We start from the raw sequence: 57671 nt of genomic DNA, 5'->3' as shown, positions 1-57671 counted from the left end.
TAGATCGTTAAAATCACAATGTACGATATCGCCAGGTTTTGGACCAAAACCATCAGAGTAAGCAGCTTGACCGCCCACGGTTACAGTAAAGAATGTGCGGCCATGGAAACCTTTATTAAAAGCGATGATTTGCGATTTTTGCTCACCAAAATTTTCCAGCGCAACACGACGCGCTAATTTTAGTGCGCCTTCATTTGCTTCTGCGCCTGAGTTAGCGAAATAGACTTTTTCAGCAAATGTCGCATCTACCAATTTTTTAGCTAAACGTAGTGCTGGCTCATTAGTCATGACATTTGATAAGTGCCAGATTTTTTCGCCTTGCTCTTTTAATGCTTTAACCAATGCTGGATGACAATGACCTAGACAGTTAACAGCGATACCACCGGCAAAATCGATATATTCACGACCTTGCTGATCCCATACACGTGAGCCTTCGCCACGAACAGGAATAACGCTTGAAGGTGCGTAGTTAGGAACCATTACTTGATCAAATAATTCGCGATTGACTGTCATTTTATATCCTCTTAATTGTGATCCTACAGAAAGTTTAAAAAATAGGCTTGATGATGGACTGTTGCACCATCTCCTTTGGCGTAAATCAGCATAGCTCACATCGCCAAAAAATACTCTCTGGTTCAATTTTCAGATAATCATTATTTCAGAGTTTTTCGTTATTGTCTCTTATAAAACTTTCATGTAGCCCTTGTTATTAAAGGCTTTGAGATATAATTTCAGAGATAGTGAATAACTATCTGAATAACGAATTATGGGGTTGTTTATTCGATATCGCTGCCCCACCACCCACCAAGCAGCGCTTTGCAAGATAAAATATGGGTGAGAGTAGATATTAATGATGAATGAATAGTCGTAAAAAAATTAACAAAAAATTTATGAAACTAGTCAATTTTAATATGAAAGTGCTGCAAATTGGTTTTTTCAAGCTGTTCTAGTTCCTTTTTTGCTAACCCAACGTAATCAAACCAGAGTGATTTTTCATCACTTTCTAGCAACTGATGGGCATTCAAACTAACTGCTTGGCTATAACAGCGTGCTTTGCGTATTAACATTGTTAGCGGCAATGCTGAGTCACCTTTGGCCACACCATTAACCAATTGCGATAGCACGGCATTAAATGGCAAATACCGAAACGCCATTTTCTCAATCACCGTTGCAGTCACTTTAAGCGCATGCTGATTCAGTAAAGTACTTAAAAATAGCGGATCAGGTTTTAACTCTAATAATGCAGTGTGTAAATCTTTGTGTTGTTCTTCTCGGGCAAGGGTTACTTTGCGCTGCCAAACTCGTTCGAATGTACGTAGATACAGCCTGATCAAAGCAATCTTACCCACATCGAGTAGCATACCTAAGGTAAATGCGTGAACTTCATTAATGCCATTGAGCTTTGCCAACTCTTGCGCAGCAATCGCACAGGCCATCGAGTTATCGCGTAGGCGACGTTTTAATAATGGAAATGGTTCGGTGCTGTGCGGCATCCAATGACGCACCGCAAAGGTAGGCACAACAAACTGCAAGTTATCTAAACCAATATAGCGCAGCGCTAAAGCTGGGTTATCAACTTTGACCGAAGTATGTTTATTGCGCTGCGCGCGATAATAAGGCAAGTTCACAAAAGTGACTAACTCACGTCCTAACCAAGTTAAATCTTTAACTAATGGCTCAAGGCGGCCTACCGATGCTGACTTTACAGCAAGGATGTCTAAAATTGCGGGGACATTATCTTCAATGCCTATCGTTTCATGCAGTACCGTGTCTATATCGGCTAACTGCTTGTTCATCGCGGTATCAATAACTTGATGTAACTGCTGGCTGGCCTGAGCGCGGTACTTATGGTGCGAAGTACTGGAGAGTTTACGTATTTTTTGCGCCGCAACTTCAACCTCAAGTAAGGTGCGCTGCTTTATCGCTTCTCCATAATTTATATCTAGAGTATGAATATAGCCAATTTGACGTTGCGCAAAGCTATGTCCAAGCAACAAATCATGGGCTCGTTGCTCTAATGCCTTGGCTGTCCTTTGTTGGCGTATTTCATCTGTCATTCATTATTATCTTTATATAAAAATTAAAGGAGTAATTACGCTTATTAGCATAAGCCTAGAACCGAGTTAAAAAGTTAGCAAGTAATTCGAGCCCTCGCTCGGTTAAAATAGCTTCGGGATGAAATTGTACCCCTTCTAACGCTAAGCTGTTATGAACTAAGCCCATTATTTCATCTAACTGGCCATTTTCTGTTTCCGTCCAAGCGGTGATCTGCAGCTCATCAGGAATGCTATCTTGTTCAACAACCAACGAATGATAACGGCACACTGTTAATGGATTTGGCAAGCCGGCAAATACACCTTGGTTGGCATGATAAATTGGCGAGGTTTTACCATGCATCACTTGCTTTGCCCTAACAATGTTCGCACCAAGTGCTTGTGCTATGGTTTGATGACCTAAGCAAATACCTAAAATTGGCAACTGACCTTTTAATTGCGCAACCAGCTCTAAAGATATACCCGCTTCATTCGGCGTACATGGGCCGGGAGATATCACGATATGCTGAGGGTTTAACTGAGCTATTTGACTAACCGAGATCTCATCATTGCGCTTTACTAGCACCTCTTGATCTAAACGTTGAAAATACTGTACCAAGTTGTAGGTAAACGAGTCGTAGTTATCGATCATTAAAAGCATGTAATAAAGCACTCAAAATAGTAATTGTTTGTAGGCAACTGCCTGCGCCCACATTCTAACTTAAGCCTGCACGAGTGTCAGTGTTTTGTATTCGGGCAAAGATAAATTACTTTAATAGCGATAATGCTGCGCTTGATGTTGATTTATTTTAAATCAGCCCAAGCTCTATTGTATTGGCATAACGCCTCATAGCATTAAATTTAACTTAAACCCATGCGTGTTTATCTATCGAGATTAATATGTAACACGCTTTAATAAGGAGCGACCAATGTTAGGCGAAGATCATTCATTGACTAAAGATTTTCCTGAATACCAAAGCACTATCACTCAGCTCAACACTGATAATGCAGAGTTCGCGGCAAGGGCAAAGCAATACAATGCGATTGATAAAGAAATCCGTGTGTTGGAGTTACAAGGTGCCCCTATTGATGATGAAGCAATGCATCAATTAAAACACGATAGAATGGCGTTAAAAGATTGGCTGCATCAGCAATTAACCGATGCTGCCAAATAATTATAGCTGGCGCTTATTTAACACTAAGCGCCAGCACTGAATCATAATTCCTTTTCACTCATCCCTGTTGCTTATAATTTCATCCATTATGGTGCAAAAGCGTTGCTATTCGTTTAGCTTAGAGCCAAGCTATCTTTATCTAAGTTAAATAACATTATATTTTATGTGCAAATACATACTCTCGATTGATCAAGGAACGACGAGCTCTCGTGCCATCTTATACAGCAAAGATGCCGAGGTTTTTGGCACCGCGCAACAAACCTTCCCGCAACATTTTGTGCAAAATGGCTGGGTTGAACACGACCCTGAAGATATTTGGCAAACCGTACTCAGTAGTTGTAAAACAGTATTAGCCGAGCAACATGTCAGCGCCAAAGACATTATTGCCATCGGCATTGCGAATCAACGAGAAACCACCTTAGTGTGGAATAAAAAAACCGGTCAAGCTATTTATAACGCCATTGTGTGGCAAGACCGACGCAGCAGTGAGTACTGTGATAGTTTGCGCGATGCTGGGCACAGTAAAACCGTCAATGATAAAACCGGTTTATTACTCGATCCGTACTTTTCTGCCACCAAAATTCGTTGGATCTTAGATAACGTCACTGGCGCTAAAGAGCAAGCACAAGCAGGTGAGCTGGCGTTTGGTACGGTAGACAGCTACTTACTATGGCAATTAACCGATGGTAAAGTACATCGAACCGATGCAACCAATGCCTCTCGCACCTTACTGTTTAACATTCACCAGCAATGCTGGGATGAAGACTTACTCGCTTTATTTGATATTCCAGCCTCGATGCTGCCTGAAGTGATGGACTCAGCGGCTGACTTTGGTGTTACTAGTAGCGAGTTATTCGGTGGTGAAATTCCAATTAGCGGCATAGCAGGCGATCAGCAAGCCGCTTTAATTGGCCAAGCGTGTTTTGAAGAAGGTATGGCAAAAAGCACCTACGGAACAGGCTGTTTTTTAATGCTGAATACCGGTGATAAAGCACTAAAGTCAAACAATCGCCTATTAACCACCATCGCATATAGGCTCAACGGCAAACCTACCTATGCCATTGAAGGCAGTATTTTTATGGCAGGTGCCACCATGCAGTGGATTGTAGAGGGCTTAAAATTATTAGAAAACGCGGGAGAAAGTGAAGCCCTCGTCAAAGGGGTGCCCTTAGATCATGGGGTATTTTTAGTGCCCTCATTTACCGGCTTAGGCGCCCCCTATTGGGATGCCAATGCCCGAGGCGCTATTTTAGGGCTTACTCGAGATTCAGGTATTAGTACGATTGTGGCTGCAGCTTTGCAATCAGTGGGTTATCAAACTAAAGATTTACAAAAAGCGATGGAAGGGGATGGCTTGCGCCCCAGTATCTTGCGCGTTGACGGCGGCATGGCTAATAATAATTGGGCTATGGCGTTTTTAGCTAATATTTTAGGTGCGAGTGTTGAGCGCCCTACCTTAACTGAAACTACTTCATTGGGGGTTGCTTACTTAGCAGGGCTACAAACTGGCGTGTATGAATCAACGGCACAGCTTGCCACTATGTGGAAAAGCGATCGTCGTTTTGAACCGACCATGAGTAGCGACGAGCGCAACGATTTATATACAAAGTGGCTACATTGCATTGCACAGGTTAGACTTTCTAATAGCACTGACGACGAGAGTGAGTAAACACTGAGGGATCTATGAGCGCACACGACAACGAATATGATTTACTCATCATTGGCGGCGGTATTAATGGCGCCGGAATAGCAGCCGATGCCAGTGGTCGCGGCTTGAAAGTATTATTATGTGAGCAAGACGATTTAGCTTCAGCGACCTCCTCTAATAGCAGCAAACTTATCCATGGCGGGTTGCGTTATTTAGAGAATTATCAGTTTAGGCTAGTAAGAGAAGCATTACGTGAGCGTGAAATACTGTTAAAAAAAGCGCCGCATATTATGTGGCCACTCTCTTTTAGACTACCTCATCAAGCACATTTACGATCGCCATGGATGATTCGAGTGGGATTATTTATTTACGATCACCTAGCCAAACGTAATACTTTACCTGCTTCAAAAACAATTGAATTTAACAGCGACAGTGTACTCAACAGCAGTATTACCCAAGGCTTTGAATATGCTGATGGCTGGGTAGATGACGCGCGTTTAGTGATCTTAAACGCACAGGCAGCACATAATTTGGGAGCCACCATTGCAACACGTACACGCTGCATTAAAGCAACGCGTAATGCAAATAACTGGGATGTGATTTTAGAGCAACAAGCGAGCAAACAGCAACTACATATTAAGGCCAAAAGTGTTGTAAATGCCGCAGGCCCTTGGGTCGCGTCATTATTTGCAGATGTATTTACCCAGCCCACACCACACACCATTCGCCTTGTGAAAGGCAGTCACATTGTGGTGCCTCGAATCCATAGCCAGCCAGTTGCCTATATTTTACAAAACGAGGATAACCGTATTGTCTTTGTCATTCCTTATGAACAGGATTACTCTCTGATTGGCACCACCGATGAAGAGTACACAGGCGATATTGCTGATGTAAAAATTAGTGAGCAAGAAATACAATACCTGATCAGTATCACTAATCATTACTTTAAAAACTCAATAAGCGCGGCCGATATTGTGCACACGTTTAGTGGTGTGCGCCCGCTATTAGATGACAAATCAACAGATGCTCAAGCAGTCACCCGCGATTACAAGTTGATATTAAACAACGACACTGATCACGCTGCTTTATTAAGTGTATTTGGTGGTAAAATTACCACCTATCGAAAGCTTGCAGAAAACGCCGTTAATAAGTTAGCCTCTTTTTACCCACAAATGAGTCGCTCATGGACGAAAGATGCCCCTTTACCCGGCGGTGACTTTAGTAACCAAGCATACCTTATCGCACAGCTAGAAAGCAGCTATCCTTGGCTGCCAATCGACACCTTAAAGCGTATGGCTCGCAGTTATGGCACGCTTAGTTATCAATTACTGGGTAACAGCCAAGCTCTGGGCGATTTAGGCTATCACTTTGGTCATGGCCTGTATACGCAAGAAGTTGATTACTTAGTCAATCATGAATGGGCAAGAACCAGCGCAGATATATTGTGGCGCAGAACAAAACTTGGACTGCGCTTTAATCAAAAACAAGTGGTTGCACTGGGGCAATATTTAACTAAACACCCAGCTTGTCAAAGCTAAGCTGCTATTAACTAGTTGCAATAAGATGATCGCTCAATGCGGCCTTTTCATCAGCCGAAAGTGTTTGCTTTGTTTTGCTGGCAAAGTCATAACGTACCAGCACCGTTTTACCAATGGCGCAGCATTTATCTTGCTGCCACGCCTCTTGGCGAAGCACAAATGAACTATTACCAATCTGCTCTATGCTGGTGTTAATCGTCACTTCATGCGAGTAAAACAACTCTCCTACAAACGACACCTCAATCTTAGCAATAATAAGCTTCCAGTCGTGCGGGTTTAAATCGGGGGTAAAAAATTTAAAAATAGGCGCACGTGCGGCTTCAAACCAAACAGGGAGTACGGTATTGTTGATGTGTCCGAGTGCATCCGTTTCGCTAAAGCGCGGCATCACTTTTTCAGTAAACATAATAATCCAATAATAATTAAACAGGTAACTCATGACGGACTTTATCCGCGTGTATAACAACGCGCTCAGTAATGACTTTTGCGATAACTTTATCACCACCTTTTCGCAAAGCCCGCATATAAAACAAGGGATGACATCGGGCGGCATAGATCTTAATAAAAAAGATAGCCACGACTTACACTTAAACAATCACCCTGAATACGCTGAGCAATTAAAACATATTCAACAAACCACTGCACAATATGTTTTTAACTACATTGAAGAACATATTTTTATAATGATTGGGGCGTTTGGTTTAAAAGTGTATCACCCAAAAACAGGGCAACCGGTTGATTTAACCCAAGCTAATTTTGACGAGGTAGGTAAACCGCAGTTACCTTTATTGGTACAGCAAATTTTTCGACTCGGTAATATCCAAGCGCAAAAATATGAGGTAAATAAAGGCGGCTACCCATATTGGCACAGTGAAGTGTACCCACAGTTACAGCATAACGAAGCGCTGCATCGAGTATTGTTATTTATGTTTTATTTAAACGATGTTGAAGAAGGCGGTGAAACCGAGTTTTATTATCAAAATCGTAAGATAGCCCCGAAAAAAGGCACTATGGTAATTGCCCCAGGCTACTTCACTCATACTCATCGCGGTAATAAGCCAGTGTCGAATGATAAATATATTTTAACCTCATGGGTGCTGTTTAACCGCGCAGAGCAAATATACGGGCAGCCACAGGCCTAAAAGCGGTCAGCGGTCAGCGGTCAGCGGTCAGCGGTCAGCGGTCAGCGGTCAGCGGTCAGCGGTCAGCGGTCAGCGGTCAGCGGTCAGCGGTCAGCGGTCAGCGGTCAAAAATTAACTAACTGCTGACTACTGTCAAGTATTTGCACTTTAATAAACAATAATTAAAGTGCAGATTTGCATTAAACTGAAAGCTGACGGCTTATAGCTGACAGCTTCAAATCAGCTCATCAAACAAGTTAAACAAAGTGTCCATCTCTGCGATGGTGTTGTAGTGCATGCAACCAATGCGTACCACGCCGCCAGTATCCAATACACCTAATTGCTTGCATAAGCCTTGCGCGTAGAAGTTACCATCCCACACACATACATGTTGCTTACCTAAAAACTCAGACACCTGACGTGGCTCAAGCCCTGCAAAGGTTAACGCAAAAGTGGGAGTACGTTCAGCTAAACGATCTAAATCATCAATACCAAATAGTTTGATCTTAGGATAGTTAACTAATCGAGTAAGGAAGTACTCACTTAACGCCATTTCATGTTGTTTAGTTTTAGTAAAAGCAACAGCGAGTTTTTCACGGCGTGTGTGGCCATCATCAAGCTCGCTGATCGCAGCAATATAATCTACAGCTGCAATTAAACCTGCGAGTGCTTCAAAGCTTTGCGTGCCGGTTTCCCAGCGCCCAGGAATAACATCTTTGGCAGGCTCGACTTTGTATGGTCTAAATCCTTCAAGGTGCTCACGCTTACCGTACACCACCCCTAAATGTGGGCCGAAAAACTTATACGCAGAGCAGGCCAAAAAATCACAATCAAGTGCTTGCACATCAATCAGCTCATGTGGCGCATAATGCACAGCATCCACATACACCAAAGCACCTACGCTATGAGCCATTTCAACAATACGTTTAATGTCGTTTATAGAGCCGGTAGTGTTTGATGCATAAGTAACTGCTACTAATTTGGTTTTAGTACTCAGTAAGCTGGAAAAATGCGCTAAATCTAAGCTGCAATCAGCTTCGTTAATCAATACAGTATTAACCTTCGCGCCTTTATCTTCTGCAGCTTGTTGCCAAGAGGATACATTTGAGAAGTGATCTGCATTGGTCACGATAATCTCATCACCCGCTTGCCAATCACGAGAAATCGCACGGCTAAAGCTAAAAGTAAGGCTAGTCATATTCGCACCGAATACAATTTGATCGCGCGATGGGGAATTAAGTAAATCAGCAGCCGCTTGGCGCGCATCAGCCATTAACTCAACGGTTTTTTCACTCGAAAAAAATGCCCCGCCTAAATTCGAGTTGTAATAACCTAAATAAGCCGACATTGCACTCAAAACAGGCTGTGGTACTTGTGAGCCACCCGGGCCATCTAAAAATATTGGTGACTTACCAGCTACTTGCTGCATTAGGGCCGGAAATTGGCGGCGTAATTGTGTTAAGTTCATTGCTATTCCTTTAAGCTGTCAGTACGAAGCAGTCAAGATAACCCGCTTTTGTGTCATCAATTTTATTCATTGGTGTTGCGTTATGCCAAACTTCACGGTCATTGATTAATGCAAACATACCGTCTTTAATTTCCATTTTAAAACAAGGCTCAGCTTGCTTGTTTTCGTACACCAACAACTCACCACCTTCTAAGTTTTCGTGAGATACACCACAAATACAAACGTGATCAAAGCCATCTTGGTGAATACCTTCTGGTGCAGGTGGCGTATCACTTTCAATAGCAAGCATACGAAATTGATGAATTTCAATATCACGCTCTTCGTCTATCCCGGTAATGGCACGAAACTCATTGACGATACTTTTCATCCCTTCGCTTGCCAATAAACTCGGCTCTAAATTTTCGTAAGTGCGCTCAACATTACCTTGGAAAGTATTGATTGAATCATCTTGTACAAAGGCTTTCGTGGCTTGTAAAACAAGTTCATCATTTTGCACTTTAATTACTGAATAGCGGCGTTTACGAAACGCACCGTCGGCATACGGGTTAGCCGGAAGATTAGCAAACGATGGCTTAACAGCCTCAATATGAGCTTGGTTTACAAAGCGAAGTTGTAATAGGTTCTGGTTGTTTAATGCTGTCATAAAAATCTCGCCTAAAAATAAGAGGATTAACTCATAAATAATGAAGGGATTTTAATGCAAATAGAGAGGATTTTTTGCGTCTTTACTTGATTAAAGCGAGGTTAAAGTAGAATTTTAAGATCTAAAATATCATCATAATGAAATTTTAATCTAACAACAAAATAACCGATTGAATTTCTATTTATAAACATCAATAACAAAAACACTTAAAGCGTCCAATCAACCTCATATTGATTTTGCAACCTTCGAGTATAAGTTCAACTTAGTACTAGGCTGGTAAGGTGGGTTATAGCCCACCCTTCTTAATGTTCACTACATACAGATAATATTTAATAAAAAAGCCTGCAAAACAGGCTTTTTATGTACAAACTAGTTAAAATTAAACTGCTTGTTGGATTATCACGTTGTCTGCTTTTTTAGTGTAAGCAGGCATGCGATGGAAGTTCAAATAACGATAAGTATCAGCTGCTGTTGCATTGATTTTCGCTGCATACTGTTGGTATTCAGCTGGTGTTGGTAACTTACCTAAAATCGCAGCTACGGCTGCAAGTTCTGCTGACGCTAAGAATACATTTGCACCATTACCTAAGCGGTTCGGGAAGTTACGCGTAGAAGTAGAAACCACAGTTGCTTTATCTGCAACACGGGCTTGGTTACCCATACACAGTGAACACCCTGGAGTTTCAATACGAGCACCTACACGACCAAAGATACCGTAATAACCTTCGTCGGTAAGTTGATCTTTATCCATCTTAGTCGGTGGTGCAACCCAAAGTTGCGTTGGAATACGCCCTGAGAAACCATCAAGTAGTTTACCCGCAGCACGGAAGTGACCAATATTCGTCATACAAGAACCGATAAATACCTCATCGATTTTCTCGCCCGTCACATCAGATAATAAACGTGCATCATCAGGATCATTTGGCGCACATAGAATTGGCTCTTTGATATCGGCTAAGTCAATCTCTAGTACGTGCTTATACTCAGCATCTGCATCAGCTTCCATTAGTTCTGGGTTTGCTAACCAGTCTTGCATTGCATTAATACGACGTTCAATAGTGCGTACATCGCCGTAGCCTTCAGAGATCATCCACTTAAGCATTACAATGTTTGATTCTAAGTATTCAGCAATCGACTCTTTTGAAAGCTTAACAGTACAACCTGCCGCTGAACGCTCTGCTGATGCATCAGAAAGCTCAAATGCTTGCTCAACCGTTAAGTGCTCAACACCTTCGATTTCTAGTACACGACCAGAGAATTCGTTGATTTTACCTTTCTTCTCAACAGTCAGTAGACCTTCTTTGATAGCGAAGTAAGGGATTGCATGCACAAGGTCACGTAGCGTGATACCAGCTTGCATTTCACCTTTAAAACGTACCAAGATTGACTCCGGCATATCAAGTGGCATTACACCTGTTGCGGCTGCAAATGCCACTGCACCTGAACCTGCAGGGAATGAAATACCTAATGGAAAGCGTGTATGCGAATCACCACCCGTACCTACAGTATCTGGTAATAACATCCGGTTTAACCATGAATGAATAACACCATCACCAGGGCGAAGTGATACACCGCCACGGTTCATGATGAAATCAGGAAGGGTATGATGGGTGTTTACATCAATAGGCTTAGGGTAAGCTGATGTATGACAGAAAGACTGCATTGTTAAATCAGCAGAGAAACCTAAACAGGCTAAATCCTTAAGCTCATCGCGAGTCATAGGACCAGTTGTATCTTGCGAGCCAACAGTCGTCATTTTAGGCTCACAGTATTGGCCTGGGCGAATGCCTGCAACGTTACATGCTTTACCAACCATTTTTTGTGCAAGCGTGAAGCCTTTATCAGACAGCTCCATTACTGCTGGCACTTTAAATACATCAATTGCACCTAAGCCAAGTGATGTGCGTGCTTTATCTGTTAAACCACGACCAATGATCAGTGGAATACGACCACCAGCGCGAACTTCATCAAGAATTACTTCTGATTTAAGTTCGAATGTAGAGATAACGTCATCAGTACCATGGCGCTTCACAACACCTTCATACGGATAGATATCGATTTGCTCACCCATGTTAAGTTCATCAACATTTAGTTCGATTGGTAATGCACCTGAATCTTCCATAGTGTTAAAGAAGATTGGCGCAATTTTATTACCTAAACATACACCACCAACGCGCTTGTTCGGTACGAACGGAATATCATCGCCCATAAACCAAAGCACCGAGTTAGTAGCAGACTTACGAGAAGATCCAGTACCAACAACATCACCAACGTAGGCAAGTGGCAGTCCTTGCGTTTTTAATTCTTCCAGTTGTGTAATTGGGCCAATTTCACCGCCTTTATCTGGCGTGATACCGTCACGTTCAATTTTTAGCATTGCTAAGGCATGCAGAGGGATATCAGGACGAGACCATGCATCTGGTGCTGGTGATAAATCATCCGTATTTGTCTCACCCGTTACTTTAAATACCGTAACAGAGATTTTTTCAGCAACCGCTGGCTTATTCGTAAACCATTCTGCAGCCGCCCAAGATTCAATAACTTGCTTAGCAAAGCGATTACCTGCTTTGGCTTTTTCTTCAACATCGTAAAATGCGTCAAACATTAGCAATGTATTAGCAAGACCTTTAACAACAATTGGCGCAAGCGCATCGTCATCAAGTAAATCAATCATAGGTGCGATATTGTAACCGCCAAGCATAGTACCTAGTAACTCTGCTGCTTTTTCTTTTGAGATTAGTGGTGACGAGGCATCACCTTTAGCCACTGCTGCTAAAAAGCCTGCTTTGATGTAAGCCGCATCATCCACACCGGGTGGTACGCGGTTTACTAATAAATCTAGAATAAACTCTTCTTCACCAGCCGGTGGAGTTTTTACTAGCTCGATAAGATCAGCCGTTTGCTGAGCATCTAATGGCGCTGGTACGATACCTAATTCGGCACGTTCTTCTACGTGTTTACGATAATCTTGTAGCACAGTATTGCCCTCTTGGTGACGTGAAAGTATTCGGTAGTGCGAGTGCTCGCGAAAAATTACCAAACCCTTATAGTATTCTGACGGTTCATAATAAAGCTTTTAAGTATAGATTAAAATCCATCCAGTAAAGCAAAAAATTATACTCACTATAAATACGATGAATATAACTTAAAGAAAACACCATTCACATGAATATCTATTGCGAATCATTATTATCAGACATAAAAAAACCCAGCATATAGCTGGGTTTTTGATAAATCAAATGCTATTAACGCTTAACTTTCACGCGCTCAATTGACTTAAGGTGTGCTTCTACACGACGGTTTTCCGCGTGTGCAGCAGGTGTGTTATCTGTATTTTTAAGACGCTCTTCGCCTAGACCAACAGTAGTAATACGATCTTCAGCAATGCCATCAGCAATTAGCTTAGCAGCAACTGCATCAGCACGCTTTTTCGATAACCACTTGTTGTACTCAGCTTTACCAACAGCTGAAGAATGACCTTCAAGTAATACTGTTGTATCTGTGTGCTCTTTTAAGAAGCTAGCAACTTGGTCAATACCGTTGTCATATTTGCCAGCAACTTTTGAAGCATTGTTAGGGAATGTTACTAACAAACTCTTAGTTACTTCACGGTCTTCATATAAAGTACAACCGGTTCCATCAACAGCATCTGTCATTGGTGTGTTTGGACATTGGTCATCTGCATCAGGGATGTTATCACCATCGCTATCTACAGGGGCAACTGCAACAGGAACAACTGCCGCTGTAGGAGCTGGCTCAACTGGCTCAGCAGCTGAACTTTGCTTACCAAATAAATAGCTAAGACCAAGTTTAGCGCCTACATCTGTGTAACCACGATCAAGACCTTGGTATATCGATGTTTCAGCATTAAATGCAAAATTATCAGTGAAGTAATGTTGGTAACCAGCACCCACATTAGCAAATGTTAGGTTTTCTGTAATATCGATTTGTTTAAGACCGAAAATACCATAGAAAGGGCCACCGTTAATGTGGTAAAGACCATCAATACCGAGACGATCGCCGTCCATGCTTGTAGCTGTCATGGCTGGGTTTGAGCTTGAGATATCAAAATCCATGTCAGCGTATTCTAAACGCGCGCTCCAGTAATCATTAAAACGATAACCTATTTCAGCACCCCAACCAGTTGAATCATCAACGTTAGTACCTGCGCTACCACGGACATTTTCCCATGAAGCATCGTAATAATCGCCAAATGCACCAATAAAGAAACCTTCTTTTTCAGCAGCGAAGCTCGAAGCGCTAGTTGCAGCTAGTGCTAAAGCAATAGTAAGAGATTTAAGTTTCATGTTTCATTCCTTTCCATTAAAAATACCTAAAGGCCATTTTGGCCAAACTCACTCTAAGATAGATGATGACCAATTAATCCAAACTTAATAAGTTATAAAAATTGAAAATTTAAAGTGAAGCACAACAGGTTAGAGCAACACCAAATACGACAATACCTATATCAATTCTTAACTCGCTAGATACTTCGCGAGCAATCAAAATTATTTAACTCATTACAAACTTAGACAAATTAATTGATTAACAATAAGAATACTACAATTATTTACGGCTTTATTACTTTAAATCAAGTTTGAATTCACTTTAATTAAAAGCGAAAGATGATTAAGTAGTCAAGCATACAGTGTTAGCCTTTTTACTCAAAAAGTAAATATTGGCAGGTATTTTAAAAGTAAAAAAGCCGACTTAAGTTAATCGAGTCGACTTTCTAAACGCTAAAATTACTGAGTTAAAGTCACTTTAACTCAGCAAATTAAATTAATTGCGAAGAACTTTAACTCGTTCAACACTTTTAACCTGAGCTTCTACTCGGCGGTTTTGCGCGTGAGCTTCAAGTGTGTTTGCTGTGTTTAGCAAACGCTCTTCACCGTAACCAATAGTAGATACTCTGTCAGATGAAATACCATCTTTAATTAACGCACCTGCTACATCTTGTGCACGTTTCTTAGATAATTGCATATTGTAATCAGCATCACCAACAGCTGAAGCATGCCCTTCTAATAAAACTGATGTTCCGTCGTTTTCTTTCATAAACGCTGCTAAATCAGCAATGTCATCGAAATAACCATTTGGCACTTCAGCTACATCGTGTGGGAATGTAACTAGCAGTGTCATCATTGCTTCTTTATCTTCGTACCGTGTGCAACCTTTATCATCAACAGCATCTGTCATTGGTGTATTAGCACATTGGTCATCTGCATCTATAACGCCATCATTGTCACTATCCATAGGACCAGCCACTGTAGGCGCGGGCTCAATTGGTGCAGGTGCTGAACCTTGGTCACCAAAGATATAACTAAGACCTAATTTAGCACCAACATCTGTGTAGCCACGATCAAGACCTTGATATAAAGATGTTTCAGCATTAAAAGTAAAATTATCTGTAAAGTAATGTTGGTAACCGGCACCCACATTAGCAAACATTAAATCTTCATCTACAGCATCAAGGTTTTTCAAACCAAAAATACCATAGAAAGGGCCACCATTGATGTGGTATAGGCCATCAATACCGTAGCGTTTTCCGTCCTCAGAACCGTTTACAGAAGTACCGTCAGTTGCACGAGCAGTCCAATCGAAATCCATATCTGCGTATTCTAAGCGTGCGCTCCAGTAGTCATTGAAGCGGTAACCTAGCTCAAGACCCCAGCCTGTAGAATCATCTACATCTAGGCCGCCTGGCTGATAACCGCGAACATTTTCCCAAGAAGCATCATAATAGTCGCCAAATGCACCGATATAAAAACCTTCTTTATCGGCTGCGAAACTTGAAGCGCTAGTAGCAGCGAGTACTACAGCAATAGTAAGTGATTTTAATTTCATTGTTTCCTTCCCATTTTCGCAATTAAAATTGTAGCTAAGTGACCCTAGCTTTAACCTTTAACCAGAGTACAAAAGCATTTGCTAATCATTACCTAACGAAAACGCCTGCATTGTGTTTTTGTCAACTAAAGTGGTTTTTAATACAAACGGTAGTAAGTATAGACGAGATAAAAAACTTTACCTAACCTACAGCTCAATCGCCTGCCTATAATACTAAAAGCACCTTACAAAGTCAGTATTAACCGCAGTAAGTGAATTTTAATACGTGTTAAAGTTTTCAAGCTCTTAAGTGCATTATATTGGTTAATTTTAAATCAACAAGTGGTAAACGTCTTTATTTCGTATAAATATTAATGAATAACAGTTAATAATCAGTCTAAAGCAAAAAAATAAATATAGCCTCATCATAACGGCTTGTTTTTAGGAAAAAATCAATATAAACAAAAATATATTAGCCCATAGACACGCTTCATTAGGTGCCACAAAATGTTTGATAATTTTCATCATCTACAGATGCTAAAATCCATGACTCTTTTACTTGAGTTTGAAATGGCTGTTGCAATGCATGCAAATATTCGTTCAATGTGGGACTTTGATGCTGCTGCGTAAAATCTTGTAAGATACCTTCAATAATATGATTACGCGGGATCAGTTTTGGGTTCGCTTTACGCATTATCGAGTAACTGGCGTCGGATGTCCTCAGCAACCAATTCTGTGACCAAGCAGTTAACTCTGGGGGTATTTCACTATTGCCCTGTTGTGATTCGGTTAAAGCATCAAAGGTGTTGGTGTAATCAAGTTTATGCGTTTTCAGCAGCCCCAGTAGCTCTGATACTAACTCTTTATCACCTGCTTGATCGCCATCCAGCCCTAGCTTTTGCGCCCACATTTGGCTAAATGCGTGATTGAATTGTTCAGCAAAACCATTGATTAGCGGGCTCAATAGCGCAACGGCTTGTTCTTCATCATCGCTAATTAAGGGAATCAAACTTTCTGCTAAGCGGGCACAATTCCAGTTAGCAATATTTGGTTGATTACCAAAAGCATAACGCCCTTGGCGATCAATCGAGCTAAATACCGTGTCAAAATCAAACTGATTCATCATCGCACATGGGCCGTAGTCTATGGTTTCACCACTGATCAAAGTATTGTCTGTATTCATTACACCGTGTATAAAGCCAACCCGCATCCAGCTCACCACAAGGGCTATTTGTTTTTCAACAACCTTAGCTACAAACGCTAAATAGCGTTCAGGACCCGTTGTATTGATTTCAGGGTAATGGCGTGCAATGGCTAAATCAGCCAATGCCTGCAAACCAGCAACATCACCTTGGCTTGCTAAATACTGAAACGAGCCAACGCGGATATGGCTACTTGCAACGCGGGTAACAATGGCGCCTGGCTGCGGGGGTTGTCGGTAAACAGTCTCACCACTGGCAACAACAGCTAAGCATCGGGTAGTTGGCACTCCTAATGCGTGCATCGCCTCACTCATTATGTATTCACGTACCGCAGGGCCAATGGCACAGCGACCATCGCCACCACGTGAAAATGGCGTAGCACCTGCACCTTTAAGCTGAATGTCCCACAGCTGTTGCTGCTGATCGGCAACTGCCCCAAGTAAGTGAGCACGACCATCACCTAAGCGCGGTGAAAAATGACCAAACTGATGCCCTGAATAACCCAGCGCTACAGGCTTTACGTCACTGTTATTGAGGTTGCCTGCAAAAACATCTGCACGTTCGGCGCTGGCAACGTCAATATTAAGCTGCTGAGCTAATACATCGTTCCACAATAATAAGGTAGGTGCTGCAACAGCACTGGGGGAATCCGGCACTGCAAAATCATCAGCAACCTGGGTATAGCGAGCAACTAGTTTCATGGTATTCCTTAAGCTTGAGTTGTTTGTATACCGACGCGGTTATCACCTACACTGTAAGCGAGGATTAAACTTAGCTCTTGTAAGCTTAAGCCGCTTTGCTGTTGTAACTCGTTAAAAAATGCTTGTGCCGCAGTCAATGACTTTTTCGTTTGTAAGCCACCATCAATTATTTTATGGGCACGCAAATAGCTTTCAACGTCGCGCGATAGTAAAAATGTGTCTTTACCGAGTGCGCGCAATGTATAAGGCCCTGTGTTACCACCTAAACGCGCACCGTGTTTTTTTAAATATGCCCACAAACCAATTATGTCGTCTGTTGGCCAATTGGCAATAAACTGACTAAAGCTACCATGTTCAGCGGCAACCTCGTGGATCATATAAGCGTTATGTGGAATGGTCTGTACTTTTTTAAAATTACGCACGATTCGCTCATCACTGGCTTTTTGCTCAAGCATATCTGGTGGCATCATGAGTAATTTATCAACGCTAAAGTCCCAAAATACCTCACGAAAACCAGTCCATTTATTGTTGATCACCGACCAATAAAAACCACTTTGAAAAATCTTCCGGGTAAACTCTTCAAGCCATGCATCATCAGATAAACGTTTAAGCTGTTCAGCCGTAAGAGGCGCTTGCAGCAATTGCTCAAGCATGGCGGCGCCACCTTTACGCTGCGCCGCACGTTGATAAATATCCTGAAATTTTTCCATTACTTAATACCCTTTTACCACTATGCGCACTAGTGTACGAAAAAAGCTATTAATACGTAACCTTTTGCCGACAAAGATCAACACAAACTCACATACTTAGTCTTGACACCTAGACGGCTAAAATGCTTTAATCACTGCTATTACCCCTATTTAAGGGTTAGTTTTACTTTTTTAAAACTAACCCTGTGGGCTAGAAGAGGTGCGTTATTCAGGTAACGTATGTGAGGAGCACAACACTCCAGTGAGCATACGTGAGGGGAATTAACGCCGAGAAGTAACACTTTTTGTGGAGGGTTATTTCGGGCGACTGGGTTGAATCCCAGCGACTGTCACCAATAACAGTTTGGCTGTTAAAATATTTGGTGGAGAGCTTCTGGTCTTAGCATAATAAGGCCATAGCGCCCTATTGTATTAAGCCCACTCGCTCTTCGAATTATATTAGTTCGAATGACGACGATGCGGCGCACTTCATGGTAGCCCTACATACTCATCGAACACCCTAATAAGTTCGTTGCAGATGAAAAACAATTTTGATTTAAACGACTACCCATTGTGGACTGCGCTTGTCACGCCTTTTACTGACGCTGGCGAAGTCGACTATGACGTGCTTGACCAATTAGTTGCGCAGCAACAAGCAGCCAACAATGGCATCTTACTACTTGGTAGCACCGGCGAAGGTCTAGCCCTGACATTAAAAGAGCAACAAGCAATTGTTGAACACGTGTGCCAATTAGCGCCAACCGTACCATTGCTGGTTGCAGTCGGTGGCATGAATCTAAAACAGCAAGTAGCTTGGGTTGAATACTGTAATCAATTACCTATTCATGGTTATTTACTCGGCTCACCTTTATACGCTAAACCTGGCGTAGTTGGCCAAACCCATTGGTTTGAAAACCTGCTCAATGCCAGTAAACATCCTTGTATGCTTTATAACGTACCAGGGCGCAGTGCCGTCGCGATCCCTCCTGCGGTCATTAGTAATTTAAAAGATCATAAAAACTTATGGGCTCTAAAAGAAGCCAGTGGCGATATCGCCAAGTTTGAAGGATTTAGAAATGCTGCACCTGAGCTTGCTATTTTTAGTGGCGATGACGCCCTAATGCCTTATTTTGCCCAAGCAGGTGCGAAAGGGTTAGTGTCTGTGGCTGCTAATGCATGGCCTGTGCAAACCCATGAATTTGTAAAACGCAGCCTCAGTGGCCAACACCCCAATTTATTTGCCGACTGGTCACAAGCGATTCAAAGCTTGTTTGCCGTGGCAAACCCTATCCCCGTCAAAGTATTGATGCATTTACAAGGGCGCATTAACACCCCGTACTTACGTCCACCTTTGACGCATCTTGAGTTAACGCAAACTGATTGCATTAACAACGCAAATAACACCATTTTATCTTGGCATTAAACACAGGTTTTTATAATGAGCTGGTTAGAACTATTAAATAATTTAGAATCGGGCGCAGTGCGCGCAGCAACACAAGACGAAAACGGCCAATGGCACGCTAACATTGCGGTAAAACAAGGTATTTTAGAAGCGTTTAAAAACGGCACAAATACTGAATTCCCTGGTGGCTTTGTTGATAAGCACAACTTAGCGCCACAAGGCTTTGCAGCCGATGCTGGCGTGCGCATGGTACCAGGTGGCTCAAGTGTGCGCCGTGGTGCACACGTTGCTAAAGGTACGATTATCATGCCACCAGCGTATGTAAACATTGGCGCATTCATTGACGAAGGCACTATGGTTGATAGCCATGCATTGGTTGGTTCATGTGCGCAAGTAGGTAAAAACGTGCATTTAAGTGCTGCGGTGCAACTAGGCGGTGTACTTGAACCAATTGGTGCAAGCCCTGTAGTAATAGAAGACGATGCATTCATCGGTGCAGGCTGTGTGATTGTTGAAGGCGTAGTCGTTAAAAAAGGCGCAGTACTTGCACCAGGCGTACGCTTATCAGCAACCATTCCTGTGTATGACTGCATTAATGAGCGTCAACTAGATAAAGGCGAACCTATTCCAGAATATGCGATTGTTATTCCAGGTTCGCGTCCGGCATCTAATCCATGGGCTCGCGAACAAGGTTTAAGTATGTCATGTGCACTGATCGTAAAATACCGTGACGAACAAAGTGATGCATCATTGCTACTTGAAGAGGTTTTACGTTAATGAGCTTTTTGAGCACGCCGGTTAAAAATGCCATTGCTGAGCTATCAACTAAACTTGCTACACCATTTTTTGTTTACGACCTTGATACGCTAAACGCACATTTAGCGCGCTTAGTAGCGCAAACTGAAGTAAAACTGTGGTATGCCGTAAAAGCCAATCCGCTGTCTAAAGTGATTCAAAGCTTAGATAACGCAGGGTTTAATTTTGACGTGGCAAGCAAAGGCGAACTTGAGCAAGTACTTGCGCAAGGCATTAACAGCGAGCGCGTGCTCAATACGGGGCCAGCTAAAAGCCCAAGCCAAATTAAACACTTTATTGCGCGAGGCGTACGTATTTTTGTTGCCGAAAGCCTCAATCAAGTACGCTGGCTCAACGAGCAAGCCATTGCTCAACAATGCCAACTGCAAGTATTACTGCGTGTACAACTACGCTGGCCTGAAGGTGAAAAAAACCCACTCGGTGGCGATAGCCTAACCCCTTTTGGCTTAGGTTGCGATGAATGGCAAGCGCTAAATACTCGCGACTACCCTGCGCTTAGCTTTGACGGTCTGCATATTTTTCAGTGGGGCAATATGCTCAGCAGCGACAAGCTCGCAGAGCTTTGGTCACAAATGGTTGCACCACTGCAACAACTTGCTAGCGATTTAGCTATTCACTTAAAAGTACTCGATTTAGGCGGCGGTTTAGGTATTCCGTACACCCTGGATGCACCGACTCTGAGCTGGGATGCTTTGATCACTGCACTGGCAAAGATTAAACGTGATGCTGGCGTTGATGAGTTATGGATGGAGCTTGGCCGTTATGCGGTGGGTGAATGCGGCCATTACGCCACACCTGTGGTTGAACGCAAACTTAACTATGGCCAACAACAAGTGATCTTAAGCGGCGGTATCAATCACTTATTACGCCCAGCGGTCACCAGCCAAGATTTCCCGGCGCGATTATTACGAGACTCAACGGCTGCAACGCAAGCAATGAGTTTGTACGGACCATTGTGTACCGCGCTGGATTGTTTAGGTGAACATCAACTACCCAGTGATTTAAACGAGCAAGACTGGCTGGTGTTTAGCCAATGCGGCGCGTACGGCTTTACCGAAAGCATGCCGTACTTTTTATGTCATGAGTTAGCCGCCGAATACGTTATACACAATGGCGAGCTTGACTGTGTACGCCAAACAGAAGATGCCAGCTACTACTTAAGGTAATTGAGATGAGTATTACAACAGCTATCAGCCAAGAAAACATTGTGGTTGGCGAAGTCGCCAACGGCCTGCCATTAACCATTCCTGTCTATCGCTTAAAAGGCGATGGCACAGGGCCAAATGTTTATGTGCAAGCCAATATGCATGGCGCAGAAGTACAAGGTAACGCAGTGATCTATCAACTGCTCGAACAATTAAAGCAACTAAAGCTTAAAGGCGATATCACCTTAGTACCTTATGCCAATCCGATTGGCTGTAATCAAAAATCGGGAGAATTTACCCTTGGCCGCTTTGATCCAATTACCGGCACTAACTGGAACCGTATGTATCACTGCAATAGTAAGCTCGCGAGCCAATTTGCCGAGCAATACCGTGATGTCGATGAGCAAACCTTAACAAGCGCTTTTAAAGCCGCTTTGATCGATGAAGTTGAACAACAACTCAACGGCCCAGCTTATCGCTTAACAACCGGTAAGCGTATTGCCCTTAATTTACAAAAACTGGCACATCAAGCTGATATAGTGCTGGATTTACACACCGGCCCTATTTCAAGCCAGCATTTATATTGTCCAGATTACGCCAAGGCCAGCGCCAGCTATTTCAACATTCCCCATGTTTTGTTCATTCCGAATGACTTTGATGGCGCAATGGATGAAGCCAGCTTTTGCCCATGGTGGCAACTAACCGAGGCATTAGCTCAACAAGGCCGTGAGTTTAACGTGCAAGTTGAAGCGTTTACGGTCGAGCTTGGCAGCCAAGAAAAAATAGATTTAACCGCCGCCCTTGATGACGCCAACAGTATTTTAAGTTACCTAAATCACAAGCAAGTATTTGTCGATGCGCCGTATCAACCAACGGCAATGACACGCTACGGCTGTAAGTTAAATAATTACCTTGCTTACTATGCGCCTATGGGCGGCATGGTTGAATATATCGCACCACTTGGTGGCCATATCAAAGCGGGCGAGCCAATTGCTAAAGTATTGCGCATGGAACGCTACCTCAGCGAGCAGCCTCTACAAACCCTCGCACTTGATTGTGACGCCATTGCGATTTTGCACTTTGCCTCAGCCAGTGTAAATCAAGGCACCGAGCTATATAAATTTTTTACTAACGTATTTGAGCTTTAACTTTTATATAAAGCTCAGCCCTTCTCATTGCGTGAGAGCACGATTATCTAACTGGAAAAAGTGCATTGAACAAGCGGCTTCGGCCGCTTTTTCTTTATCTTTATGAGCAAAAAAAGCTATAAATAGTAAATAATTAACGTAACTTAAGTTAATTAAGTAAAAGTTCACCGTTACTAAGCTATAAAACACGATATACTTTTACCTCTATATACGGTTTTCTCAAAGGAAGAATAATGACTTGGCGCTACGGGATCCTACTGACGACACTACTATCATGCACCGCATTTGCACAATCAGAACAAGCTGAAAAAACAAATGAACAAGACAATGATCTAGAGCTAGTAAAGCAATGTATTTTAAATGAAGCTATTGGCGGCAAAGCCGAAATGACACTAGCGCAATTGCGTGAAAAATGTAGCTCTCTAGATGAAAGCAAACAGATTACCGCGCTGGATAAACGCAAAGCCCGTGAACAGGTCAGTGAAAAAAATCGCAATGTTATTACGCCGCACAAACGTAACTACATTTTACCTGTTTCTTATGTTTCCCACCCAAACAATAGCTCGTTTGAAGCATATGACGAACTAACCGGTGAAAAACAAGATGAACCACTCGATAACGTAGAAGCAAAATACCAGCTTTCAATTAAGGTGCCTATTTTCGATGATTTTTCTGATGAAGACCAAGCTATATTTTTTGCCTTTACATTACAGTCATATTGGCAACTTTATAACAAAGAAAGCTCCTCACCATTTCGTGAGACCAACTATGAGCCAGAAATTTTTTGGGTTAATTATTTAGATAAAGAGCACGTGCCATGGGGCGACGAAATGGCAGTGGTGCTTGGTATTTCGCATCAATCTAACGGTAATAGTCAGCCAGATTCGCGCTCATGGAACCGTATTTATGCAAACTTTTTGTGGGAAAACGATGGCTTTGTGTTTAGTTTTAAACCTTGGTACCGTATTTCAGAAAGCGAGAAGGAAACGCCATTAGATCCAAGAGGTGATGATAACCCTGATATTTACAAATACATGGGTTACTTTGAATTTAGCGGCGCATATCGACTTAATGATAATGAATTTAGCTTTATGACCCGTAACAACTTAAATTCAGACAATCGTGGCGCAATTCAGCTTGATTGGTCATTCCCTTTATGGGGACGGGTGCGTGGTTACGCCCAATACTTTAACGGTTACGGTGAAAGCTTAATTGATTATAACGCTGATATAGAACGTATTGGTGTGGGTATATTGTTAACTGACTTACTATAAAAGTTAAGGCCAAGCACTTGCTTGGCCTTTTTTTGCTCTTAATTTTAGCTACTTAATAATTTTAAATGTGCCTTCAAACTCAGCAACCAGTGACTCACCATCGTAAATCTCAACGGGCACTACATAGCTTGCCTTGCCATCCGTTTCCAGCTCCGCCAATTTGCCTTTACAGCCACTTAAATCCACACTGCCACGCGGGTCGTTATTGAGTGGTTTTAAATATTTAATATTAGCATCGGCTAACACAATATTACCTTCAAGGCCGGCTTCTTTAAGCGCTAAATAAGTTGCGCCCCAGCCAGTGAGCGTTGCTAAACTATAAATAGAACCGGCAAACATAGTGTTATGCAGATTTAAGTTCGCATTGAGATCTGCGCTGGTGGTAAATTGCCAATCGGTGTAGCTTTCAACTTTAATGCCCATCGCATCGCTGATCGGAATAGATTCACGCCAAGTATTTTGCAGTACTTGCGTCCAGTTAGGGTGGCGGAACCAACCTGGTGCAGATGGTTTTTGTTTCACCATTTTCCAATGTTGAACATCGTCATAGGCTAAGTGGGCTTTTTCTTTGAGCTCGTAACCATGGCGCTTATAAAACTCAAGCGCGCGTTCACGGGCAAATAACACCAACTCATCGGCATCTTGAGTCCAAGCTATTTTTTCAAGCTCATGGAGTAAACGGCTACCAATATGTTGATTACGATTGCCCTCAGCCACCGCCATATAACGTACTTGCGCTTGTTGTTGATTATTGAAATGCAGTCGTGCAACACCTAACACGGCTCCCTCTTTATTTTTAATAAAGCGGTGTTCGGCATCTTGCTCTAAATCATCCTGCTCAGAACCACGCGGCTCATTCCAAGGCGCGCGTAGTACTTGCCAACGTAATTGATAGTAAGCTTGCCAATCTTCACTACTTTGTGGTGTTGTCACCTGAAACATAATCACTCCTGTTGCTACCAAGGCCGCAAACGCTTGCTAATTCAAGATGCGTTTATCTAACTAAAAATGCGGTCAGTTATTATTTGCAAACTACCATACTCCATCTGATAAAAACTTGGAATACGACTTTGGTGAGCAATGCAAAATATCTGCTTTACCTGTAAAACTTGATAGACATATTGGCGCTTTAGGTTGACTCGTCTATGCTGATGTAACTATGGAACATTTTTTTGAAGACAGCGGTGCAGTAAAACACAGTTTTATCGAAGATTGCCATCGCATCGGGCAATTACTCTATTGGCACAAATATGGCGCCGATTGCATTCAGGTGCGCCAGCATAAACAATTACGCTGGCTACTGATCAACGAAACCCTGCAATCCGTGGTCGAGAAAAGCAGCCCAAGCCATTTGCTGTTTCCACATTTACAATATTTAGCGCAATTATGGCAGCCGCTCCCAGCACCAAACGCGGTACTTGAACTGGGCTTAGGTGGTGGCGCTATCCGCAATTATTTACAACACACCTACCCTGATAGTCAGCTATTATCTGTAGAGAAAAACCCCAATATCATTCATTGTTATAAGCGTTTTTTTGGCGGGGATCACGCATCCAACTTGCGCTGTTTTGATGCTGAAGCGGTATTAGAGCATGGCCCACAATACGATTGGATCATTCTTGATCTATTTAGCCAATTAGATGCACCGTTATTTTTATACAAACACCGCTTTTACGAAAAACTGCGCAGCGCTTTAGCTAAACATGGTTACCTGTTTATTAATTTTTTGTCCCAGCATGAATCACAACTAAAGCAGCTAGAGCATTTGCTGATCACCACGTTTGGTAAAATACCCAGCATTGAAAAAATCCCAGGTTATGCAAATAATATTGTGGTGATCAGAAAATAATTCGTTATACGGTTAAGTTAAATGTTACTGGCCCATCATTACATAAACTTACTTGCATATCCGCAGCAAATTGTCCTGTCGCAACACGTAACCCCGCCACTTTAGCTTGGCTTACAAAATACTCATAAAGCTCATTTGCTTGAACCGGTGTTGCCGCTGATGAAAAACTCGGGCGCATGCCTTTTTTAGTATCTGCCGCCAGAGTAAATTGCGATACCACCAATAATTCCCCCTGAATATCTTTGAGACTTAAATTCATTTTGTCGTTTTCATCGCTAAAAATACGGTAGTTCGTCACCTTGTGCAGTAGTTTATCAGCGGCGCTATTATCATCGAGCTTTTCAACCCCAAGCAATAACAGTATTCCCTGCTCAATTTGCCCAATAACTTGACCATCTACTGTAACTTTTGCGTGTTTAACCCGCTGAACTAGTCCTTGCATTTATTCCTCGATAATTTAATACACATAAGATCGGCTGCGCGCCGTACTGCCGCTAAATATACATTATTATCAACACCATGCCCAACGCCATCTAATATAAGCAACTGTGCATTGAGTTGCTCGGCTAAATGCTGCACCGCATTGAATCGGCATACTAAATCATGGCGGCCATGAATAAACCAAGTGGGAATTTTACTAATTTTTTTATAGTTTTCACTAATAAAGTTATCCGCAATAAAACACTGCGCAGCAAAGTAATGGACCATCAAACGCGCCATATTGAGCCCTAGCTGTGGTGAACTCAATCCCCATTGATGCTGCTGTTTACCATGACTCAATACATTTTCCCACTGGCACCATAATTTGGCAAAGTGGTTGGCATTTATTTGATTATCATCATTTAATTGCTGCTGATAAAACTCAAGAATACTCGCCACATCAGGTAGATTTTGAGAAAAACGCGCATACAACTCAGGGTAAAAGTGTGCTGCACCACCAGTGCTGCTATATAACCAATCTAAATCTGCTGAAGTAGCTAAAAAGGTGCCCCGTAAAATTAATCCTTGTACATGTTGAGTATGTGCAATTGCATACAGTAAACATAAGGTTGCTCCCCATGAGCCACCGCTAAGCAGCCATTTTTCTAGCCCTAAATAAGTACGTAAGTAATCAAGATCAGCTACTAGCTCTGTAGTGGTATTCGCGCCGATTAAATGGGGAGTAGATTGGCCGCAGCCGCGTTGGCTATACAAAATAATACGGTAACGGGTAGGATCAAAAAAACGGCAATTATCCGCATGCAAACCCACGCCAGGGCCGCCATGGCAAATCACCACCGGCAAGCCCTCGGGCTCACCGTATTCCTGCACATGAATTTGATGGCCATCCCCAACACTTAAATGAAAGTCATGGTAGGGAGTAATATTCGGATATAACTGCATAATGCTGATTCTCCTATCAGCGATGCGGCTAATTAATGAGTAGCATCGCCCTCTTCATCCAAGATAACATCAGGTGTATCTGCGATATTTTTAGGGCTAATACATACAGTGAATTCAGCTCCTAACAACACAACCACCCAAGATAAATAAACCCATACAAACAAAATTGGGATCGTTGCCACCGCGCCGTAAATCACTTCATACGATGGAAAATGACTGATATACAGTGCAAAACCTTTTTTAGTTAACTCAAATAGTAAGGCTGCAAATAAAGCCCCAGGGATTGCAGCTCGAAAAGGCACGCGAGTATTAGGCACTAAAGTATAGAGCATAATAAAGCCCGCCATGGAAATTAAATACGGCAATAGCTTTAACAAAAAGCCACTAAAACCAGGGATCCCCTGATCGGCAAAAGAGACTAACGAGACAATATACGAAGTAACCCCGATACTCGCCCCCAATAACAATGGCCCTAAACTTAGCACCATCCAATAGACGGCAAAAGAAATCATCATTGGCCGCTTAGCTTTAATTCGCCAAATACGGTTTAAAGTTGCATCAACATTTCGGATCAGCAGCAGCGCAATAGCGGCTAAAAAGCCGATACCCACGGCAGTCATTTGATTCGCATTTCCTGCAAAAGAGGTAATATGCTCTTTGATTACATCTGATGAGGTGGGAATAAAATTAGCAAACAAAAAGTTTTCAATCGCAATTCGGGTGTCTTCAAAGCCCGGAAAAGCCGAGAAAATAGCCACACCCACAGCAATGAGAGGCACTAACGAAAGTAGCGTCACATAGGCTAAATAACCAGCATTTACAGTTATTTGATCATCAATACAGCGATTAATATACTGCATCCACCAAGTGGGCTGCTGACGTATAAGCCCCCGCAACTGCTGTTTATAATGTGCGACCTTTTCATTCATAAATTTAACTTTCTGCTAAAATAGTTTTGATTATCATAGCAATCCGCCACATAATTTACAGCAATAACGGATTTAAAAAGGGATCTCAATGAAAAAATTTACTTTGTTAGGCGCACCAATTATCGCTTTAACGCTCACCTTAACTGGTTGCCAATCGGCATATTACTCGGCCATGGAATCGGTTGGGGTGCATAAACGCGACATTTTGGTGGACCGCGTCGAAGCAACCAAAGAGTCTCAAGAAGAGTCTCAAGAGGAATTCCAATCTGCACTTGAACGTTTAACAACATTGATTAACTTTGATGGTGGAGATGTACAAGCAGCCTATGACCAACTCAATGATGACTACAAATCTAGCCTTGCGGCTGCTAATGACGTTACAAATAACATCAACAAAGTTGAAGATGTAGCGCAAGCATTGTTTGAAGAATGGAGCGAGGAATTAGAACAATATTCTAACGCTTCACTTAAACGTGAAAGTAATAAAAAGCTCACCGCAACCAAACGTGACTTTGATAAACTGTTGCGCTCAATGCGTAATGCTGAAAGTAAAATGGAACCGGTACTGTCATCACTGCATGACAATGTTTTGTATTTAAAACATAACCTTAATGCGCAAGCGGTTTCTGCCATTCAAGGTGAGTTCACTAATCTTAAACGCGACATAAAAGTGTTAATGGATGACATGAACCAGTCGATTGCTGATTCAAATAAATTTATAGAGCAGATGAATAAAGCAGGATAAATCTGCTGCGAGTTGGCGAGTTGGCGAGTTGGCGAGTTGGCGAGTTGGCGAGTTGGCGAGTTGGCGAGTTGGCGAGTTGGCGAGTTGGCGAGTTGGCGAGTTGGCGAGAAAAGAATACATTAAGCCTGCGATTTCGCAGGCTTTTTTATTGTTATATCTTGTTACTTTTTAAGTGTTTTTTAATCGGCTATTGTTGGTACACTTTTACCTAATGAAAATTATAAAAACATTCAACAATGAAAAGACATGTCGTTAGTTTAATTATCGCATCAAGTTTATTAGCCGCGTGTAGCACTGCCAATCACGTGCAAAGAATTGCCGGCGCTAATACAGTTGTGCCACTGCACCAAGATGGTGAACGAGCTGGCCGCTACCACAACCTCTACCCTGGTGAAAAAACTTACCCTGTTAGTTGTGAGCATGATTGCTACCCAAAAAACGCGAGCTTAGTATGTGAAGCAGAGACTGAAAACTGCCAATATCAAGGCGAGCAGCTAACACCACAACTCAATACTGGCTTCACTGTGCGCTGGCTTGGCCACGCAGGTTTTATGATCAAAACCCCCAACGGCCAACAAGTGGTATTTGATCCAGTAAAGGAACAGTTTGACTCCCCTGTTGATTTAGCTTTTCGTCTTGCCTCAGGATTTTATCGAAAACCCGGCGACTGGCTCACTGACAGCGAACTAAAAAACTTAGATGCTGTTATGTATTCTCACCTTCACTACGATCATTTCAATAAAGCAGACATCGAAAGCATCGGTAATCAACCTCGCTACTTAACACCACTTGGTATGGCAGATAACTTTCCAACCGGTGGCTTTAACATTAGCGAAATGGCTTGGTATGCAAGTACTAACATTGGTAATTTAACTATTCACGCCGTGCCTGCGCATCACTTTAGCAGCCGTATTCTCGTCCCTTTTATTTACGAAGATAACGATAAAGCTTCATGGAATGGCTGGCTGCTTGAACAAAATGGCAAAACACTCTTTTTTGCAGGCGACACCGGTTACTCACAGCACTTTAAAGACATCCAACAGAAATATGGTGAGATTGATATTTGTTTAATGCCAATTGCCTCTTATTACAGCGAAGATAATGGTAAATGGTATCGTTATGTACATACTACTCCTGAGGATGCCTTAACAGCCGCACAAGAGCTAAATTGCAAAGTTATGATACCTTGGGGCTATGGCAACTCAAGTTGGCAGATGGGCGATCACAGCAGCCATTCCCCATTACTACGCTTATTGCATATGTACGATGAAATGGACTCGCAAATCCCGCTGTATATTTTCAATGAAGGAGAAAGTGTCGCACTATAAAGCGACACTTGGGTACTGATACGATTGCTCTTCCGCCTTACATTCATCATCACCGAGAGAGCGATTTATTGGCCCAAGTAACATACTAAACAAACCATTAATTATATTCGCTGTTTGATGTGTATCTGAACTATCGAGCGAGTGGTTCTGCACTTGGCGTTGCTGACTTTGCGCACTGCCAACAACAAAGTCACACCCCGAGCTCATTACTTGCGACGAAGTACAACCAGATAAAAACACTGTTATAACCAACAACAATACTTTAGCCAAAATTATTCCTTTAATATATAAATTATTGCAACACGATAACTTTACCTTGTAGCTAAATAAAATAATGTAAAAAACTGTATGCACTTACGGCTTGTTAGTGTCTCTATTTAGCACCTCACTTATTACCGCTGTTGTTTTCAATTTTTGTTTCAGTCACTATTAGGCTATAAACAAAATAAAAAATTTGAGAATGACATGAAAACAGTCGCGCTGACTTTAAGCCTATTAATGAGCAACGCCGCCATGGCGATCGACGTAGCACATACAGCAGCACCTATCACCATTGATGGTGTCTCTGAAAGTGCATGGAACCAAGCAACATGGCAGCCTATGCCTTACCTTATGGATGGCACCTTACCTGACTCAGATAAGGACTTCAAAGGCCGCTACAAGTTACTTTGGGATGAAAACTACCTGTACTTACAAGCCGATATTGTTGATGATGTGCTAATTGATAGCCACCCAGATCCTACCGATAAATACTGGGACGATGATGCCTTAGAAGTGTTTATCGACAGCGATGCCTCAGGCGGTAACCATCAATTTAATCATACTGCATTTGCCTATCACATCGGCCTTGATAACCAAGCGGCTGATTTCGGACCTGATAAAAAGCCCCATTTATACACAGATCACTTAATCAGTCGCTGGCAACGCAACAGCACCGCGCCCTACAACATCACTTGGGAAGTGGCGATTAAGCTTTATCCGAATGATTACCAAGAAGGCGCGCAAAACACCCCGCTTAAGTTAACGGCAAAACAAGTGATCGGCTTTATGCTCGCCTACTGCGATAACGACGGCAGTGAAGTACGCGAACACTTTATGGGCTCACACGAAATACAACCAGTAAATGGCAGCCGCAACCTAGGCTATATCGACGCCAGCGTATTTGGCAAAATCACCTTGTTACCAAAAAATAACTGATCCACGCAGAACTCAAGAGACGCTGCGCTTACAATAAAATAGGTACTAGGTTGCTAGGCGCTAGGGCAGCAAATCCCGATGACTTTGTTGCCCTAACCTCATTTACTGCTCATTATCTTCTCTTTGTGCAAACATTTTTTAAGTGAATTATTCACAAAGAGGATAAGAGACGCTGCGCTTTAGAGGAAAAAATTATTTCAGAGATAGATTCTATGGCAAGATTTTTCAAAGTCTAGCGCCTTACCTAATGAACCTTTTCATAATAAATATAATATCAGCAGTAACGATTGGTGGATTTGATTAAACTTTACTGTTTATCTCCACCGCCTCGCTGGTAAGAACGCTTCTAACCTAGATCCTAGCGCCTTTCACCTAACAGCTATTACTAACACCAAGCTACCCAACTACACTGTTCTAATCTGACAGCTGACCGCTTACAGCTCTTCCCCTCACAAACTTTACTCTCGCTAACTCGCTAACTAATAACCACAAAAAAGCCGCTGTATCTCTTAAATACAGCGGCTTTTAAAATCATCGTTCTAAATTAATAGATTATGACTTAGGCGCACGACCCGCACGTTTACGTTCATTTTCAGTTAAATGACGTTTACGAATACGAATGTTTAATGGCGTTACTTCTACTAGCTCATCATCAGCAATAAACTCAAGCGCTTGCTCAAGTGAATAGTTAAGTGCTGGTGTCAATGTTTGTGCTTCATCTGTACCAGATGCACGAACGTTAGTAAGTTGCTTACCTTTAAGCGCATTAACTGTAAGGTCGTTATCACGGCTATGAATACCGATAACCATACCTTCATATACTTCAACACCGTGACCGATGAATAAACGGCCGCGCTCTTGTAAGTTAAATAATGCGTTAGTAAGTGCTTTACCCGTTGCGTTTGCAATCATTACGCCGTTCTTACGAACACCTAGCTCGCCACCTTTGTGCGGACCGTAGTGATCGAAAGTATGGTACATAAGGCCAGAACCTGATGTAAGCGTCATAAAATCAGTTTGGAAACCGATTAAGCCACGGCTTGGGATCATAAAGTCCATACGCATACGACCTTTACCATCTGGTGCCATATCAGTAAGCTCACCTTTACGAAGACCGATTTGCTCCATGATCGAACCTTGGTGCTCTTCTTGACAGTCAATCGTTACCGTTTCATACGGTTCTTCAAGCACGCCATCAACAGTACGTAAGATTACCTCAGGACGAGAAACCGCTAGCTCGTAACCTTCACGACGCATGTTCTCGATTAAGATACCTAAGTGTAATTCACCACGGCCAGAAACACGGAAGCTATCTGGGTTTGCAGTGTCTTCAACACGAAGTGCTACGTTATGTACTAATTCTTTGTCTAAACGCTCACGGATATTACGTGATGTTACAAACTTACCTTCTTTACCACAAAAAGGAGAGTTATTTACAGAGAACGTCATGGTTACTGTCGGCTCATCAACACTTAGTGGTGGTAATGCTTCAACGTTAGTAGGACAACAAACAGTGTCTGAAATCTTAAGTTCGCCGATACCGGTTACCGTTACGATGTTACCAGCATAACCACGTTCAGTTTCGATACGCTCAAGACCTAGATAGCTTTGTACAGAACCGATTTTACCGTTACGTTTAGTGCCATCAGCACTGATGATAGTAACTTGTTGGTTAGGTGCTACAGAACCACGCTTGATACGACCAACACCGATCACACCAACATATGAGTTGTAATCAAGTTGCGAAATCTGCATTTGGAAGTCACCTTCAGGATCTGCATCCGGTGGTGATACTTCGTCAACGATCATCTTGAACATAGGTTCCATGTTGTCTGATGGCTCGTCTAAATCTAATGTTGCCCAGCCGTTGATTGCTGATGCATAGATCACTTTAAAGTCTAACTGTTCGTCAGTTGCGCCTAGGTTGTCGAATAAATCAAAGATTTGATCCATAACCCAATCAGGGCGTGCACCTGGCTTATCAATTTTATTGATAACAACGATTGGCTTTAGGCCTTGCGCGAATGCTTTTTGCGTAACGAAACGCGTTTGTGGCATTGGACCTTCTTGAGCATCAACAAGTAGTAATACTGAGTCAGCCATCGAAAGTACGCGTTCAACTTCACCGCCAAAGTCGGCGTGTCCTGGGGTATCTACGATATTGATATGGTAGTCATTCCATGAAATAGCGGTGTTTTTCGCTAAAATGGTAATACCACGCTCTTTCTCAATGTCGTTTGAGTCCATCACGCGCTCTTCGTTACCGCCGCGTGTTTCTAATGTACCTGATTGCTCAAGTAGTTTGTCAACCAGTGTTGTTTTACCGTGGTCAACGTGCGCGATAATCGCTATATTTCTTAACTTTTCGATGCTCATATTTTTACTCAGAGAAATTAAATTCTCAATGATCCTGCAAGATCTACGCACTCATCTGCGTTTTCACGAGATGTCCCAGCATAGGATTTAAAAGGGCGCATATTATCCCTTATTAATGACATGGATGAAAGTTTATCCAATATATATTTCACAACTTTCTTCATACTTCTAATAAGTATCTGTTTTATATATGACATTTTCATTAATTTAATTTTTCAATTTGCCACTATTTCGCTCATTCCTAGCTATTATTGTCATAATTTGGCAGTATTTGCTGAGTAAGTTAACTAAATAACGGTGTTTATTATATATACAAATTAATCGCAAATAGCGTTCATTTAATGAATGCACCAAAATGATCAAATCACGATCCAAATTGGTGCAAAAACACCAAAAGCTCGCGAACATCTGTATTTTTTAACCATTAAAAACAATATATTACAAATATGGCATGGAAGCCGCTTACTAGAAAGCAAAAGCAATTATGCAGCAAAAATAAAACCCAACAGTTGGAGGACACATGTCACAATCGGTTTTAGATTTTATTAAAGAAAATGACGTTAAGTTCGTTGATTTACGCTTTACTGATACCAAAGGTAAAGAACAACATGTTTCTATTCCTCATCACCAAGTAGATGAAGATTTCTTTGAAGACGGCAAAATGTTTGACGGTTCTTCAATTGCTGGTTGGAAAGGCATTAACGAATCAGACATGGTATTACTACCTGTTGCTGAATCAGCTAAATTAGACCCTTTCACAGAAGAAGCTACTTTAATTTTACGTTGTGATGTGGTTGAACCTGGCACATTACAAGGTTATGAGCGCGACCCGCGTTCAGTTGCTAAGCGCGCTGAAGAGTACATGCGTTCTACTGGTATTGCTGACACCGTTTTATTTGGTCCTGAGCCAGAGTTCTTTGTATTTGATGACATCAAATACAAAACTGATATGTCAGGTTCAATGTACAAAATTGATTCTAAGCAAGCAGCTTGGAACTCAGATAAAAGCTACGAAGGCGGCAACACGGGTCACCGTCCTGGCGTAAAAGGTGGTTATTTCCCTGTTGCTCCAGTTGATGATTTCCAAGATTGGCGTTCAGCGACATGTTTAGTGCTTGAAGAACTAGGTCAAGTTGTTGAAGCGCATCACCACGAAGTGGCTACAGCGGGTCAAAACGAAATCGCAACTCGCTTTAACACTATGGTATTAAAAGCGGATGAAATCCAAGAAATGAAATATGTTATCCATAACATGGCTCATTTATATGGCAAAACAGCGACCTTCATGCCTAAGCCAATCGTTGGTGACAACGGTTCTGGTATGCACTGTCACCAGTCTTTAGCTAAAGACGGTGTTAACTTATTCGCAGGCGACAAGTACGGCGGTCTTTCTGAAGAAGCGCTTTACTACATCGGTGGTATTATCAAGCATGCTAAAGCAATCAATGCATTTGCCAATGCGTCTACTAACTCGTACAAACGTTTAGTACCAGGATTTGAAGCGCCAGTAATGCTTGCGTACTCTGCACGTAACCGTTCTGCATCAATCCGTATCCCAGTGGTTCCATCTGAAAAAGGTCGTCGTATCGAAGTACGCTTCCCAGATCCAACTGCTAACCCATACCTTGCATTCTCTGCAATGCTTATGGCTGGCCTTGACGGTATCAAGAACAAGATCCACCCTGGCGATGCAATGGATAAAGATTTATACGACTTACCAGCAGAAGAAGCAGCAGAAATCCCAACAGTTGCAACTTCACTACAAGAAGCACTTGCTTCTTTAGATGCTGATCGTGAGTTCTTAAATCAAGGTGGCGTATTCACTAACGACCTAATTGATGCTTACATTGCGCTTAAGTCGAAAGAAGTTGAAAAGCTTAACATGACGACTCACCCTGTTGAGTTCGAAATGTACTACAGCTGTTAATACGCTGTAGTTAGAATTATCTAGTTATAGATAATCTATGTGTGTTCTCAAGGCCCGTTATGCGGGCTTTTTTTATGGCTAATTTCCCCATTCTCCACTAAAGTTTAGTTAGTGCAAAAAATGCAAGGTGGCAAGGTGAAAACAAGGCTTTTATTACTAGTGATGCTGATCTCAATCAGCTTTTATGGCTACAGTGGTGATAAGAAAATTTATTCTTGGAAAGATAAGAATGGTGTTTTAGTATTTTCTGATACCCCTAAAGTGGGTGCCACTGAAGTAAAGCTCACGAGCCAAACTTTATCTATGCCAAGCGTTGATACTAGTATTTTAGATGAACAGCAGCCTGTCGCTGCGAAAAGCTATAAAGTGGTTATTTCTTCCCCTGCCGATCAAGGCACTGTGCGTGAGAATACCGGTTCAGTGTATGTTACTAGTCGTATTACACCTCGCTTTGAGAATGGTTTTAAAATTCAGCTACTGGTTGATGGTGCTGCATTTGCAGAGCCCAGCAATACCAGCACGTTTGCCCTGCGCGATGTCAATCGTGGGGAACACACCTTACAAGTTAAACTATTTGATCCGCAAGGCTCTGTAGTCTCTGTTAGCCCAATAAGTACATTTTTTATGCATAGAGCATCATCTTTGTAAAAAGATCTTCTTTCGATACAAAGACAATAATTTGCTTAATAATTATGTGCTAAGCTGCTAATTATCATCAACGCACTAAAGTGGTGCAACCATGCCCAATAATAAAAATTTTAGCCCGGAACTACTCACTAGCATTTGGCAAAATCTCTCAACTGCAGTGCTCTTACTTGATCAACAATTTACGCTTATTTACGCTAATAATAGTGCCAGTGAGCTATTAGGATTAGGCCCTAAGCGTATTCTAAATCAGCCATTTGACAGTCTATTTAACTATCATTCGATTGACTTAAAACGCATTGCACAATACTCACTGATGGATGGTGTAGATTGCCACCAGCATAGAGCTGACGTGGTTTTCGTTGATTCTCGCCATGCCAAATTAGCGATCAGCTCGCGCCGCGTAAAACTGCAAAACGAGTATTATATCTTATTTGAATGTCGCCAAACCGACGATGAAATTCGCCATGATCAAGCCTCGAATCAAATGCATCAATACCAAGCTGCCCGCAACTTAATTCGCGGACTTGCCCATGAAATTAAAAATCCTTTAGGTGGAATTCGCGGAGCGGCGCAATTATTGCAGTATGAGGTTGATCAGCAAGAACGGGATGAATGTGCAGAACTGATCATTGAGCAAGCAGACCGCTTACGAGAGCTGGTAGACAGATTATTAGGGCCGAATCAATTACCGCAGAAATCATACGGTAATATTCATCAAACCTTAGAGTCTGTAATTAAGTTAAGTACCTTAGATAATTGCGCCAACATTAGTTTGGAAAAAGATTATGATCCAAGTATTCCGGATGTATTTATTGACCAAGGTAAAATTCAGCAAGTGGTACTTAATATTGTTCGTAATGCACAACAAGCGTTGATCGGTGGTGGCGTGATAAAAATTAAAACACGCATTAATCATCAACAACGTCGCCCGGGTAAAGCCCCTAAGAAAGCTTTGCTGATCCAAATATCAGATGACGGACCTGGTATCGATCCTAGCATCAAAGAGACCTTGTTTTACCCGATGATCACCAATAAAGATGGTGGTTCAGGACTCGGACTCTCGATTGCACAAACCTTGATCGATCAACACAATGGCTATATCGAATGTGATAGCTGGCCAGGTCATACAGAATTTAATATATATCTGCCTTTTGTGGATTAATCGGTTTTTGGAGTTCGCATGAAAACAGTTTGGCTTGTTGATGATGATGCATCGATCCGCTTTGTACTTGAAAAAGCGCTGGCACGCGCAGGTTTCAACGTTGAAAGTTTTGCTAATGCCCAAGACGTGCTCAGTGCATTAAAGTTTAGCCAGCCCACCGTGCTGGTCTCAGATGTAAGAATGCCGGGTATGGATGGCATGGCATTGCTGGAGCTTATTGCAGAGCAAAATCCAGGACTTCCAGTGATCATTATGACTGCGCATTCTGACTTAGATTCTGCAGTTAATGCCTTTCAAAAAGGCGCATTTGAATACCTGGCCAAACCGTTTGATTTAAATGAAGCGGTTGCCTTAGTAGAAAGCGCGTGTCGCGCTAATTCCACTAAAAAGACTAAACGTAAACCAGCCCCGCCAAAAAGCGCCCATATCATTGGCGAAGCGCCAGCTATGCAAGAAGTGTTTCGGGCAATCGGCAAGCTGTCGGCCTCAAGCATGAGTGTATTGATTAATGGTGAATCTGGTACCGGTAAAGAGTTAGTTGCCAGTGCATTACACAACCACAGCCCGCGTAAAGAAAACCAGTTTATTGCCTTGAATATGGCTGCAATTCCTAAAGAATTGGTGGAGTCTGAGCTGTTTGGCCATGAGAAAGGCGCCTTTACTGGGGCTGATAGTGTGCGTAAAGGCCGCTTTGAACAAGCCAATGGCGGGACGCTATTTCTCGATGAAATTGGTGATATGCCACTGGATGTACAAACTCGGCTATTACGGGTATTAGCTGATGGCGAATTTTACCGCGTTGGTGGTCATCAAAGTATTAAGGTGGATGTGCGGATCATTGCCGCAACTCACCAAAACCTTGAAGACTTGGTCAAACAAGGCAAGTTTAGGGATGACTTATTTCACCGCTTAAACGTGGTAAGACTTCGCTTACCTGCTCTGCGTGAACGCACCGAAGATATTGAACGCTTAGCACAACACTTTTTGCATAAAAGCGCCAAAGACTTACAAGTTGAAAGTAAAGTGCTCAGCGCTAAAGCCACTGATTTACTGCGCCTATTCAACTGGCCAGGCAATGTTCGCCAACTTGAAAACACCTGCCGCTGGCTTACTGTAATGGCCCCGGGTGAATTAGTCAGTGAACAAGATTTACCGCCTGAAATTTTAGAGATCGACGCAGCCCAACAAGAAGGTGATTGGCTTGATTCATTCCAGCAGTGGCTTAATCAAGAGCTAAAACAAGGTAAAGAAAATATTTGGCCGAATATTCAAGCGCAGTTAGAAACTCGCTTAATCAAAACGGCGTTGGCAAACTGTGCTGGTCATAAGCAAGAAGCCGCCGTTAAAATTGGTTGGGGTCGCAATACATTGACCCGTAAATTAAAAGAGCGCAATATCAACTAAATTTCCCTGTTTGAAAGGAAAACAAGTTGAAGTTAATCGAGCATATACCATTAATAAAGCAGCTGGAAATACTCAATAGGCTGAATTTTTTTAGAGAGTTTACCCTCAACGAGCGGCAAATTTTACTCGAATCATTCAGCCATTTATATTTAGTGAGTCAAGATCGCTTTGTGTTTAAACAATTCGATAATGACAAACAACTGTATATTGTGCTCAGTGGCGCTATTGTGGTGTTTAAACACAGCCATTTAATGGAACTGGGCACAATAGAGCCCGGTGAGTTTATTGGCGAAGGTGCCTTTATCAATAACCGCGAACGTAGCACCAGTGCCCGCGCAAAAAGCGATACCATTGTCTTGGCGATCACCCATGAAGCGCTTACTCGGCTACCCAATGTGATCCGCGAAAAAATCAAAGACCGTATTATTGAAGGCATGAGCGAGCGCATCGCCAAGCTTAGTCACTACCTTGATTCACGAGGCTGAGCGTATTTTAGTAAATAGCCACTGCGCAGATTGCAGTGATACATTCAGTAAAAAAACCTCTCGAATTAACTGATATAAATGCTCACTACTTTCGATTACTTGCTCTGTATGCAGTGACTTTGCTTGATGCCAATAAAAAAAACTCTGATTACGAATAAGAAACCGTTCACCATCAGCAATTCGTGATACGACTAAGTTATTTACAAATACAGCACTTGGGTGTTGATGGCTATAAAAGTGCGCTATATCGCAATCACTTTCAAAAAATTCAGCGAGCTCAACGCGGTATAAATATTTTTCTTCGGGTTGTTGCTGATGAACCATAATGATATTGTCGCAACGAGTTATACGGTATTTATTCATGCCTTCGGCAACGATGCCACTTTGATCGATCGCTAAAGGTAATATTGGTGTACTCACCCCAAAACCTACATCCACTAAGTATTGTTTGCCATCGAGGGTTAATAGCGTTAACCGATGTGAACGTGGATTTTCAAGCTGACCATTGAGCATCACTCTCGCTATCACTATTTGTACATTAAAGCCCAATGCCTGCAAAGCTAAGTAAAATATTTTGTTATGCTCAAAGCAATAACCACCTTGTTTATCAGTAATCAAACGTTTAAATAATTGTTCTGGTTCAGTACTCAAAGGAAGATCTTGCAATGCATTAACACTACTAAAGCTGTATTTAGTTAAATGCAGTGCTTGCAGTCGGGTAACCAAATTTAAATCCCGTACAGCATGTTCAACATCGGTATCTAGGCTGTTTAAATAATCTTTGATATAAGCGTGCATAAAGCATCCTGGTTATTAAGGTTGATGATTTCTGCACAGCCTAAAACCTCAAGCTAAGTTTAGGTAAAGTGTTTTTTAATCCATATACACAACTTGCAGCGAGCAATTTAACCATTGTGGCCCTTCAATGTGTGCATTATAGCGAAATGTGTCTGAGGGCTTTTCCCCAAAAGGAGTGGCAACCAAAGGGCTTGAATGCGTGTATGACTGCGAAGTATCTCTATAATTGATGACTAAATAATTTTCATAACGCTGCCAAACTAACTGAGCGCGAGCACCATTTAGTAAAGTAACTTCAACCAAGTTATCAAAAAATCTGACTTTAAGGTTATTGTAGCGCTCTTCAACGCAACCAGTAGTACGCAGCTGTTGCGGCACGTCAAAACCTTGCTCTATGTGCTCACCACGTAAGTAAAAACCAATATTGCCATCGCTATAATGATGATTAGCCAGCGACACATAATTTATCTGCGGCTGATAGCCCATCGCTTGCATAATATCAGCAAGCTGCTCGGTTTCAGCAGTAAGTAGCTTATCTTCGGAAGTTAACAGTGTCGCAGCAGTAAACTCTTTAGGTACTGGTAATTGAGTGAATTGATACGGTAACGATTGTTGCTGTAAGCGTACACTCAGTTGCTCGGTTTGGAATTTAGTTAAGCTTTCAGTGTACACATATATTGTTGGCTGTTGACACGCTGTTAGTAATAACAACATGCAGATTAAAATTCCATTTCGCATAGTACCTCCAAATGATTACAAATGTAGTCTATTGGAGGTGCCGTATTAAGGCAACTTAATTTATTTGGCTATTTAACCAAGCATCAACACTTTGTCTGGTGTATAACACATCTTTAAATAAACGATGGCGTTGAAACTCCAATAAACGCTCTCGGTTGTTGTCACCACTGAGTAATTGACTGTGATTATCATTAAATTTTGAAATCACCGAAAAGCCTTTTTGCATACTGTGCGGTTGTTGTTTTACCTGTTGAGTTAGGTGCGCTCTGACATCATCAGCTGTTAACATATCTGAGTTATTTAAACCCATTAACTCTTTTCGCATTGCTAGTCTTACACCCATCTTCTACTCCATTTTCAGTGCCTTAGCACTTAAGTTACTGCATCTAGCGGTTATTAATTTTCATCATCTACGGCAAATAACAGGCCAGATTTTACAGTCGCAGCTTACATCGTAATTACTGCAGTTTTTTTAAAGACAGTGAAAAATACCAAAAAGTTTCCGGTTAATTTTATTTAATGCCTCGCAGACTTTAGACAGCTTGATGCAAAAGTCACGCTAAGCCTTTATACTATGGCTGTGCCCTACCTTAATGAGATCAAACATGAACAACGAATACATTGAAATTGAATTAGAAGAAGAACCGATTGAGTTATGTAAACTTTTAAAAGTTCTTGATTTAGTTGAAGGTGGCGGCCAAGCAAAAAACCTCATTACTGAGGGCTATGTGGGCGTTAACCATGAAATTTGTACAATCAAACGGAAAAAATTATACAGTGGTGATGTGCTTGAATTTGATGGCGAGCTCTTTAAGTTAACTTTAAGTGAAGATGCAACACCGGCACAGCGTGCTGTGGGAAATACGCAATCTGAGAGTGTAAAAAACCCTGTGCAAGAAACACCAGCGGCACCTAAAAACAAACGTAAACGTACCAAAAAGCCGAAAGTAGATGAAAAAACCGGCCGTCGTCCAATTTCATTTGGTTAATCACCTACGCAACTTGTAAAACACTTTAGAGTCGTCTTTAATTACTTTCTTAACAATAGCAAATTAGAAGGGTTTTATGACGACTTCAACAGCTCCTAGTTGGCTTAAAAGCGTTGCTTGGGCCGCCTTAGTTTGGAATTTACTCGGGGTAATTGCGTTTATTATGCAACTGCTTATGACCCCTGAAATGATTAGTAAACTCCCTGCAGATCAACAAGCTGCATATTCAAACATCCCTTTATGGTCTACCTTAGCGTTTGCTGTAGCCGTGTTTGGTGGCACAGTAGGCTGTATTTTCTTGTTACTTAAAAAAGCAGTTGCACGAGCCTGTTTTGCCCTGTCGTTAATCGCGATTTTTATTCAACAATTTTATAATTTCATCATCATTAACAGTATTGCATTACTCGGTGCTAGTGCTGTCTTTATGCCAATATTAGTTGTTGTTATTGCGATTACCCTGCTAATGCTGAGCCACAAAGGCAAACAACAAGGTTGGCTACAGTAAACCAGCAAAGCAGACTAAATTTAGCTGCTGTTGTTTTACTGCTAACGCTTGAAATATAAATTTTCAGCATCATATCTACTACATTAACTGTGCAAAAAACATGCAAAAAGAAGCTGGTATGTACTTTGCACTTTAACTATTTAAAGAGGGGTTACACTTACCACTTGAGTACTACTTAAGGATATTCATCTAACTTAGGGGCACATAATGAACAATAGTTTTGACACCCAAAAACAACTCACTATTAATGGCGAGCAGTTTCATATTCATTCACTGCAAGGATTAGGCGACAAAGCCAAGCGACTGCCGTTCTCGTTAAAAATTCTACTCGAAAACCTACTACGCAATGAAGATGGCGTAAATATCAAAGCACAAGATATCGATGCATTATTAGATTGGGATCCACAAGCTAAACCAACTGCCGAAGTAGCGTTTACGCCAGCGCGCGTAGTAATGCAAGATTTTACCGGGGTACCCGCGATCGTTGATTTAGCCGCGATGCGTGATGCCATGGAAAAACTCGGTGGCGATCCGGCAAAAATAAATCCACTCTCTCCTGCTGAGTTGGTAATTGACCACTCAGTACAAGTAGACGGCTATGGTAATGATGGCTCATTTGATTTAAATGCCAAGCTAGAATATGAACGCAATAAAGAACGTTATGAATTTTTACGTTGGGGTCAAACGGCATTCGATAACTTAAAAGTAGTGCCGCCCGCCACCGGGATTGTTCACCAAGTGAATTTAGAATACCTCGCCCGAGTGGTATTCAATGAAGACCGCAACGGGCAAAAATTTGCTTACCCAGATACGCTAGTCGGTACTGATTCTCATACTACGATGATCAATGGTTTAGGCGTACTTGGTTGGGGTGTAGGCGGCATTGAAGCGGAAGCCGCAATGCTCGGTCAGCCAATTAGCTTACTGATCCCACAAGTGGTGGGTATGAAACTCAGCGGCCGTTTACCTGAGGGCACCACAGCGACAGATTTGGTACTAACCGTAACTGAAATACTGCGTAAACATGGTGTAGTTGGTAAGTTTGTGGAATTTTATGGTGACGGCCTGGCTGACTTACCATTAGCAGATCGTGCCACCATTGCTAATATGGCGCCTGAGTACGGTGCTACCTGTGGCATTTTCCCGATTGATGATGAAACCATTAGCTACTTACGCTTAACCAATCGCGATGAACAACAGTTAAAACTGATTGAGGACTACGCTAAACATCAAGGTTTATGGCGTAACGATGGCGATGAAGCTAATTACACCGATAAACTCGAATTAAACCTCAGTGATGTTGTGCCAAGCCTTGCAGGCCCTAAACGCCCACAAGATAGAATTGCATTAGATCAAGCAGGTGAACTGATCAGCAAACACTTAACAACCTTCCAAGATGAACGCTTAGCAAAACTTGACAATAGTGACGAGCAACAAGCGCGTATTGAAAGCGAAGGCCCTGTTACGAATCCTAACGATACGGTAAACGAAGCGCAATTTGTGGGCGCAGCAAAGGTTAACTTTAAAGGCCAAGAATTTGAGCTCAAAGATGGCGCTTGTGTGATTGCCGCCATCACTAGTTGTACTAATACTTCCAACCCAAGCGTTATTTTAGCGGCAGGCTTAGTAGCGCAAAAAGCTCGCCAGTTAGGAATTAATGTAAAACCGTGGGTAAAAACATCACTCGCACCAGGCTCACAAGTGGTAACCGATTACTTAGAAAAAGCTGGCCTGATGGCTGACTTAGATGCCCTTGGCTTTAACTTAGTTGGCTATGGTTGTACTACCTGTATTGGTAACTCAGGCCCACTTGCCGATGAAATCTCTGATGCGATTCAAAAACATAAACTGATTGTAAGCTCTATTTTATCGGGCAACCGTAACTTTGAAGGACGTATTCACCAAGACGTGAAAATGAACTTTTTAGCCTCACCGCCTTTGGTTGTTGCTTACGCAATTGCTGGGCGCACCGATATAGATGTTTACAATGAACCGCTGGCACAAGATGCAGACGGCAATGATATTTACCTGAAAAACATCTGGCCTACAGTGAGCGAAGTGAATGAGCTAGTGAAAAAAAACGTCACTAAAGAAATGTTTGCCTCAAGTTACGGCAATGTTTACAAAGGCGATGCTCGCTGGCAACAAATTAAAATTCCTGATGGCAAACTGTATGACTGGAATGAAACATCAACTTACATCAAAAAAGCACCATTTTTTGATGGTATGAAAATAGAACCACCCGGGATCCCAACAATTACTGGCGCACGCTGTTTAGCAAAACTTGGCGATTCTGTGACTACCGACCATATTTCCCCCGCCGGAGCAATAAAAGCCGATGCCCCCGCAGGCCTATACCTGCAAGAACATGGGGTTGAAAAAGCCCAGTTTAACTCTTATGGCTCACGCCGTGGTAATCACGAAGTGATGATGCGTGGTACTTTTGCCAACGTCAGGTTAAAAAACTTATTAGCTCCTGGCACGGAAGGCGGTGTAACTCGCACACAACCTGATGATGAGCTTGCCAGTATTTACGATGCAGCAATGGCGTATCAACAGCAAGGTACACCTCTTGTTGTACTCGCAGGGGCTGAGTATGGCACAGGTTCATCACGCGACTGGGCCGCAAAAGGCTCGCTATTATTGGGTGTTAAAGCAGTAATAGCACAAAGTTATGAACGTATTCACCGCTCCAACCTGATTGGTATGGGTGTGTTACCGCTGCAATTTAAGGACGGCGAAAGTCATGAGTCGCTTGGCTTAACTGGTCAAGAGCAATTTGACATTGATGGCCTGTATGACAAAACGACTGAAGTAACCGTAATTGCCACAAATAGCGAGGGGAAAAAGCAAAGTTTCACGGCTGATGTTCGTATCGATACCCCTAAAGAGTGGGATTACTACAAGCATGGCGGCATTTTACAATACGTCTTGCGTAATATGCTCAGCAATTAATTGACTGTTCAGGGCTTTGCAGATTTAATTTGCTTAGCCCTTAATTTCTTGATGTAAAACAAATCAGCTTATTCATTATTAACTACACTTAATACGCCTAATTACCAACCAACAGCTGCATTGTATGACTGAGCAAAAAATCATAAGCATGCTTAAAATATTTATAATTCTCGGTATATCGCTGATTTTAGCGGGGCATTACTTATTAGTTTCGGATCTATTCGCTGAACAAAATAGTATTCATGGCATTATGATCGGTGCGACTTTAATTGCAGTTGGTATTTTATTTTCATTACCGACGAAAATTTGTCTCACCATTGTGCTGATGAAAATGGAAGCTGAGTAATACCAATCGGGTTAAGTTACTGGCCATTTATAGCGACAGATAAATACAGTGATAACAACGCAGAAATTTTGCCATGTAGTTGTTCTACTTGAAAAATGACTAACGCTGTTAGCGCTTTATTTAGCACGGTTAAATATTTAAGTCGATTGCTATAAGATAAACACGCACAATTACATCTTTAATAAACCTGAATTAAGATTGGTTACTGAGCCGCTTCTAGCGCTTTTGTACGTTGCTCTAATGCGCTTTTTACTTGCTCTGCATCTTCAAACAGTTTTTTTATCACGATAGGATCATAAACACGACTTGCCGTACCCGTAAGCGCCATATTAGTTGTTTTAGCGCTGCCTTTGAGAATAGCGGTATCTTCGGCTGCAACAACCGTTATATCGTTAGGGTCGAGCAACATTTGCTGACTTTTACCATCAGGGTTAGGCCTATCTGAATAATGCCATTGCCCTTGTTTGTCTTGCCATTTGTAAATTACTATGGCCTCAGATGAACTATCCGCAGTCATTGATTCTACAACTTTTTGACTGGTTTCACTGATAACCTTAACAGCGCGAGCAAGCGTATCACTGGATTGACGAGTTATTTCATCACTCGTTAACCATGCTTGACCATCTGGGCGCTGTAAATAACATAATCCAGCTACACTAATTAGCAATACCATAATTGCTAGGTACGAGAAGTACTTCATATTCAATCCTTTGAGTTAAAACTCGCCATTACTATCATTGATAGCGAGCTATGATTTTATCCAGCTCGCCATTATCTTTCAACCTTTGTAAAAAATCATTAAATTCTTTTACGTACTTTTTACCTTTCGGATTATAGGCAAACTGTAGTTGTAATGGCGCAACACCAACACTGACATCACTTATGGTTAAAGCAGCAAGTTCGGGGTACTTTTGTATATACCAATTTACGACAGAGCGCGACATAACAGTAAAGCGTTTACTGTCAGCAGTATCTTTGTACAAGCTTTGTAGTACTGCTAAGTCAGAATAAAAATTTTCACGATGCAGTACATTATTCTGCTCTAACAACTCAAATGTTGGATAAACATAACCAAAGTGCCCAAGTAAAACACCACCTTCTAAGCTACTCAATTGTTGCAAGTCAATTAGTTTGGCTCCTCGCGCTACGACCATCACATCTTCGACCCACACAATCTCGTGACTCCAATAATATGGCTCATTACCGATAAGCCAAACTTCAGATTCCATGCGTGCATCAACATCACCGCGTCGCACCATGTGTGCCGAACGCATTTCTGGCACAAAAATGTAGTCTATTTTAACCCCTGTAGCCCGCGAAAATGATGTAATAACATCATGTAAAATACCTTTATTTTTTGAGCTGACAAAGTGAAAGGGAGGATAATCTTCATCTGGTAAGGCAATCCGAAGACTTTCGGCAAACAGATTACAGGAACATAACAAAAATAAAATTGCGTAACACAGTTTCATAAAATAGCTGCACATTTATTTATAATGCCTGATTATATTGTAGCCAAAAATACAAAACGCAGCTAGGCTGCGTTTTAGGTATATTCAGAACAGCATTTAGGGTTAGATGCCATCACCATCAATGTGTAAGCCACATTCACGGTTTAAACCAAAGAAACGAGTTTCTTCTTCGGTCATACCCGGCTCTAACTTACGGGTTGTATGCACATCCCCCATCGACACATAGCCTTCTTCCCACAATGGGTGATATGGTAAATCGTGTTTCGTTAGATACTGATACACATCACGGTTTGACCATTCAATAATTGGGTAAACCTTGACTGTACCACGGCTAATTTCAACAACCTGCTTATCGGCACGAGTCGATGCTTGATCCCGACGCAGGCCGCTAAACCAAGTACCGGCGTTAATCTCTTTTAGCGCACGGGTCATCGGCTCTACTTTATTAAGCTGGTTATATTGCTTAATTCCCGCTTCACCTTGCTCCCATAACTTACCAAACTTAGCTTCTTGCCATGCTGGGCTCAGCGCTGATTTATACACTTTTAAATTAAGTGATAAACGCATCGTCATTTGCTCAATAAACTGATACGTTTCCGGAAATAAGTAACCGGTATCAGTTAAGACTACAGGTATATCTGGGCGCTGTGATGTGACTAAGTGCAACATCAGCGCCGCCTGAATACCAAAGCTTGATGATAAAAACTGCGTATCTGGTAAGTTTTCAAGCGCCCAAGCCACCCGTTGTTCGGCACTTAAGTCTTTTAATACGCCGTTTGCATCTGCAAGCAGTGCCGCTTGGCTTTCTTTATCTAGCTGTAATATGTTTTTAAATTCACTCATAGTAAATTCCAAACCTCAGCAAGCTCACTCGCTTGCTTTTAAATTAAGCGTGAAAATCGGTGACTGACACTTTAACTTCAGCAACGATGCCTTTGCGGATCACAAAGTCACCAAAACATTCGCCGTCGTTACGTTCACTTGCCCATTGACCTATTAATTTGTCAAAGGCCTCTAAATACACGTCTTCACCGACATTTTCTAAATACAACTTAGGAATACGCGTGCCTTCAAGGTTGCCACCTAAGTACACGTTATATTTACCTGGACCTTTCCCTACTAAGCCCGCTTCTGCCAACATGGCGCGGCCACAGCCATTCGGGCAACCCACAACACGCATGATGATACTGTCATCAGGAATACCGTGCTTAGCAAGCAGCGCTTCGGTTTTTTCAATTAAGCTTGGCAAGTAGCGTTCTGCTTCAGCCATTGCTAATGGACAGGTTGGCAATGCCACACAGGCCATAGAGTTTTTACGTTGCTCAGAGTCTTTGTCGTCAATCAAACCATGATTACGGGCGATTTCTTCAATCACTGCTTTTTGTGAGGCTGGCACACCGGCAATGATCAAGTTTTGATTTGCCGTCATACGCATATCACCTTGGTGAACTTCAGCAATTTTGCGACAACCGGTTTTCAGTGGTTTACCTGGATAATCTAAAATACGACCACTTTGAATGAACAGAGTTAAGTGGTGCTTGCCATCAATGCCTTCAATCCAACCGATACGATCGCCACGGTGGGTAAATTCATACGGGCGGCTTGGCGCAAATTTAACACCGGCACGCTGTTCTACTTCCGCTTTAAATACATCAGTGCCAACACGGTCTAAGGTGTATTTAGTTTTTGCGTTTTTACGGTTTGAGCGATTTCCCCAATCACGCTGTACTGATACCACATGCTCAGCAATTTTTAGCGTATCTGCTAAAGCGATAAAACCAAAGTCATCGGCTTTACGTGGATAGGTTGCAGTATCGCCGTGAGTCATGGCAAGGCCGCCCCCCACTAATACGTTAAAACCAACTAGCTTGCCATGTTCAGCAATCGCAACAAAGTTTAAGTCATTCGCATGCACGTCCACTTCATTATTTGGTGGAATGGTCACTGTGGTTTTAAACTTACGCGGTAAGTAATTAGAGCCTAAAATTGGCTCTTCTGTGGTTTCTGCTTTTTCGCCATTTAACCAAATTTCAGCATACGCTTTGGTTTTTGGTAATAAATGCTCAGAAATTTTCGCAGCCCAATCGTATGCTTCTTGATGTAACTCAGACTCTACTGGGTTAGTAGTACACAGTACGTTACGGTTAACATCACCTGCTGTTGCAATTGAGTCAATACCAACACTATTAAGCATTTGGTGCATGCCTTTAATGTTTGGCTTTAATACCCCATGAAACTGAAATGTTTGCCGAGTTGTTAAACGAATACTGCCGTAGCTAGTTTTTTCGTCGGCAAATTTATCAATCGCCAACCATTGCTCAGGCTTGATGATACCGCCAGGCATACGAGCACGTAACATTACGTTATGTAATGGCTCTAGCTTTTGCTTAGCACGCTCACCACGAATATCACGGTCATCTTGTTGATACATACCGTGGAAACGAATTAACTGAAAGTTATCCGCAGTAAAGCCACCGGTGATCTCATTTTTTAAATCTTGCTCTATGGTGCCACGTAAAAAGTTACTTTCTCTTTTCAAACGCTCGTTATCAGAAAGCTTTACGTTGTTATCTTGTTCGCTCATATTTAATCCTAAATTTGTTACAGTGACGGCTGTTAACTTTTAATAAAGTAAGCAACGTTTAACTTTAGTAAACGTCTTTCTGATAGCGATTTGCGCTGCGTAAATCTTTTAAATACTGCTCAGCGTCTATATCATTCTTACCACTGTTTTCTTTGATAATATCTACCAAGGTTTGGTGTACATCTTTCGCCATGCGATTGGCGTCACCACAAATATAAAAATGCGCGCCGGCTTCTAGCCACTCAAATACCGCTTTGCTGTTTTCACGTAGCTTGTCTTGTACGTAGACTTTCTCAGCTTGGTCACGGCTAAACGCCACATCCACTTTGCTCAATAAACCTGACTTCAAGTAACCTTGAATTTCTACTTGGTATAAGAAATCTTGGGTAAAGTGTGGGTTGCCAAAGAATAACCAGTTTTTACCTGTTGCTTCGCGGGCATCACGTTCTTGTAAAAAGGCGCGGAACGGTGCAATACCGGTACCTGGGCCGACCATGATCACAGGTGTTTCGTCGTTAGCAGGTAACCGGAAATTATCGTTATGTTCGCTAAATACTTTTACTTTACAGCCTTCTTCAGCACGACGTGCTAAATAACCTGAACAGCCACCTAAATGCTCACTACCAAACGCTTCAAACTCAACCAAGCCAATAGTTAAATGGACTTCGTCTTCCACTTCAGCTTGGCTTGAAGCGATTGAATATAAACGTGCTTGCAGCTTGCGTAAACAATCAACCAAGGTTTGTGCCTCAAGCTTGGCTGGGTTTTGGCGGATCACATCAAAGATTTGACGAGACTCAATGTATTCACGCATTGCCGCTTTATCTTCAACTAACTTAAGTAGCTCAGGGGTGCCCGTTGCGATTGCATACTTTTCAACAAACCCTGGGTATGACTGAGTTAGCTCTAATTTTTCGATCAGTGCATCACGAACGCTTAGCTGTTCATCTGCGATTTTAACTTGGCTTGCAGCATCAATTTGCGTCAGTGTTAATACTTCATCAACCAAGACTTCATCATTTAAGAAGTACACCCCTAGCGAGTCACCTGGGGTATAAGTAATATCAGAACCTTCAAGTGAAATTTCAACGTGACGCACATCTTTGCTTGAATCACGACCGGTGATTTTTTGCACAGTGCTTAGCTCTGCCGCAAATGGATTTTGCTTAGTGTATTGGCTGGCAGCTGTTACTGGCGCACCAAATGAAAGCACTTGACCACCTGTTGCGCCTTGCTGCGCTTTTAAATCAGGTTCAAAGGCATCTAACGCGCCACTGATCCATGTTACCGCTTCCTCATCATAATCAACATCTAAATCAGCACGCTGATACACAGTTTCTGCACCGAGTTTATTTAAACGTTGTTCAAAATCTTTTGCTGTTTGGCAGAAGAATTCATAGCTTGAATCACCTAAACCTATAACCGCAATTTTCACACCATCAAGTTTAGGGGCTTTTTTAGTCGCTAAAAACTCATGCAGTGCTTCTGCATCTTCTGGCGGCTCACCTTCACCGTAAGTTGAAACAACGACTGTTAAGAATTTTTCTTTTTTCAGGGCCGTTGGTTTATAATCGGCCATACTCACTAATTTAACAGCCAAACCACGAGACTCAGCTTGCTCTTTAAGCTTAGTTGCGACACCTTTTGAGTTACCGGTTTGTGAACCATATAAAATGGTCAATGCAGTGCCCTCACCCGCACTTGGTGTAGCACCAACCACGCCACCTAAAGCTGCCGTATTTGCATTCGCAGCAAGGTAACCACTCACCCACGCTTGCTGAATTGGATTAAGTTCAGCGACTAAACCTTGTAGCTTTTGTACTTGCTCTTGCGATAGTGGACTTGCTGCAGCATTAAGTTGACCTAACAACATGAATTAATTCCCCGTAACCCTGAAAGTTATCTACAAAATGATCACTGATCACAGTCAATCACTTTGCCTAAAATTTGTGTCGACTTTAAGGCAAATAACTCAGGCCCTAAAGATTTCTCTGAGTGTGAAGAATAACGGGGTATGCGCCAATAAAAAAAGAATAGAATCTGCTTTGTTATTCCATTTAGTTATTAATTTATAAATTAACCAGTAAAAACATATTAAAAGCAAAAAATAGCGCGCGTCCGCTATCGCAGCGTAATGAATAGCTCGCAAAAATAGCAATTCTCAGCATCGGTAATAAAATTAAACGTTAACCTTTTTGCAACAAATCTCAGGTAGGCTATAGTGAAATTGGCCACATTCTGTGCGCCCATAACAATAAGGAAACACTATGTCACACGGGACATATAAAAAACTCATACTCGCCAGCGCTGTTTTATCAACAGCACTGCCTTGCTTAGCCGCCATTGATAATGGCGACTTTGAAAGTTGGTCAGGCAACACCCCTAACGACTGGAGCACCATTGATGCTGGTATTGTGCTATCGCCTTCAAGTTCTATCGTCAACACCGGCTCTCTCGCTGCAAAAGTAGACGTTAATACAGCAAGCCAAAGTAATACTGATTTACTGCAAACAGTGACTGTTGAAGCAGGCCAAAGCTATCTATTTTCAAGCTGGATTTATCACACAGAAGGCGGCGTGAAAGCGCGCCTAATTGCCGACGGCTACCAAGGCTACTCAAACCCTGCGCTATTAAATCAATGGCAACAGATCAGTCATCAATATACAGCAACCAGCAATGCTACGATTAGCGTTGGCCTGCGCTTTTATGATGTTAGTGGCTTTGATGGCAGTGAAACTGTGTATGTGGATAGTTTCACGCCAAGCTCTGGTAGCAGCACACCGCCACCACCATCAGGTTGTGCCAATAATACGGTTAGTTTAGCGCTAACAACTGATAATTATGGCGAAGAAACTAGTTGGCAAATAACTAATGCTCAAGGTACAACCGTTGCATCTGGTGGCGGTTATAGTGGTAACAACAGCTACACTGAGCAAGCTTGCTTAGTTGATGGCGATTACACGTTTAGTATTTTTGATAGTTACGGCGACGGTATTTGCTGTTCATTTGGTAACGGTAGCTACGCGTTAACATTTGGCCAAACACAACTTGCAAGCGGCAGTAGCTTTCAAAGCAGTGAAGCAACTCCCTTTATACTTGGTGATAATACCAACCCGGAAACGCCACCCACGGAGCCAAGCGGTTATTATGTCACAGCCCAAGGTTTAACAGGCTACGCTCTAAAAACAGCGCTATACAACATTATTAAAGGTCACAACTCACAGGGCTATTCAGCTATTTGGCATTTTTACGATAGCGCATCTCGGGATAAGTACTTTGAAAATGACAATTCAATCCTCGATCGTTATTCAGAAAATCCCACCGGCCAAGATAGCTATAACTATGTCGCTGTAAGTGATCAATGCGGCACTTACAATAGTGAAGCTGATTGCTACAACCGCGAACATTCATTCCCGAAAAGTTGGTTTGGCGGCACAAATGAGCCGATGAACTCAGACGTACACCATATTTTTGCCACCGATGGTTATGTTAATTCAAAACGTAGCAACTACCCGTTTGGTGAAGTGGGCAGCGCCAGCTACACCTCAAGTAATGGTAGTAAGCTTGGCAGCGCAGCCAGCTCGATTAATTACTCAGGTACGGTATTTGAGCCAATCGATGAATTTAAAGGTGACTTTGCTCGCGCCTATTTTTATATGGCAACCCGCTACGAAAACGTCATTGCTACTTGGCAAAATAATACCACTGCCAGTAACGCTGTACTCAATGGCAGCTCAAATCAAGTGTTTGAGAATTGGGTAGTGACTATGTTGGTTAATTGGCATAACGAGGATCCAGTCAGTCAATTAGAGTTAGATAGAAACCAAGCCGCTTATGAGCATCAAGGAAATCGTAATCCATTCGTGGATCACCCTGAGTTTGTTGAGATGATCTGGTAGAAGGGTCAGCGGTCAGCGGTCAGCGGTCAGCGGTCAGCGGTCAGCGGTCAGCGGTCAGCGGTCAGCGGTCAGCGGTCAGCGGTCAGCGGTCAGCGGTCAGCGGTCAGCGGTCAGCGGTCAGCGGTCAGCGGTCAGCGGTCAGCGGTCAGCGGTCAGCGGTCAGCGGTCAGCGGTCAGCGCAGAAAAACATCAGCCTTTGCACTTGTAAAGGCTTTTTTGCTCTCTAATTTTATAACCCAATTTATGCAGTAAAAATATAATTAATGCTCTTTTGTTTGTTATTGTTGGGCATCTTTTTTGCTGCTCAACCCATGCTAACGCAGCAATTGCAAATTCACTGTTATTTGCAATTGAGCGCTCCACCGCTCGACCAAGCTCCACAACTTGCATTATAGATTGCCTATATTCGGTAAGGCCTAAGCTTAAAAGGTAATTTTGAATCGGACACATAGCATTTAATTAAGAGTGAAAAATACAGCATAAAAGCTGGAGCTAGGTTAAGGTCAAGTAGTTTTTTATGATGAAAGTTTATCGAGGTGCTTTTTCTGTGCTATGAATTTTTATACCTGCATATTCGTGGCGTTCTTTTCTCTCGGCCCTCATTAGACTCAACCCAAGCTACGGCACTCACATTCACTGCGAGCGGCTGACGACTGACGACTTAAAGCTTAAAACTTACAGCTCCTAAAAACAAAAAGCCCCAGCTAATGCCGGGGCTTTTTATAAAACAGACTTAATTAAAAATTAAGCTTGTTTTGGACTAGAAATAACGTCTACTAATGTCCAAGACTTAGTCTTAGAGATTGGCGCGCATTCACGGATAGTAACAACGTCACCCGCTTTTGCTGTGTTATTTTCGTCATGTACGTGTAACTTAGTCGTACGTTTGATGAATTTCCCATAGATTGGGTGCTTCACGTAACGTGCGATAGCGATAGTGAAAGATTTTTCCATCTTGTCGCTGATTACAGTGCCTTGAAGAGTACGAATTTTATCACTCATTATTGACCTGCCTTCTGGTTAATAACTGTTTTTACACGCGCGATATCGCGACGTACTGTTCGTAGCGTGTGAGTTTGAGCTAACTGACCAGTGCTTGCTTGCATGCGCAGGTTAAACTGCTCACGAAGAAGTCCTAGAAGTTCAGCATTAAGCTCTTCTACGCTTTTGTCTTTTAGTTCGCTTGCTTTCATCACATTACCGTCCGAGTTACGAAAGTTGTTTTGAATGGCAGTTTACGAGCAGCAAGGTTGAATGCTTCACGAGCAAGCTCTTCAGAAACACCTTCCATTTCGTAAAGTACTTTACCAGGCTGAATTTCAGCAACCCAATATTCAACAGAACCTTTACCTTTACCCATACGAACTTCAAGCGGTTTGTTCGTGATTGGCTTGTCTGGGAACACACGGATCCAGATTTTACCTTGACGTTTCACGTGACGCGTCATGGCACGACGAGCTGCTTCGATTTGACGAGCAGTCATGCGGCCACGGCCAGTAGCTTTCAAACCGAAAGTACCGAAGCTTACTTTGTTACCGTTTTGCGCTAGACCACGGTTGCGGCCTTTGTGCATTTTACGGAATTTTGTACGTTTTGGCTGTAACATTACTCGCTACCTCTACTTAGCACTTTTTTTGGCTTTCTTTGGTGCGCGTTTAGCTGGCTTCTCTTGCTCTTGTACTAGTGGTAAACCACCAATAACTTCGCCTTTGAAGATCCAAACTTTAACACCAATGATACCATAAGTGGTTAAGGCTTCAGAAGTTGCGTAGTCGATATCAGCACGAAGAGTATGTAGAGGTACACGACCTTCACGATACCATTCTGAACGTGCGATTTCTGCGCCGCCAAGACGACCGCTAACTTCAACTTTGATCCCTTTAGAACCGATGCGCATTGCATTTTGTACCGAACGCTTCATAGCGCGACGGAACATAACACGACGCTCTAGTTGAGAGGCAATGCCGTCTGCTACTAGTTGTGCATCTAGTTCTGGTTTACGTACTTCAGAAATATTGATCTGAGCAGGTACACCAGCAATCTTAGTTACCGCTTGACGTAATTTTTCTACGTCTTCGCCTTTTTTACCGATAACAACACCCGGACGAGCCGTGTGGATTGTTACGCGGATTGATTTTGCTGGACGCTCAATAACGATTTTAGACACAGAAGCCGCTTTCAATTCCTTAGTAAGGAATGTACGTACTTTGTGATCGCCAAAAAGCTGTGCAGAGAAATCTTTTGAACTCGCGTACCAGGTAGAAACCCAAGGTTTAGATATACCTAGGCGAATACCAGTAGGATGAACTTTTTGTCCCATTACTTATACTCCTAGCTATCTGAAACCACAACAGTGATGTGGCTTGTACGCTTAAGGATGCGGTCAGCGCGTCCTTTAGCACGTGGCATAATACGTTTCATTGTTGGACCATCGTCCACAAAGATCGTTGTTACACGTAGCTCATCAATGTCAGCACCTTCGTTATGCTCTGCGTTAGCAATAGCAGACTCAAGTACTTTCTTAACTAATACAGCCGCTTTCTTAGGGCTGTACGCCAGGATTTCTAGTGCGCGATCGACAGGTAACCCGCGGATCTGATCTGCAACTAGACGTGCTTTTTGCGCCGAACCAGAGGCGAATTTATGTTTAGCTAATGCTTGCATTTATCATTCCCCTCTTAACGTTTCTTCGCTTTCTTATCCGCAGCGTGGCCACGGTAAGTGCGAGTTGGTGCAAATTCACCTAGTTTGTGACCGATCATTTCGTCAGAAACGAAAACAGGTACATGCTGGCGACCATTATGGACAGCAATGGTCAATCCGATCATGTTAGGTATGATCATTGAACGACGGCTCCAAGTTTTAATTGGCTTCTTGTCACCGCTTTCCAAAGCTTTCTCTACCTTCTTCAGCAAGTGTAGGTCTATAAAAGGACCCTTCTTGAGAGAGCGTGGCATGGCTATTCCTCAATATTACTTAGTACGACGACGTACTATAAATTTATCCGTACGCTTGTTCTTACGCGTCTTAGCACCTTTAGTCGGCTTACCCCATGGAGACACAGGATGACGACCACCAGATGTACGACCTTCACCACCACCGTGTGGGTGATCAACCGGGTTCATGGCAACACCACGAACTGTCGGACGAATACCACGCCAGCGATTTGCACCTGCTTTACCAAGTGAACGAAGCATATGCTCAGCATTGCCTACTTCACCTAGCGTTGCACGACAATCAGATTCAACTTTACGAACTTCGCCTGAACGAAGACGTAATGTTACATATTGACCATCACGCGCAAGGATTTGAACGTATGCACCAGCAGAACGTGCGATTTGAGCACCTTTACCTGGTTTTAATTCTACGTTGTGAACAGTCGAACCTACAGGCATATTGCGCATAGGTAATGCATTACCAGGCTTGATTGGTGCATCAACACCAGACTGGATTGCATCACCAGCTTTTAAGCCTTTTGGTGCGATAATGTAACGACGCTCACCGTCTGCATATAATACAAGTGCGATGTTTGCGCTACGATTTGGATCATATTCTAAACGCTCAACAGTGGCTGGAATGCCATCTTTAGTACGTTTAAAATCGATTAAACGGTAATGCTGCTTATGACCACCACCGATATGACGAACCGTAATACGACCATTGTTATTACGACCACCTGACTTAGAGTTTTTCTCTAATAGTGGTGCGTATGGCTTGCCCTTATGTAGATCTGGGTTTACCACTTTAACTAGGTGACGACGACCCGCAGAAGTTGGCTTACACTTTTGAAGTGCCATAATTCTAACTCCCCTTATTACTCGGCGCCGCCGACAAAGTCTAGTTCGCTGCCTTCTTTAAGAGTAACGTAAGCTTTTTTCCAGTCGCTACGACGACCGAAACGTGCGCCAGTACGTTTTGTTTTACCCTTAACATTAAGTGTGCGAACACCAGTTACTTCCACTTCAAAAAGCTTCTCAACAGCTGCTTTAACTTCAGCTTTAGTTGCGTCATTTACTACTTTGAAAACGATTGTGTTGTTTTCTTCAGCAGCAATTGTGCTTTTTTCAGAGATATGTGGAGCAAGGATCACTTTTAAAAGACGTTCTTCACGGATCATGCTAGCGTC

General features: G+C 42.3%; 57 protein-coding genes, 2 pseudogenes and 1 riboswitch (2 of these 60 running past the window's edge). Of the genes and pseudogenes, 25 read left to right on the top strand and 34 right to left on the bottom strand.

Features of this window, described 5'->3' with window-relative positions; genetic code table 11:
- The 3 genes from ACMVDV_RS15260 to ACMVDV_RS15250 all read right to left on the bottom strand — a co-directional run.
- Positions 1-513, bottom strand: partial view of an aspartate aminotransferase family protein gene (locus ACMVDV_RS15260; RefSeq protein WP_304179004.1) — the 5' portion only. The gene continues 693 nt to the left of window position 1, outside the view; only the first 513 of its 1206 coding nucleotides appear in the window; it begins with the start codon at positions 511-513; its stop codon lies off the left edge, out of view.
- A 383-nt stretch (positions 514-896) separates the two neighbouring features.
- A complete protein-coding gene (locus ACMVDV_RS15255) occupies positions 897-2057 on the bottom strand; it encodes an HDOD domain-containing protein (protein ID WP_416158681.1) in 1161 nt (386 codons plus the stop codon).
- A 55-nt stretch (positions 2058-2112) separates the two neighbouring features.
- Positions 2113-2694, bottom strand: coding sequence for an anthranilate synthase component II (locus ACMVDV_RS15250; RefSeq protein WP_304178999.1), 582 nt, complete (start codon positions 2692-2694; stop codon positions 2113-2115).
- A gap of 268 nt (positions 2695-2962) precedes the next feature.
- Here ACMVDV_RS15250 and ACMVDV_RS15245 point away from each other — a divergent pair, with 268 nt between their 5' ends.
- The 3 genes from ACMVDV_RS15245 (at position 2963) to glpD (ending at position 6394) form a co-directional block, all read left to right on the top strand.
- Positions 2963-3208, top strand: coding sequence for a YdcH family protein (locus ACMVDV_RS15245; RefSeq protein ID WP_416158680.1), 246 nt, complete (start codon positions 2963-2965; stop codon positions 3206-3208).
- Positions 3209-3371: 163 nt separating this feature from the next.
- Complete coding sequence (glpK, locus tag ACMVDV_RS15240) at positions 3372-4877, top strand: glycerol kinase GlpK (protein WP_416158679.1); 1506 nt, start codon at positions 3372-3374, stop codon at positions 4875-4877.
- A gap of 14 nt (positions 4878-4891) precedes the next feature.
- A complete protein-coding gene (glpD, locus tag ACMVDV_RS15235; RefSeq protein ID WP_416158678.1) occupies positions 4892-6394 on the top strand; it encodes a glycerol-3-phosphate dehydrogenase in 1503 nt (500 codons plus the stop codon).
- Positions 6395-6401: 7 nt separating this feature from the next.
- Here glpD and ACMVDV_RS15230 read toward each other — a convergent pair whose 3' ends face one another.
- Complete coding sequence (locus ACMVDV_RS15230; RefSeq protein WP_416158677.1) at positions 6402-6800, bottom strand: acyl-CoA thioesterase; 399 nt, start codon at positions 6798-6800, stop codon at positions 6402-6404.
- 31 nt (positions 6801-6831) lie between these two features.
- On the opposite strand from ACMVDV_RS15230, the gene ACMVDV_RS15225 reads away from it, so the two are divergent.
- Positions 6832-7536 (top strand): 2OG-Fe(II) oxygenase, encoded by a 705-nt coding sequence (locus ACMVDV_RS15225; protein WP_416158676.1) that lies wholly within the window; start codon positions 6832-6834, stop codon positions 7534-7536.
- A gap of 214 nt (positions 7537-7750) precedes the next feature.
- On the opposite strand, the gene ACMVDV_RS15220 is transcribed toward ACMVDV_RS15225, so the two are convergent.
- The 7 genes from ACMVDV_RS15220 to ACMVDV_RS15190 form a co-directional block, all read right to left on the bottom strand.
- Complete coding sequence (locus tag ACMVDV_RS15220; protein ID WP_416158675.1) at positions 7751-8983, bottom strand: cysteine desulfurase-like protein; 1233 nt, start codon at positions 8981-8983, stop codon at positions 7751-7753.
- A gap of 10 nt (positions 8984-8993) precedes the next feature.
- Complete coding sequence (locus ACMVDV_RS15215; protein WP_304178632.1) at positions 8994-9626, bottom strand: 2OG-Fe dioxygenase family protein; 633 nt, start codon at positions 9624-9626, stop codon at positions 8994-8996.
- A 379-nt stretch (positions 9627-10005) separates the two neighbouring features.
- A complete protein-coding gene (acnB, locus tag ACMVDV_RS15210) occupies positions 10006-12603 on the bottom strand; it encodes a bifunctional aconitate hydratase 2/2-methylisocitrate dehydratase (RefSeq protein ID WP_416158674.1) in 2598 nt (865 codons plus the stop codon).
- Positions 12604-12871: 268 nt separating this feature from the next.
- On the bottom strand, positions 12872-13933 hold the full coding sequence (locus ACMVDV_RS15205; RefSeq protein ID WP_304178621.1) for an OmpA family protein: 1062 nt from the start codon (positions 13931-13933) through the stop codon (positions 12872-12874).
- A gap of 475 nt (positions 13934-14408) precedes the next feature.
- Positions 14409-15470 (bottom strand): OmpA family protein, encoded by a 1062-nt coding sequence (locus tag ACMVDV_RS15200; protein ID WP_416158673.1) that lies wholly within the window; start codon positions 15468-15470, stop codon positions 14409-14411.
- 472 nt (positions 15471-15942) lie between these two features.
- A complete protein-coding gene (locus ACMVDV_RS15195) occupies positions 15943-17352 on the bottom strand; it encodes a protein adenylyltransferase SelO (RefSeq protein WP_416158672.1) in 1410 nt (469 codons plus the stop codon).
- 8 nt (positions 17353-17360) lie between these two features.
- The gene (locus ACMVDV_RS15190) at positions 17361-18062 is read right to left on the bottom strand and encodes a DNA-3-methyladenine glycosylase I (protein WP_416158671.1); all 702 of its coding nucleotides are present in this window, start codon (positions 18060-18062) and stop codon (positions 17361-17363) included.
- Between the two features lie 186 nt (positions 18063-18248).
- Positions 18249-18443: riboswitch (Lysine riboswitch) on the top strand.
- Positions 18444-18579: 136 nt separating this feature from the next.
- On the opposite strand from ACMVDV_RS15190, the gene dapA reads away from it, so the two are divergent.
- The 5 genes from dapA to ACMVDV_RS15165 all read left to right on the top strand — a co-directional run bounded on the left by dapA (position 18580) and on the right by ACMVDV_RS15165 (position 23826).
- Positions 18580-19464 (top strand): 4-hydroxy-tetrahydrodipicolinate synthase, encoded by an 885-nt coding sequence (dapA, locus tag ACMVDV_RS15185; RefSeq protein ID WP_416158670.1) that lies wholly within the window; start codon positions 18580-18582, stop codon positions 19462-19464.
- Between the two features lie 15 nt (positions 19465-19479).
- On the top strand, positions 19480-20220 hold the full coding sequence (locus ACMVDV_RS15180) for a 2,3,4,5-tetrahydropyridine-2,6-dicarboxylate N-succinyltransferase (RefSeq protein ID WP_416158669.1): 741 nt from the start codon (positions 19480-19482) through the stop codon (positions 20218-20220).
- Positions 20220-21425 carry a PLP-dependent decarboxylase gene (locus ACMVDV_RS15175; RefSeq protein ID WP_416158668.1) on the top strand — a complete coding sequence of 402 codons (1206 nt, stop codon included), beginning with the start codon at positions 20220-20222 and terminating at the stop codon, positions 21423-21425. The genes ACMVDV_RS15180 and ACMVDV_RS15175 overlap by 1 nt, the downstream gene beginning before the upstream one ends.
- Positions 21426-21430: 5 nt before the next feature.
- Complete coding sequence (locus ACMVDV_RS15170; protein WP_416158667.1) at positions 21431-22552, top strand: succinylglutamate desuccinylase/aspartoacylase family protein; 1122 nt, start codon at positions 21431-21433, stop codon at positions 22550-22552.
- A 233-nt stretch (positions 22553-22785) separates the two neighbouring features.
- Positions 22786-23826 (top strand): phospholipase A, encoded by a 1041-nt coding sequence (locus ACMVDV_RS15165; RefSeq protein WP_416158666.1) that lies wholly within the window; start codon positions 22786-22788, stop codon positions 23824-23826.
- A 48-nt stretch (positions 23827-23874) separates the two neighbouring features.
- On the opposite strand, the gene ACMVDV_RS15160 is transcribed toward ACMVDV_RS15165, so the two are convergent.
- Positions 23875-24768 (bottom strand): bifunctional GNAT family N-acetyltransferase/hotdog fold thioesterase, encoded by an 894-nt coding sequence (locus tag ACMVDV_RS15160; protein ID WP_283709894.1) that lies wholly within the window; start codon positions 24766-24768, stop codon positions 23875-23877.
- A 217-nt stretch (positions 24769-24985) separates the two neighbouring features.
- Between ACMVDV_RS15160 and ACMVDV_RS15155 the strand changes: the two genes are divergently transcribed.
- Entirely contained in the window at positions 24986-25675 is a 690-nt protein-coding gene (locus ACMVDV_RS15155; RefSeq protein ID WP_064667785.1) for a spermidine synthase, read from the top strand.
- A gap of 4 nt (positions 25676-25679) precedes the next feature.
- Here ACMVDV_RS15155 and dtd read toward each other — a convergent pair whose 3' ends face one another.
- The 3 genes from dtd to ACMVDV_RS15140 are packed head-to-tail and all read right to left on the bottom strand — an operon-like array spanning position 25680 to position 27987.
- Positions 25680-26117, bottom strand: coding sequence for a D-aminoacyl-tRNA deacylase (gene dtd / locus ACMVDV_RS15150; RefSeq protein WP_064667784.1), 438 nt, complete (start codon positions 26115-26117; stop codon positions 25680-25682).
- Entirely contained in the window at positions 26105-27058 is a 954-nt protein-coding gene (gene pip / locus ACMVDV_RS15145; RefSeq protein ID WP_304178595.1) for a prolyl aminopeptidase, read from the bottom strand. Before pip ends, dtd begins: the two co-directional genes overlap by 13 nt.
- Before the next feature lie 32 nt (positions 27059-27090).
- The gene (locus ACMVDV_RS15140; RefSeq protein WP_064667782.1) at positions 27091-27987 is read right to left on the bottom strand and encodes a virulence factor BrkB family protein; all 897 of its coding nucleotides are present in this window, start codon (positions 27985-27987) and stop codon (positions 27091-27093) included.
- A gap of 88 nt (positions 27988-28075) precedes the next feature.
- Here ACMVDV_RS15140 and ACMVDV_RS15135 point away from each other — a divergent pair, with 88 nt between their 5' ends.
- On the top strand, positions 28076-28732 hold the full coding sequence (locus ACMVDV_RS15135) for a DUF2959 domain-containing protein (protein ID WP_416158665.1): 657 nt from the start codon (positions 28076-28078) through the stop codon (positions 28730-28732).
- Between the two features lie 236 nt (positions 28733-28968).
- Positions 28969-30060, top strand: a complete 1092-nt coding sequence (locus ACMVDV_RS15130) for an MBL fold metallo-hydrolase (RefSeq protein ID WP_416158664.1) — start codon at positions 28969-28971, stop codon at positions 30058-30060.
- On the opposite strand, the gene ACMVDV_RS15125 is transcribed toward ACMVDV_RS15130, so the two are convergent.
- Entirely contained in the window at positions 30055-30330 is a 276-nt protein-coding gene (locus tag ACMVDV_RS15125) for a hypothetical protein (RefSeq protein ID WP_304178587.1), read from the bottom strand. The genes ACMVDV_RS15130 and ACMVDV_RS15125 overlap by 6 nt on opposite strands.
- Before the next feature lie 195 nt (positions 30331-30525).
- On the opposite strand from ACMVDV_RS15125, the gene ACMVDV_RS15120 reads away from it, so the two are divergent.
- Complete coding sequence (locus ACMVDV_RS15120; protein ID WP_416158663.1) at positions 30526-31257, top strand: CBM9 family sugar-binding protein; 732 nt, start codon at positions 30526-30528, stop codon at positions 31255-31257.
- Positions 31258-31809: 552 nt separating this feature from the next.
- Here the strand turns inward: ACMVDV_RS15120 and typA are convergent.
- Positions 31810-33633 carry a translational GTPase TypA gene (typA, locus tag ACMVDV_RS15115; RefSeq protein WP_064667778.1) on the bottom strand — a complete coding sequence of 608 codons (1824 nt, stop codon included), beginning with the start codon at positions 33631-33633 and terminating at the stop codon, positions 31810-31812.
- A gap of 520 nt (positions 33634-34153) precedes the next feature.
- Between typA and glnA the strand changes: the two genes are divergently transcribed.
- The 5 genes from glnA (at position 34154) to ACMVDV_RS15090 (ending at position 39259) form a co-directional block, all read left to right on the top strand.
- Positions 34154-35560 (top strand): glutamate--ammonia ligase, encoded by a 1407-nt coding sequence (glnA, locus tag ACMVDV_RS15110; RefSeq protein ID WP_145237945.1) that lies wholly within the window; start codon positions 34154-34156, stop codon positions 35558-35560.
- A 135-nt stretch (positions 35561-35695) separates the two neighbouring features.
- On the top strand, positions 35696-36208 hold the full coding sequence (locus ACMVDV_RS15105; protein ID WP_304183960.1) for a DUF4124 domain-containing protein: 513 nt from the start codon (positions 35696-35698) through the stop codon (positions 36206-36208).
- Positions 36209-36299: 91 nt separating this feature from the next.
- On the top strand, positions 36300-37370 hold the full coding sequence (gene glnL / locus ACMVDV_RS15100; protein ID WP_304183959.1) for a nitrogen regulation protein NR(II): 1071 nt from the start codon (positions 36300-36302) through the stop codon (positions 37368-37370).
- Between the two features lie 18 nt (positions 37371-37388).
- Complete coding sequence (gene ntrC, locus ACMVDV_RS15095; RefSeq protein ID WP_304183958.1) at positions 37389-38774, top strand: nitrogen regulation protein NR(I); 1386 nt, start codon at positions 37389-37391, stop codon at positions 38772-38774.
- A gap of 26 nt (positions 38775-38800) precedes the next feature.
- On the top strand, positions 38801-39259 hold the full coding sequence (locus ACMVDV_RS15090) for a cyclic nucleotide-binding domain-containing protein (protein ID WP_304183957.1): 459 nt from the start codon (positions 38801-38803) through the stop codon (positions 39257-39259).
- Here ACMVDV_RS15090 and ACMVDV_RS15085 read toward each other — a convergent pair.
- The 3 genes from ACMVDV_RS15085 to ACMVDV_RS15075 form a co-directional block, all read right to left on the bottom strand.
- Positions 39248-40057, bottom strand: a complete 810-nt coding sequence (locus tag ACMVDV_RS15085) for an arylamine N-acetyltransferase family protein (RefSeq protein ID WP_416158662.1) — start codon at positions 40055-40057, stop codon at positions 39248-39250. The genes ACMVDV_RS15090 and ACMVDV_RS15085 overlap by 12 nt on opposite strands.
- A 75-nt stretch (positions 40058-40132) precedes the next feature.
- Positions 40133-40795, bottom strand: a complete 663-nt coding sequence (locus ACMVDV_RS15080; protein ID WP_416158661.1) for a hypothetical protein — start codon at positions 40793-40795, stop codon at positions 40133-40135.
- A gap of 55 nt (positions 40796-40850) precedes the next feature.
- Positions 40851-41138, bottom strand: a complete 288-nt coding sequence (locus ACMVDV_RS15075; RefSeq protein WP_416158660.1) for a hypothetical protein — start codon at positions 41136-41138, stop codon at positions 40851-40853.
- 262 nt (positions 41139-41400) lie between these two features.
- Between ACMVDV_RS15075 and ACMVDV_RS15070 the strand changes: the two genes are divergently transcribed.
- The 4 genes from ACMVDV_RS15070 to ACMVDV_RS15055 all read left to right on the top strand — a co-directional run bounded on the left by ACMVDV_RS15070 (position 41401) and on the right by ACMVDV_RS15055 (position 45590).
- Complete coding sequence (locus tag ACMVDV_RS15070) at positions 41401-41784, top strand: RNA-binding S4 domain-containing protein (RefSeq protein ID WP_304183950.1); 384 nt, start codon at positions 41401-41403, stop codon at positions 41782-41784.
- 76 nt (positions 41785-41860) lie between these two features.
- Entirely contained in the window at positions 41861-42289 is a 429-nt protein-coding gene (locus ACMVDV_RS15065; protein WP_304183949.1) for a hypothetical protein, read from the top strand.
- Positions 42290-42496: 207 nt separating this feature from the next.
- Complete coding sequence (gene acnA, locus ACMVDV_RS15060) at positions 42497-45244, top strand: aconitate hydratase AcnA (protein WP_416158659.1); 2748 nt, start codon at positions 42497-42499, stop codon at positions 45242-45244.
- A gap of 124 nt (positions 45245-45368) precedes the next feature.
- Positions 45369-45590, top strand: a complete 222-nt coding sequence (locus ACMVDV_RS15055; protein ID WP_416158658.1) for a hypothetical protein — start codon at positions 45369-45371, stop codon at positions 45588-45590.
- 202 nt (positions 45591-45792) lie between these two features.
- Here the strand turns inward: ACMVDV_RS15055 and ACMVDV_RS15050 are convergent, their stop codons facing one another.
- The 5 genes from ACMVDV_RS15050 to ACMVDV_RS15030 all read right to left on the bottom strand — a co-directional run bounded on the left by ACMVDV_RS15050 (position 45793) and on the right by ACMVDV_RS15030 (position 51519).
- Positions 45793-46290 carry a DUF4124 domain-containing protein gene (locus ACMVDV_RS15050; protein WP_416158657.1) on the bottom strand — a complete coding sequence of 166 codons (498 nt, stop codon included), beginning with the start codon at positions 46288-46290 and terminating at the stop codon, positions 45793-45795.
- 34 nt (positions 46291-46324) lie between these two features.
- Entirely contained in the window at positions 46325-47062 is a 738-nt protein-coding gene (locus tag ACMVDV_RS15045; protein WP_416158656.1) for a transporter substrate-binding domain-containing protein, read from the bottom strand.
- Between the two features lie 102 nt (positions 47063-47164).
- Positions 47165-47905, bottom strand: coding sequence for a phosphoadenylyl-sulfate reductase (locus tag ACMVDV_RS15040; protein WP_416158655.1), 741 nt, complete (start codon positions 47903-47905; stop codon positions 47165-47167).
- Between the two features lie 43 nt (positions 47906-47948).
- Entirely contained in the window at positions 47949-49646 is a 1698-nt protein-coding gene (gene cysI / locus ACMVDV_RS15035; protein ID WP_416158654.1) for an assimilatory sulfite reductase (NADPH) hemoprotein subunit, read from the bottom strand.
- A 64-nt stretch (positions 49647-49710) separates the two neighbouring features.
- Positions 49711-51519, bottom strand: a complete 1809-nt coding sequence (locus ACMVDV_RS15030; protein ID WP_416158653.1) for an assimilatory sulfite reductase (NADPH) flavoprotein subunit — start codon at positions 51517-51519, stop codon at positions 49711-49713.
- A gap of 394 nt (positions 51520-51913) precedes the next feature.
- Here ACMVDV_RS15030 and ACMVDV_RS15025 point away from each other — a divergent pair, with 394 nt between their 5' ends.
- From ACMVDV_RS15025 to ACMVDV_RS15015, 3 genes and pseudogenes are all read left to right on the top strand, one after another.
- On the top strand, positions 51914-53545 hold the full coding sequence (locus ACMVDV_RS15025; protein WP_304183933.1) for an endonuclease: 1632 nt from the start codon (positions 51914-51916) through the stop codon (positions 53543-53545).
- Positions 53539-53658, top strand: a pseudogene (locus tag ACMVDV_RS15020) (hypothetical protein); the annotation flags it as partial. The gene ACMVDV_RS15025 and the pseudogene ACMVDV_RS15020, both read left to right, overlap by 7 nt.
- Positions 53610-53753, top strand: a pseudogene (locus ACMVDV_RS15015) (hypothetical protein); the annotation flags it as partial. The pseudogenes ACMVDV_RS15020 and ACMVDV_RS15015, both read left to right, overlap by 49 nt.
- Before the next feature lie 536 nt (positions 53754-54289).
- Here ACMVDV_RS15015 and rpsQ read toward each other — a convergent pair.
- The 9 genes in view from rpsQ to rplD are tightly spaced (at most 17 nt apart) and all read right to left on the bottom strand, a layout consistent with a single transcriptional unit that may run on beyond the window.
- A complete protein-coding gene (rpsQ, locus tag ACMVDV_RS15010; RefSeq protein ID WP_016709053.1) occupies positions 54290-54547 on the bottom strand; it encodes a 30S ribosomal protein S17 in 258 nt (85 codons plus the stop codon).
- A complete protein-coding gene (rpmC, locus tag ACMVDV_RS15005) occupies positions 54547-54738 on the bottom strand; it encodes a 50S ribosomal protein L29 (RefSeq protein WP_054552371.1) in 192 nt (63 codons plus the stop codon). The genes rpsQ and rpmC overlap by 1 nt, the downstream gene beginning before the upstream one ends.
- The gene (gene rplP, locus ACMVDV_RS15000) at positions 54738-55151 is read right to left on the bottom strand and encodes a 50S ribosomal protein L16 (protein WP_064667756.1); all 414 of its coding nucleotides are present in this window, start codon (positions 55149-55151) and stop codon (positions 54738-54740) included. The genes rpmC and rplP overlap by 1 nt, the downstream gene beginning before the upstream one ends.
- Before the next feature lie 12 nt (positions 55152-55163).
- Entirely contained in the window at positions 55164-55865 is a 702-nt protein-coding gene (rpsC, locus tag ACMVDV_RS14995) for a 30S ribosomal protein S3 (protein ID WP_054206128.1), read from the bottom strand.
- An 11-nt stretch (positions 55866-55876) separates the two neighbouring features.
- Entirely contained in the window at positions 55877-56209 is a 333-nt protein-coding gene (gene rplV, locus ACMVDV_RS14990; RefSeq protein ID WP_004588690.1) for a 50S ribosomal protein L22, read from the bottom strand.
- Positions 56210-56223: 14 nt separating this feature from the next.
- The gene (rpsS, locus tag ACMVDV_RS14985; protein WP_010561269.1) at positions 56224-56502 is read right to left on the bottom strand and encodes a 30S ribosomal protein S19; all 279 of its coding nucleotides are present in this window, start codon (positions 56500-56502) and stop codon (positions 56224-56226) included.
- A gap of 15 nt (positions 56503-56517) precedes the next feature.
- Complete coding sequence (gene rplB / locus ACMVDV_RS14980) at positions 56518-57342, bottom strand: 50S ribosomal protein L2 (RefSeq protein ID WP_007376192.1); 825 nt, start codon at positions 57340-57342, stop codon at positions 56518-56520.
- Between the two features lie 17 nt (positions 57343-57359).
- On the bottom strand, positions 57360-57662 hold the full coding sequence (gene rplW / locus ACMVDV_RS14975; protein WP_054206127.1) for a 50S ribosomal protein L23: 303 nt from the start codon (positions 57660-57662) through the stop codon (positions 57360-57362).
- Positions 57659-57671, bottom strand: the final stretch of a protein-coding gene (rplD, locus tag ACMVDV_RS14970; protein ID WP_054206126.1) for a 50S ribosomal protein L4. The gene runs 593 nt beyond the window's last position; the window shows 13 of its 606 coding nt (coding positions 594-606); its start codon lies off the right edge, out of view; its stop codon occupies positions 57659-57661. The genes rplW and rplD overlap by 4 nt, the downstream gene beginning before the upstream one ends.

This window comes from Pseudoalteromonas sp. ASV78, from assembly GCF_047806705.1.
Lineage (GTDB): Bacteria > Pseudomonadota > Gammaproteobacteria > Enterobacterales > Alteromonadaceae > Pseudoalteromonas > Pseudoalteromonas prydzensis_A.
This window is presented reverse-complemented; position numbering and strand designations above follow the sequence as displayed.

Bases quoted from the DNA above. Each gene is read 5' to 3' on its own strand.
- ACMVDV_RS15255 (WP_416158681.1), bottom strand. From the start codon at position 2,057: ATGACAGATGAAATACGCCAACAAAGGACAGCCAAGGCATTAGAGCAA.
- ACMVDV_RS15250 (WP_304178999.1), bottom strand. From the start codon at position 2,694: ATGCTTTTAATGATCGATAACTACGACTCGTTTACCTACAACTTGGTA.
- ACMVDV_RS15245 (WP_416158680.1), top strand. From the start codon at position 2,963: ATGTTAGGCGAAGATCATTCATTGACTAAAGATTTTCCTGAATACCAA.
- glpK (WP_416158679.1), top strand. From the start codon at position 3,372: ATGTGCAAATACATACTCTCGATTGATCAAGGAACGACGAGCTCTCGT.
- glpD (WP_416158678.1), top strand. From the start codon at position 4,892: ATGAGCGCACACGACAACGAATATGATTTACTCATCATTGGCGGCGGT.
- ACMVDV_RS15230 (WP_416158677.1), bottom strand. From the start codon at position 6,800: ATGTTTACTGAAAAAGTGATGCCGCGCTTTAGCGAAACGGATGCACTC.
- ACMVDV_RS15225 (WP_416158676.1), top strand. From the start codon at position 6,832: ATGACGGACTTTATCCGCGTGTATAACAACGCGCTCAGTAATGACTTT.
- ACMVDV_RS15220 (WP_416158675.1), bottom strand. From the start codon at position 8,983: ATGAACTTAACACAATTACGCCGCCAATTTCCGGCCCTAATGCAGCAA.
- ACMVDV_RS15215 (WP_304178632.1), bottom strand. From the start codon at position 9,626: ATGACAGCATTAAACAACCAGAACCTATTACAACTTCGCTTTGTAAAC.
- ACMVDV_RS15205 (WP_304178621.1), bottom strand. From the start codon at position 13,933: ATGAAACTTAAATCTCTTACTATTGCTTTAGCACTAGCTGCAACTAGC.
- ACMVDV_RS15200 (WP_416158673.1), bottom strand. From the start codon at position 15,470: ATGAAATTAAAATCACTTACTATTGCTGTAGTACTCGCTGCTACTAGC.
- ACMVDV_RS15195 (WP_416158672.1), bottom strand. From the start codon at position 17,352: ATGAAACTAGTTGCTCGCTATACCCAGGTTGCTGATGATTTTGCAGTG.
- ACMVDV_RS15190 (WP_416158671.1), bottom strand. From the start codon at position 18,062: ATGGAAAAATTTCAGGATATTTATCAACGTGCGGCGCAGCGTAAAGGT.
- dapA (WP_416158670.1), top strand. From the start codon at position 18,580: ATGAAAAACAATTTTGATTTAAACGACTACCCATTGTGGACTGCGCTT.
- ACMVDV_RS15180 (WP_416158669.1), top strand. From the start codon at position 19,480: ATGAGCTGGTTAGAACTATTAAATAATTTAGAATCGGGCGCAGTGCGC.
- ACMVDV_RS15175 (WP_416158668.1), top strand. From the start codon at position 20,220: ATGAGCTTTTTGAGCACGCCGGTTAAAAATGCCATTGCTGAGCTATCA.
- ACMVDV_RS15170 (WP_416158667.1), top strand. From the start codon at position 21,431: ATGAGTATTACAACAGCTATCAGCCAAGAAAACATTGTGGTTGGCGAA.
- ACMVDV_RS15165 (WP_416158666.1), top strand. From the start codon at position 22,786: ATGACTTGGCGCTACGGGATCCTACTGACGACACTACTATCATGCACC.
- ACMVDV_RS15160 (WP_283709894.1), bottom strand. From the start codon at position 24,768: ATGTTTCAGGTGACAACACCACAAAGTAGTGAAGATTGGCAAGCTTAC.
- ACMVDV_RS15155 (WP_064667785.1), top strand. From the start codon at position 24,986: ATGGAACATTTTTTTGAAGACAGCGGTGCAGTAAAACACAGTTTTATC.
- dtd (WP_064667784.1), bottom strand. From the start codon at position 26,117: ATGCAAGGACTAGTTCAGCGGGTTAAACACGCAAAAGTTACAGTAGAT.
- pip (WP_304178595.1), bottom strand. From the start codon at position 27,058: ATGCAGTTATATCCGAATATTACTCCCTACCATGACTTTCATTTAAGT.
- ACMVDV_RS15140 (WP_064667782.1), bottom strand. From the start codon at position 27,987: ATGAATGAAAAGGTCGCACATTATAAACAGCAGTTGCGGGGGCTTATA.
- ACMVDV_RS15135 (WP_416158665.1), top strand. From the start codon at position 28,076: ATGAAAAAATTTACTTTGTTAGGCGCACCAATTATCGCTTTAACGCTC.
- ACMVDV_RS15130 (WP_416158664.1), top strand. From the start codon at position 28,969: ATGAAAAGACATGTCGTTAGTTTAATTATCGCATCAAGTTTATTAGCC.
- ACMVDV_RS15120 (WP_416158663.1), top strand. From the start codon at position 30,526: ATGAAAACAGTCGCGCTGACTTTAAGCCTATTAATGAGCAACGCCGCC.
- typA (WP_064667778.1), bottom strand. From the start codon at position 33,633: ATGAGCATCGAAAAGTTAAGAAATATAGCGATTATCGCGCACGTTGAC.
- glnA (WP_145237945.1), top strand. From the start codon at position 34,154: ATGTCACAATCGGTTTTAGATTTTATTAAAGAAAATGACGTTAAGTTC.
- glnL (WP_304183959.1), top strand. From the start codon at position 36,300: ATGCCCAATAATAAAAATTTTAGCCCGGAACTACTCACTAGCATTTGG.
- ntrC (WP_304183958.1), top strand. From the start codon at position 37,389: ATGAAAACAGTTTGGCTTGTTGATGATGATGCATCGATCCGCTTTGTA.
- ACMVDV_RS15085 (WP_416158662.1), bottom strand. From the start codon at position 40,057: ATGCACGCTTATATCAAAGATTATTTAAACAGCCTAGATACCGATGTT.
- ACMVDV_RS15080 (WP_416158661.1), bottom strand. From the start codon at position 40,795: ATGCGAAATGGAATTTTAATCTGCATGTTGTTATTACTAACAGCGTGT.
- ACMVDV_RS15075 (WP_416158660.1), bottom strand. From the start codon at position 41,138: ATGGGTGTAAGACTAGCAATGCGAAAAGAGTTAATGGGTTTAAATAAC.
- ACMVDV_RS15070 (WP_304183950.1), top strand. From the start codon at position 41,401: ATGAACAACGAATACATTGAAATTGAATTAGAAGAAGAACCGATTGAG.
- ACMVDV_RS15065 (WP_304183949.1), top strand. From the start codon at position 41,861: ATGACGACTTCAACAGCTCCTAGTTGGCTTAAAAGCGTTGCTTGGGCC.
- acnA (WP_416158659.1), top strand. From the start codon at position 42,497: ATGAACAATAGTTTTGACACCCAAAAACAACTCACTATTAATGGCGAG.
- ACMVDV_RS15055 (WP_416158658.1), top strand. From the start codon at position 45,369: ATGACTGAGCAAAAAATCATAAGCATGCTTAAAATATTTATAATTCTC.
- ACMVDV_RS15050 (WP_416158657.1), bottom strand. From the start codon at position 46,290: ATGAAGTACTTCTCGTACCTAGCAATTATGGTATTGCTAATTAGTGTA.
- ACMVDV_RS15045 (WP_416158656.1), bottom strand. From the start codon at position 47,062: ATGAAACTGTGTTACGCAATTTTATTTTTGTTATGTTCCTGTAATCTG.
- ACMVDV_RS15040 (WP_416158655.1), bottom strand. From the start codon at position 47,905: ATGAGTGAATTTAAAAACATATTACAGCTAGATAAAGAAAGCCAAGCG.
- cysI (WP_416158654.1), bottom strand. From the start codon at position 49,646: ATGAGCGAACAAGATAACAACGTAAAGCTTTCTGATAACGAGCGTTTG.
- ACMVDV_RS15030 (WP_416158653.1), bottom strand. From the start codon at position 51,519: ATGTTGTTAGGTCAACTTAATGCTGCAGCAAGTCCACTATCGCAAGAG.
- ACMVDV_RS15025 (WP_304183933.1), top strand. From the start codon at position 51,914: ATGTCACACGGGACATATAAAAAACTCATACTCGCCAGCGCTGTTTTA.
- rpsQ (WP_016709053.1), bottom strand. From the start codon at position 54,547: ATGAGTGATAAAATTCGTACTCTTCAAGGCACTGTAATCAGCGACAAG.
- rpmC (WP_054552371.1), bottom strand. From the start codon at position 54,738: ATGAAAGCAAGCGAACTAAAAGACAAAAGCGTAGAAGAGCTTAATGCT.
- rplP (WP_064667756.1), bottom strand. From the start codon at position 55,151: ATGTTACAGCCAAAACGTACAAAATTCCGTAAAATGCACAAAGGCCGC.
- rpsC (WP_054206128.1), bottom strand. From the start codon at position 55,865: ATGGGACAAAAAGTTCATCCTACTGGTATTCGCCTAGGTATATCTAAA.
- rplV (WP_004588690.1), bottom strand. From the start codon at position 56,209: ATGCAAGCATTAGCTAAACATAAATTCGCCTCTGGTTCGGCGCAAAAA.
- rpsS (WP_010561269.1), bottom strand. From the start codon at position 56,502: ATGCCACGCTCTCTCAAGAAGGGTCCTTTTATAGACCTACACTTGCTG.
- rplB (WP_007376192.1), bottom strand. From the start codon at position 57,342: ATGGCACTTCAAAAGTGTAAGCCAACTTCTGCGGGTCGTCGTCACCTA.
- rplW (WP_054206127.1), bottom strand. From the start codon at position 57,662: ATGATCCGTGAAGAACGTCTTTTAAAAGTGATCCTTGCTCCACATATC.